Consider the following 57671-nt stretch of genomic DNA (forward strand, 5'->3'; position numbering starts at 1 on the left):
TTTCAAAGGCATTCATGAGCACTACATGGTTCCCAATCAAGTTGGGAATGACAATCTATCTTAAACCTTAATCCTTTCCACTAACACTTTTGAAGGTTCCGCAGCATCAAAACCTTTTATTTCTACATATTTCACATTCGGGAACCAAAAGGTACCGCCCTCAATCCGAAGGAATATCCGTTCTAACTGCATTTTTTTATTGTTGATAGTTGCAAAAACATGATATTTTTTATCTATAGCAGATTTATTCAGGTACATCGGCAGTTTTTTATGAGAGGTAAACCGAAGTTCGAACTGACCATTACCCAGATTTTTGCTAATGATGCCATAAGCAAATTTTCGTTGGATGTAACTCAGTTCTTTCTTTTCACCTTTATCTCCGTAACGCATCCAAAATACGTTTACGGGCTGCTCTTTATTTACTTCGCCATGTTTATCTACATTTAACTGGCAGATAATGGTATTGGTATTCGGATCGCGCTGTAAATAAAACAATTGATTGCTGATATCTTTTGGTGTAGGGAAAGTAATCGGAGAAGGATCTGAGCCCTGTGCGCTTGCACTAAAGGAAAGTACTCCGCTTAAGCTTCCCATTAATACCAAACCAGCAATTAATGCGGCCTTGTTATTTCCTTTTCTTTCGTTAAATTCTTGTGCTTCCAAGCCTTTTTTGGCTTCCTGTAAACGTTTAACAGCTGTAATATTGGTTAAAACGGCCATTATCGCTATGGGCATGGTAAAAATCGACATCGTTTCGAAAACATGGAAAGAAATGCCCGGCAAATATACCTTGTAATCGCCGCCGATAAAGTGACCGGCAATGCCACAGGCAATGGCAAAAACGCCAATGGTTACCACCCTTTCTGGCCTTTGCATTAAACCACCTTTACATTCAACCCCTAATCCTTCGGCCCTTGCCCGGGTATAACTCACCATCATTGAACCAATGAGCGCAATAAAAGCAAACAGCGAACTTAAAAAGTAATGATGTGCCACGAGGTAATAACAGATGCCTAAAAACATAATCATTTCGCTGTAACGGTCGAGTACCGAATCGTACAGGGCTCCAAATTTCGAACTCATGTTCCCTAAACGCGCTACCTGACCGTCGAGCATATCGAACAGGCCAGCAAAAAGCACCAATGCACCTCCCCAGCCAATGTAAGACATATCTCCACGATTTGATTTTTCGGCACCGAGCACAAAAATTACGGCTACGCCAATATTCAGGATCAAGCCAATGGTGGTCACCGCATTAGGTGTTAAACCAATTTTAATTAATCCCTTTACAAAAGGGTTAATTACTTTATATATGCCCTGTTGCAGGTTATCCCTTAATTTTTTTTCCATAGCTTTTTTCTTAAAAATCAAATTTTACCCTTGCCCTTATCCCCCATTCAGAAACTTCTGGATTATTGAGGTAATTGAAGCGTTTTACCAGATCTACTCTTAACAGTTTAAAGATATTACCTACGCCAACGCTGCCTTCCATGTAGGGTTTATTACCTAATGCATAAGTCCTTTGTGCACCATTTTCATAAACCGGGAGCTGATATAAGCCTGTTTGAAAATTTGGATTATTTTCATTCCGTAAACCACCATATAATGCTTTAAATGACACCACCTCCCTTAACTTTAATTTTTTGATCAATGGTACTTTATTAAAAAAGAAGCCGTTAAAATTATGGTCGATATTAATACTCACATAATGATCACTCACAAATTCGAGGAAGTTCATCAGGTTGTACGAATTAAGTTGATAGGCATAGGTTTGGTTGGCACGGTGAATATCCAATAAAGGGAAGGGTACTTTTCCAGCGATATAACCACCTTCGAAGGTTACATCGCTATAGCCAAGCTGTGATAAATAAAAACGTTTATCGATACTTCCCATTAAACTATGATAATTATATTCACCCCCTAAAACACCTTTTAAACCTGCGGTATAGCGCAAGTTAAATACCGGATAGCGATCGGCAATGGGTACACGGTATATTTTACCCTGGTAAAATTTTTCGTTTGGTGCGTACCTTAACTGTACGGAAACCTCACTGGTGGTTAGTCTGTTCACCAGTTGGTTATTAGAATTTAAGTAATTTAATCCGCCGGCTGGTGTCTGACTCCATTTTTTTAAAACCAAGGTTATATGAAAAGTGGTTCTCGAACTCTTTTACATAATCCAAGCGGTAAAAATCGTTATACAATAACATATCGTTTACCCCACGTTTAAATGATAGCAAGAAATTATCTTCCTGCACAAACTGCAACTCTTGTCCGGGTATTTTGGTATCGCGCTGAAAACTGGCCCTCACGTAGTTTTGGGGAAATTCGTAGATCGATTTGTTATTCAGCGAATAGGTTGCTGAAAGGAAAAACTTCCATTTCTCATCTTTAATCCCATAAGCCAGGTAGTTTTCGAAGTAATAACGTTTACTGAGTTCGGGGGTTGTTCGGCCTCCAAACCGTAACCTTAAACCTTCTACATTGTTAAAGCTATAAAATGTATTTACGGGGCCAATTTCGTAAGGACCGAGATTTTGATAACCAGCAAATAAGAGCGTAACGATTTTCATTGTACGTTTAAAGGATGGCAGGTTTTGCAGGGTATCGATATTACCATAAATTTTCAACTGGTTTGTCGAAATGGTATCTAACCTATTTTTCTCCCAGAACTTATCGTCTTTTTTTGCTGCATCGGCCAGTACAACGGTACTTTTGCCTTGAAAAATAGTGTCTGGCAGCGCCGTATCAAACTGGTAATTTTTAAAAGTAACGCTGCGCTCACCTGTAAAACCAATTCCTTTGGTTTTACCAATACCAAAATCGGCCAGTAAGTTGCTTTTGCTCAAACTGTATTTGCCTTTATCGTTTGCTTCAAAATTTAGATCGATTTTAAGTGCACGTACAAAGTTGAGGTTAATGTTTTTATTTACCCCAAAAGAAGCTCCGGTAACGGCATAATGGTTATCATTCGTTACATAAATCTTCCCCTCAAACAACATATCGTTTGTGTTGCGCGGTGTAAAAGACAACTCAATAATCTGAGGTTTTTGATTTTTTAACGTATCGGTGATAAAAAACTTATAAAAGGCAGGTGCTCCATCGGCAATCGGGCTTAAAAACTCGTTACTGATTACCGAAATATTGTTTTTATAGATATCGATATCCTGATACATCCTATCGAAATAGGTTTTCATTCCTTTGTTATCGATATAACGGCTATCAAACTGGACCTGTTTTTCCCCGATTATAATGGTTTTGTTCTTTTCTGGATTTTTGCTCAGGTAATTATCGGCCAGTTTCTCTTGAATATAAATCGGCAACAGATTTTTTCCGCCAATTAATGTCGAATCCTGTTCCTGAAACAAAAACTGGTAATTCCTGAACATTCTTTTGTTCTTAAACTTATCCGATACATTGCTCAAGGAGAACAACATTTTTTCGTACTGCCTAAAAGAAACGGTATTGTAGCTCTTAATGCGGTTTTCTTCCTTGTGAGCAATTACCTGGCGGATCAACTCTACTGCCGGATTATCTTTATTCCGGTACTTCAACTTTTTCCCACCCACAATAACCACTTCATCCAGCGCTCTTGCATCGGGTACTAAGGCCACATCAAATTCCTGTGTAGCAGAAGGCACAATATTTTTAAAAACGGTTCGGTAGCCCACATAATTGAAACTTATTTCACTTTGTGGATTAGGCGAAACAAGTGTATATTTCCCGTTTACATCGGTTTGCGTGCCTATTTGGGTATCTTTAAAAAAAACGGAAACATTGGGTAATGTTTCTTTGGTCACAGCATCGCGAACCGTTCCCGACACGGTGGTTCTTTGCGCAAAAGCATTTACCTGCAAAATAAAACTGAGCACCACAGATAACAAAAATGAATAAATCGGTTTCATCTAACTTGAAAAATAAACTGCTTTTGCATGATATAATTGTAGCTTAAGCCCGTTAAAACAGCGCTCAAAACTTTGGCGAGTACGTAATTGAGATTTAAAAAATGGGTGAGGATAAACACTCCTGCTGTTACAATAACCAGGTTGCCTGCCCATACCAAAATGTATTTCAATATCTGCCATTTAATGGCTGCAGATTCACTTTCGAAAACCCATTTGCGGTTCACATAAAAATTAACCGCCCCACCTGCAACTGTCCCTGTAATACTTGCTGCCAGATACCACCAGCCAAAAAGATTTACTGCAACAATGGTCACACCGAAATCTGTTGCCGAGGCCACTAAGGATGATGCCTGTGCTTTTAGATAAGTGAATATCATGGTTAAAATAGTTCTAAAACAACAACCAGTTGCAGTATAACATTTGCATAAATCCCAGCCAGTACATCATCGGCCATTACACCCCATCCACCTGGCAATACTTCGAGCTTTCGGATGTAAAGAGGTTTGAGGATATCGAAAAACCTAAAAAGAATAAGTCCGATTAAGGTGTACTCCCATTTTAAAGGCACAAATAACAGGGTGATGCACATTCCGGCAACTTCATCAATCACCACCCTGTTATGGTCTTTGCCCCAAATTTCCTCTACCCTATCTGCACTCATTACCCCTATCATCACGATCAACATCGTGAAAAGCACAGGCCATAAATAGGGGTTGGTATAAGGGCTCTGGAAAAGATGCCAGCAGATGCAGGTTGCTATAGCAGCATAAGTACCAGCACCTTTGCCGATATACCCGATTCCCAGAGCCGTTGAAAGAAATTTGTGGATAAACACTATACCGTTTCTATCAGTTCTTCTTCGTAATCCTGCCCCAAATGGGTGATCAATTCTTCGCCCATAATGTAACGTAAGGTATTCTGAAGTTTCATCAACTGTTTAAAAATGTCATTTTCTGCAGGTACACCTGGAATTGTTTGTGGCGATTTCAGGTAAAATGATAACCATTCCTGAATGCCCGATAGGTTTGCACGTTTAGCCAGATCGATAAACAAAGCAAGATCCAACACAATTGGTGCAGCTAAAATCGAGTCGCGGCAAAGGAAATTGATTTTGATCTGCATTTTGTAACCTAACCATCCGAAAATGTCGATATTATCCCAGCTTTCTTTGTTATCACCATGCGGCGGATAATAATTGATCCTGATTTTGTGGTACATATCGCCATACAGATCAGGATTAACCTCTGGTTTAAAGATATCTTCCAATACGCCCAGTTTTGATACTTCCTTTGTTTTAAAGTTATCAGGATCATCTAATACCAAACCATCGCGGTTACCTAAAATATTATCAGAGAACCAACCATTTACGCCTAATGAACGTGCGGCTAAACCTGGAGCCAAAATGGTCTTCATTAAGGTTTGACCAGTTTTAAAATCTTTGCCAGCAATTGGGGTATCGGTTTCTTTAGCCAATTCGATTAAAGCAGGAATATCAACTGTTAAGTTTGGTGCACCGTTAGCAAAAGGAATTCCTAATTTTAATGCAGCATAAGCATAGATCATACTTGGCGCAATGCGCGAATCGTTATCTCTTAAACCTTGCTCAAACGCAGCTAATGATTCATGCACTTCTGATGGTTCGAAATAAATTTCGGTAGAACCACACCAAACCAGTACTATACGGTCGCAATTGTTTTCTGCTTTGAAGTTTTTAATATCTTCCATTACGGCTAAAGCCAGTTCGTAACGGTTATCGAGATCTTTTACATATTTACCATCCAGGTTTTTCACATAATTTCTGTCGAAAGCAGCACGCATCGGTTTAATAGCCTGTAATTCTTCGCGCACATCGCGCAAAAGGTTAGCATCTAATACGCGGGCATTCATTGCCGCTTCGTAAACATTATCTTCGTAAACATCCCAGCCGCCGAAAACCAAGTCATCAAGACCAGCCAATGGCACAAAATCTTTAATTTTCGGTTCTCTTTTTTCTGTTCTTTTTCCCAAACGGATGGTACCCATCTGTGTTAACGAACCGATAGGTTTTGATATTCCTTTTTTAATTGCAGCAACTCCGGCAATCATAGTTGTTGCTACGGCGCCTAATCCCGGCATTAATATTCCCAGCTTGCCTTCAGCTGCTTTTACTTGTTGTTTCATTCTATTTTATTTAAAATCTTATAACCAATTATTTTTACGGTACCAGTTTATCGTTTCAGTAAGGCCTTGTTCCAGCCCAAATTGGGGCACAAAGCCAAAGTCGTTCTGAATATTTTTAATATCACAGCCCCAGTTAAGGGCGGTGAGTTCTTTTATCTTATCTACGTTTAAGGCTGGAATTTTATTAAACATGCCATACAACCGTTCCATCGACCAGGCAAGCCCCTTAATCATCTGCACAGGTACATTCACCGTCAATGTTTTTTTGTTTAAAGCCTTACGCACATGGGCAGCTAGCGCAGAACGGTTATAAACTGCCCCATCGGATACATTATAACTTTTACCAACTACGTCAGATGCAAGTGATTTTATAATGATATCGGCCAAATCGGTGGCGTATACAAAGCTTAATTCCTGCTCCTGCTTGCCGATATACAGTTCCAGTCCTGCTTTAATTGTTTTAATTAATATGAAAATGTCTTTCTCACGCGGCCCATACACTGCCGTAGGCCTGAATATGATTAAGGGCAGATCCGGAACCTGAGCCAGGTACGTTTCAGCAAGTGCTTTGCTGATCCCATAATTGGTTACCGGATTTGAGGCACCCTTATCGGTAAGTTTTTCATTTTTTTTATTTAAAGGCCCCAATGCAGCCAAACTGCTTATAAATACAAATTTCTTTATTTTATGTGCTGATTTTGAAGCCGCCAAAGCCAGGTTTCGGGTATAAATGGCGTTTACCTGGTTGTAGTCATCACGCTTTTTTGCCTTGGTTACCGCAGCCGCATGCACAATGTAATCGTATCTTTTTTCTTCTATATTTTCTTTCAATAGGTATATGGAAGAAAGATCAAGGTCAACATAGCTGATCGGAAAATTTTTAAGATGTGCTGCAGTGGCCGATTGACGTACATTGGCATATACTTCAAGATCATTTGCCAGAGCAGATTTAATCAGGTGATAGCCCACAAATCCAGTTGCCCCTGTAATCAACACCCGCTTTTTCATATCGTTTTCTCTAAAATCCTATATTTACGATATAACTTCCCACCAATATCTTCAATAGGTTTATTGATCAGATCGTTATGGTCTAAAGTCCAGCTGGCCTCTGCATATTTCATATTTTTAGCCTTGAAATGTTTGATAATACGGCCATAAAGACAGGCTTCAATACCCATTTTACGGTAACCATCTACTACACCAAGCAATAAAATCCGGATACCGTCGATTTTCTTTTTGTTCAATAAAAGCTTGATCAGACCTGTTGGAAACAATCTTCCGCGCTTAATTTTGATCAAAATCTGGTTGATATCGGGTATAGCCAACGCAAAGCCTACAATCTTGCCATGCTGCTCGGCCAGGATACAAAATTCAGGGTCGAGAATCAATTTGAGGTCGTTTGCCGTATAGTCAAATTCTTTATCCGTCATTGGCACAAAACCAAGGTTTTTATCCCATGCTTTATTGTACACTTCCCTCACTGCATTACATTCTTCCTTGAATTTTTTCATGTTGATTTTACGCAGCACGATATCATTGCGGAGTAACCGTTCTTCTATCCTATCTAGCAGTTTAACCGACCTTTCGCTATAATTACCAGCGGTGTAGCGATAGGCCCTTAAATCGACATTTTTCTGAAAACCAGTTTGTTCCAAAAGCGACAGATAATATGGTGCATTATAAGGCATCATGGCTACCGGCGGCCCGTCGAATCCTTCAATGAGCAAGCCGCATACCTCATTGGTAGAGAAGTTTACCGGACCTAAAATTTTTGTAAGTCCTCTATCCATTAACCAGTCTTGTGCTGCATTTAAAAGCTGTTGTGCAACTTTCACGTCATTAACGCAATCAAAAAAGCCAAAGAAACCATCATTCCCGCCATAAACCTTATTGTGGTTCGTATTGTTAATTGCAGCAATTCGTCCAACTATTTTACCTTCATCATAAAGCAGAAAAAGCTGGATTTCAGAATGTTCGTAAAAAGGATGTTTACCTGGGGTGAGCAGATCGCGCTGTGCAATAAAAAGTTCGGGAACGTAATTTACATCTCCCGCGTATAATGCATGCGGAAAATCTACAAATGCTGCTAATGCTTTTTTATCAGAAACCTTTACCAGCGTGCTCATGATTGGCTTCCTACTAATTCTACGTTAACGGCCTTAAAAGCGGCGCTTAGTTTAGCGATGGCCGATTCGATCTGATCGAAAGTATGCGTGGCCATTAAAGAAAACCTGATCAAAGACGAATCAGAAGGCACTGCTGGCGAAACTACCGGATTTACAAATACCCCATTTTGTTGAAGGATATTCGTAATCATAAAGGTTTTGATGTTGTCGCGAATGTAAACGGGAATAATCGGGCTATTGCTATGCCCAATATCGAAACCTGCATCGAGCAAAAGTTTCTTCGCGTATTCTGTATTGGCCCAAAGTTTATCAATCCGTTCGGGCTCCGATTCGATAATATCTAATGCAGCAATCACACTTGCCACAGCAGATGGTGGCATACTTGCGCTAAACATCAGTGAGCGGGCACGGTGCTTGATATATTCGATGGTTTCCGTACTCCCCGCAATAAAACCGCCTAGTGAGGCCAGCGATTTGCTGAAAGTACCCATAATGAGGTCCACATCCTCGGTAAGATTGAAGTGTGATGCCGTTCCCGATCCATTAAACCCAATTACGCCAAGGCTATGCGCATCATCCATCATGATATTGGCGCCAAATTCATTGGCAATCTCTACCATTTCAGGAAGATTAACCAAATCGCCTTCCATGCTGAAAATACCATCAGAAACAATCAGTTTTGCTGCATCTTCCGGTAACCTGCTTAGTTTCCGGCGCAGATCCTGCATATCGTTATGCGCATATTTAATCGTGCGCGAAAAGGCCAAACGGCTTCCATCAATAATTGAGGCATGATCGTACTCATCCAGCAACAGATAATCGTTACGATCTAATAAACAAGATATTACGCCTAAGTTAACCTGAAAACCAGTGCTAAAAAGCACAGCAGCTTCTTTACCCACATATTCGGCCAAACGATTTTCCAATTCCTGGTGAATATCGAGCGAACCGTTCAAAAATCGCGATCCTGCACAGCCGGTTCCGTATTTTTCGATGGCTGCTTTTGCGGCTTCTTTTATTTTAGGATGATTGGTTAATCCTAAATAGGAATTTGAACCAAACATGAGTACATTTTTTCCGTTTATAACCACCTCGGTATCCTGGCCTGATTCTATCGATCTGAAATAAGGATATAATCCCTTTTCTTTTATCACCGCCGCATCCTTAAAAGAGGCAATTCTATCTTGTAATTTTTTACGCATGCTGTACACTTATATTCTTCAGTTTTTAAAACCCTGTTCTGAAAGTTTGGCCAGTACCAGAATGCTACTTGTGGATATTAAAATCAACAGTATAGATTAAGGCTGCATTAACCAAACGATTTGATAACACAATTTTAACGCGGAATTGAAGCCAAAAAAAGGTTCAAATGTGGGATATATTGGTCAAAAAGTTGGATCGGCAAAATGTGACATTCAGATGAATTGACCAATTGACATTCTGACTTTTATTATAAAATAGTAAAACAACAAAAAAGACACAAAACAGCACAAAAAACAACATAAATTACTGTTTTTAAGTTAATTAAAATTCAATATTTATTAATCAAAAGATTGAATTTTAATCAGAAATTAGTCATTTTAAAAAAAATAAATTGCAAAATTGATCCCGAATATTACATTTGTCAGAGCAAAATTCCGGCAGATAAAGGGCGAAAAACTATCCATAAAGGATGGCTGAAATTGTAGTGCAAAAGATAATCGAATCTGTTAAGAAATTATTAAAAAACGCCGAACGATTTTATGCAACAAGAGTTACTCAATAAAACTTTTTCAGAAAAAAACCACGAGGAAGCACTTTCTTTAAATGATGGATTGATGGCAAAAATTCATCACAGTAGCGATCCGCATTATTGCAGTTCGGAACCGTTCCGTATATCGAGTTATGCTTTAATTCTGATCACAAAGGGAAAGATGAATCTTAAGATAAATTTTGTAGAACATGTATTAAATCAAAGAGATATTCTACTCATTTTTCCACATGCTGTTTATGAGATTAAGGATAACAGCGATGTTTCTTTCATCAGCATCCATTTCAACAAAAGCTATTTAAAAACCAAGGGCATATTCTTTAATAGCGGCGAAACTTACAGAATGTTCCAGAACGATCCTACTCATAAATTTTCATTATCAAAAGAGGAATATACATTCATTTACTATGATATGCTTGCCCTGCACAAAAAACTGAACGTATCTAAAGATACCCGCAGATTAAAAACATTGTGCACAATAGCTTTCTGGAACTGCTGTATGATCTCTTTCTTCTCAAAAACAAACAGAAAGACCCATTACCTTTTGTTCACAATAGCAGAACAGAACTCACCAATCGTTTTTTATCGCTGGTATCAGAAAACTTTAAGAAAGAAAAACGTGTAATATATTATGCCAACTGTTTACGCATAACGCCAAGGCATTTATCGCAGGTTGTTAAACAGGTAACCGATAGGACAGCAGGGGAAGTTATTGATGAGATGGTGATCAGGGAAGCTAAACTACTACTAACCAGCCATGTAATGAACATATCGGAGGTAGCTATGGAACTGCACTTCAGTAACTCCTCTTTTTTTGGGAAATATTTTAAAAAGCAAACGGGAATTACCCCATCTGAGTACAAATTATCGAATAACATTGCGGTGTAGGTCAACCTCCTTACACTACTATAATAATTTCTCCGAGGCATCGTCATAAGCAAAAGTAATTAACCACAGATAGAAAGGGTGCACACAGATATGAAAATCCGTGTTTATCTGTGTGCATCTGGTTAAAACACTTAACGCCATTGGTCCCCCGCTTGCAACGGACAGGTCTTTATGGCTGTGCGCTGGTCAATTTTTTACCTGCTATATCTTCCCATCTGTAAAAATGAAAGGTTTTATCATCGCTCATGGCCACTAACAAACCATGTTTAAAATCGTTATTTAAAGGAACTGAAACCACGTCAATACCATCTGTTTGATTGGCTGAATATTTAATCGTGGTTAACAGCGGATGCGGATGGGCAGCATCGGTTTTAGCTACCCGGTCGTACACTTTTAACTGCCTGGCGCCCTGATCGGATACCAGGATATAGCCTTTGTTTCCTGAGGTTTTATAAATGGCGATCCCCTCATTGTCGACAGCAAAATCGCCTTGTCCGAATAATGCCAGTTCTTGATCTCCTTTGGCTGGGTCAGCATAATACTTGCGCACCCCTACCTGCTCATCGCAATAATAAACAAAACCCAGTTCGTTATCAACGGCAATGGCCTCAATTTCTTTTTTACCGCTATACTGGCCGAATTTCCGCACCAAATCTGCTTTAACATTGCCTTTCCCATCATCTGCCAATAAATATTGCCAAAGATAACTTCCGTTTTTAGGGCCCGTTTTACGACCAACAATGGCATAAATTTTTCCACTTGGATCAGTATACATTGAAATTCCCATCAAATCGCGGTATTCTGCTCCTGTTTCACCTACAAAAACAGGAATTCCGCCATTGTCGATTGCTTTCATATCAGGAAGAGAAAATATCCGCAGTTTATGCGTGTAACGTTCTGTTGTTACCACAATATCTGTCTTTTTTCCGGCCAAGCGCAAACCATAAGCAATATCAACATTATTAGGACGCTTTAAGCCTTTTATGGTTTTAGACTTGATGATTTTACCTTTCAGATCGAAAACATACAGGCCACCATTGGTATCTTTATCGGTACCGATTACTAAAGACTGCGCTGGATTGTTCGGGTTTACCCAGATTGCAGGATCGTCGGTATCAAAGTCGACAGGCTCGGACACGTATAAGGGTTTTACGGCCGTACTACTTCCGTTTTGTGCGCTTCCATTACAAGAAATGGTCAGGCTTAAAACCGCAAAAGCGGCAAGTTTTAATATATTATTATGCTTCATTTTATATTTTAGTTCCGTATGCACCAACAAATGTAGATGGTGCAGGAGAGATATAGGTAATACCATTTTTCATTACAATTCCGGTTTGGTGATGGCGGGTAAAGTTGGTAATACCCTTACCCAAAGCTGGCGAGTTGCCTTGCAAGTGAAAGTCCCACGCGGTATTGAAATCGGCATTGGTAACCGCTGTATTTAAGGGATAATTCACAAATTTAGGATCATTAGCACCAGCAACGTTACTAATTACATCGTTTTTACCGCCCACAATATCGCCGGTTGGCTGAAACTGATTTACGGTGGTTTGGTCGAAGCCATAATACCAGTTATTGCTATAAGCAGAACGGCTATCTTCTGGCTTTTTTGGATCTCTCTTCACGCCAAAACGGGTATTGGCGAAAAGATTATTATACAGATCGGCACGTACCGTACTCTCCAGCCAGATTGATCCGCCTTTGGCCGTTGGTCTTCTCCAACCTGTATTCACCATGGTATTGTTGTAAGCAATAATATACGTTTGTGGCGTTTTATCTCCAGTATTAGATAATTTTAAGGCATTGGTATTGGTGCTATAAACCAAGTTATAGGCTATATCTGCCAAACAGCCCGATTTAAAGTTCATGGCTTCCCCTCCTGTTACGCCCGTGGTATAAAACACATTATTGGCAAAAATGATCTTCCCACCTTCAATATAGGTACAATCTTCCTGGAGGTTTCTGAAGATGCTATTCTGAACGACTAATTTGCCATTAGCATTGGCAAACCAGAGTGCAGGTAAGTTTTCTCCGGCTTTAGCTTTATAAAGTCCCATTTTTACCGATGTTGAAGCATCTGAAGTAGTAGAGCCTGCATATTCGAGGATTACGTGATCAAGCACCAGTTCCTCGCATGTTGGGCCAGCCAAAATACCGCCCCAAAGCTTTCCAAATTTTTTTGATGAGGTTTTATAAAATTCATTTACCGTAAACCTGATAGGATTTTCTGCAGTTCCAAGTGCATACAGATTACCTTTTATAACAATTTCTGGTTTAGCAACCGTATCCATCAGCACCGTTACCCCCTCTTCAATGGTTAGCGTTTTCCCTTCCGGGATTACAATGTCGCCTTTAATTACCTGCGTACTGCCTTTTGCCCAAACCCCAGAAACCTCACCAATTGCCGAGCCATCAACAGCTGTAGTATCAACATCTATATTGGCTTTCTCGCATCCTGCCAAGGCGAGCACAACAAGAATTAATAATTTAAAAATCTGATTTGATTTCATGTCTTTGTATCTTTAAATGCTATTAATTAAATTTATACCTAAAGCCAACAAGGTAGTTTTGGCCATAATAATCGCTTCTGATCAAGGTTTTCCCATTTTTAACCAAATCTTCTTTGATGTCGTTATTTGCTGGATTTGTACCTTTTATAAATAGTTTTGTCGGTGTATTTAAAATGTTATTGGCTTTTACAAAAACACTTATTCCACCTTTAAAACGCTTCTCTGCAGACGCATCTACCTGTACAAATCCTTCCTGCCAAAAATCGTTATTTAAGAATTGAGAAACCGTGTTGATGCGTGGTCCTGTATAGGCACCTGCAACCTGTGCATCCCAGCCTTTTTTAGTGTCTTTAAACAATATTGACAGGTTGGCGATATGCGCAGACTGACCATAAAGCGGACGTTCCTGGTTTACATTTGCAGGCTCCGTATCTCCGGTGGTGCTATTGATCACCCTGGTGGTTTTAGTGGTGTTAATGCGCGAATGAGTGTAGGTATAATTGGCCTTTACACCTATTTTGTTAAAATATTTGATGTAATCTACCTCTGCGCCATAATTATTGGCCGTACCAAAGTTCCCTGGACTATAATAAATATCTTGGCCGCGAACGGCATCAGCCTGAAAAGTATATTCAATTGGATTTTTTATCCTTTTGTAGAAAGCACCAATCAATAATTGCTCAGAAGCGCCAGGAAAAAGCTCATACCTTAAATCGAAGTTATCGGCCAGTGCGCGCTGCAGGTTAGGATTGCCACGTTCCTGGAATTCTTCATTTACAACTTTTCCGGGTACAATTTCATAAAAACCTGGGCGGTTAAGGGCTTTGTAGTAAGAAGCATGTAACTGCGCTTTTTCTGTTAAAAAATATTTTGCAGTTAAACTCGGTAATACATCGGTATAAATCTGATTTCCTTTTGGAAAAGATTCTCCTGCCGCGAAAAGAAGATTATAACCCTGATTGGTATGCTCTACTCTTAGCCCTCCTATCACTTCTAATTTAGCCGAATTATATTTAAACATTCCATATCCAGAAGTAGTTTGCTCTGTTGCATCGTAGGTAAGCGAATTGGCTACCGCACCTGTTGGATTGCTTACCACCAAATTCAGGTCGGTGTAATTTTGGAAATTTACACCATAAATATCATTTGCATGATCTGCTCCCTGAGCGAGGTTATAATTATTAAAGAAACCACTCCTTTTTTTATCGCGGTATAAACCTCCAGCCATAACATCCAGTTTGTGTTCGCCAGCTAAAACATGGTAAGTCAGATCAAGGTAACCTGCCAAATCCTCATCGGTATTACGTTCCCATCTGCGGGTAACGGGGTTGGTATTAACTAAACTGGTACGTTTGCTTTGAAAATTCTGTTGTACCCCATTTAAACTGATGCTGGTATTATCGGGCACATCGTTTTTGGCTGAAGAATAAACAGCCGACCACTGTACTTTAAATTTATCATTAAAAAATTTATGATCGCCATGCAGCGTAGAATTGTAAATCTGTTGCTCAGTTAAGCGACTACGCGTATCGTAAACCAATTCTGCGTTCCCAGCTGTTGGATTATAAACTCCATTATAAGTAGTGGTTACAGCATCTCTAACCTGTTGATTTTTCAGGTTAACGTATACATTGTACAAACTGATCTGGTGATCTTTATTAAAAACATAATCAATTTTTCCATGTAAGCCTGTTCGCTGCTGCTGTTCAGAATATTCACGGTAACTTTTGCTGGTAATTTTGGCATAAGGATCGACACCTACAACAGAATTATTGTAAAAAGTACTGTTACTGCCACGGTAGGTATTCTGATAACTTCCTGCCAGCACCACCCCGAGTTTATTATCCAAAAAGCGTTTACTTAAGGATAAGCTTCCGATTAAATTAGGTGCGGGGTTTTTATATTTATAATCAAGCGTGCCCTTGGTAAAATCGCTCTGCGTAGCATTATAGGTTTTCCCATTTACTTCGTAGGGCGATTTGTAATTAATACCTGAAGCATTGTAACTGGTAAACTTACGATCGAAAAATAATTGGCTATAACCTGTTGAAATGTTTGCATTTACCTGAAATTTACCGGGTGCATTTTTCATCACCATATTAATGACACCACCAATGGCATCGCCTTCTAAATTTGGCGTAAGCGTTTTATACACTTCTAAACGATCGAGTAAATCAGAAGGAAAAAGATCAAGCGGAACATAACGGTATTTATTATCCGGACTTGGGATTTTAACACCATTTACCAAAGTATAATTGTAACGTTTATCCATCCCCCTTAAAATGGCATATTGTCCATCGCCGTTGCTATTGCGCTCTATAGACGCGCCAGAAATACGTTGCATCACATTGGCCACCGTTAAATCAGGCGAAATCTCAATCGATCTGCCTGATACGATATTCATTAGTTGTGGGGCATTTTTTTCTAAACGCCTTGCTCCCTGATCGGTAGAACTAACTACATTTGATTTAATAGTAATATCATCAAGGCTTTTCGAATCACTCTCCATGTAAAACTTTAAGTGATCGTTATCCTCTTTCAGTATCACTAAAGTTTTCTCTATGGTTTTGTAGGTAATGTAGCTCACACTAATTTTTGCAGCACCTACTTTTACATCCTTAAATTCGAAAGTACCATCTAATCCGGTATTGGTTATGCGCCTCGGGTTTTCTAAAACCACTGTTGCACCTACAATGGCCTCACCAGTTTGCTTATCGTAAACGTGGCCTTTCAGTTTTGTGGCATTAGCTGTGCCTGCACAAAAGAGAAATAAAAACAGAATTTGTAATCGTTTATTCATTGTGTTTGGTCATGTCATTTTATTATCGACGGGGCAAAGGTGTATACACCATTTTACACAAAGAAATTATTGAGGTTACATAAAGGCAACAGCGTTACAACAAGCATATATTAAAAGGCAACACAAAAACACAATACAATGATTATCAACAAATTAAACACGCCACAAAACGCCGTTATGCTTTTATTACCGTTACATTAACAAATTGTTAAGCCCTTAAAAATCAAAAAAACAGGTCATATATTACAGCTGATGTAACGGTTATAAAGCCTGGATAAATGCCGATAAATTATCGCCTTGCGCCAGGTTTAGCTTTTTCCTTAACCTGTATCTCGATACCCTTAAGCTATCGGTTGATATACCGAGTAAGGTTGCAATATCGCTTGAATCGAGGTTCATTTTTAACAGTGCAATCAATCGCATATCGGCTGAGGTAAGCTCATTGCTATATTTTTTTAGGCTTTCGAGAAATTGATGATGCACCTGTTCGAATGCCATCGTAAATTCTTTCCAGTTACGTTCGTGATTAAAACTCTGATTAATTTCAGTGAGGATCTGGTTCATCTGCTTTTTCTGATCGCGCTTATCTTCTTTTATCATCGCCTGTAAAGTAGCCCTAAGGTTTTCCAAAAACTGGTTGTGTTTAATCAGGTTTAAGGTATGGGTAGACAGCTCTCTGCTTTTAACCTCTAATAATTGTTTCAGATTTTGCTCTTCGAGCTGAAGATTTTTGAGTGCCAGACTGGTCATGTCATGTTCTATTGCCTTCTGCCGCGCCAACATCTGTTGATCTTTTAACTTTAAGCGCTGCCTGCTAAAAATCACAAAACCCAAAACGACTATTAATACTACTACAATGGTAGCAGAAAAAGCAATAATCCTGTTCACTTTCCTGTCGTTTTTCAGTTTATTAATCTCATCCGATTTTTTATTGATATCGTAAAGTACCTGTAAAAATGCCACCTGCCGGGCGCCATCTTGCGAATACAGATCGATCGTGTACTTATAGCCAAGCTTTACATAATGGTAAGCGCTATCCATATTATTCAACAGCTCGTATGCCTTGCCCAAATCTCTACAGCAGGAGCTTAACTGATAAACATTGCCCATCTTTTCGGCCAGTTTCAATGCCGTTTCGGTTTGTACAATACTCTCTTTATACCGGCCTGTTTTACGAAGGATATCTCCTAAATTATTAATTACTTCAATACTCCCCAGATCATTATGGTCTTCCTGATATAAATTTAACGACCGTTTAAAATGTACATAAGCAGAATCATAGCGCTCCAGGTCTTCATATATACTGCCCAGGTTTTCGTGTATTTTGGCTGCCCCACTTTTATCGTTAATCCGTTCGTTTATTTTTAAAGCCAGTTTTTGATAGTAAAATGCACTATCATAAAGCTGCCTTTTTTCGTATAACTGTCCAATATTACCCAAAACGGTTGCCTGGCCAATTAAATTATTCGATCTCTTATAAACACTAATGGCTTTGCTATAGCTGTTCATGGCTTTGTCTTTCTGCTTCATGTAATAATAAAGCACGCCCACATCGTTAAGGTTAGCGGCCAATAAAAGCGGTTGACTGGCATTGTTGAATATTTTATCCGCTTTTAGAAAGAACTCTAACGATTGGCTAAAATGACCCTGTGTATAACAAACCTTGCCCATTTGCTGCAAACATTTGCCTTCTAAAAGTTCATCATTATCATCGATAGATTTGGCGTATATTTTTTTTAATTGAGCCAGGGCAGCAGTCGGATCTTTTTGATTCAGCGCAATAATCGATTCGAATTTTTCTTCCTGGGCAATCGCATTCGAAATGAAAAGCAGAAAAAGTACGAGAACACTAAAGGATTTGATCATGTTAAAAGCATTTATATCAGGCAATGCCAAACAAAGAAAGAGCGTATATGTTAACTTAAGGTTAAGTTGAAAAATTAACTGGTTCTTACGAATGCCAAATCTAATTTCAAGGTCGGTTTTAAACGATATTTTGTAACTTAGAGGTTAACTGTCTATTTATTTTATTAAAATCCATAAGACAAACAAAGCCTTTAATATAGATCGAAAACCGTAAAATTAATACAGATGAAAAAGATTATTCTCAACCTTGCCGTTACATTAGATGGATACATTGAAGGGCCTAATGGAGAAATTGATTGGTGCATTATGGATGGCGACGCCAATTTCAACGATTTTTTAGACAGCATTGATTCGATTTTTTATGGGCGCATCAGTTATGATTTATGGGGGAATTACCAACCTGGAGAAGAAGAGGATGAATTGATGAAATCGATCTCTCAAAACATCAACAGCAAGAAAAAATATGTTTTCTCTCGTGCTAAAGCCAACGATGATACAGATGCTATTTTTATCCATTCGGATATCGAAAAAAAAGTAAATGAGATCAAAAACCTTCCTGGCAAAGACATTTGGCTTTATGGTGGTGCAAAACTGATCTCTACCTTTTTAAATGAAGGTTTGGTTGATGAACTACAGCTTGCCGTACATCCGGTAATATTGGGTAGCGGAAAATTACTGTTTAGCGAAATTACCGATCGGGTTTGGCTAACACTAAAAGAAACCAAAAGTGCTCCATCAGGTGTTGTGCAACTGATATACAGTGTGAAGGAGAAATGAGCAATAATTAATAACTGTTGATTAGTTTGGAGTGAGGGTTTAGAGTAGATTAATCAATTTATACAAAAAACCGATTAACCTTGACAATGATCCGTATGGAAGAAATGAAAAACGGAGTTAAAGCTTTTTATGCCGAAACCCAAGCCGACTGGCGCCAATGGCTTGCAGAAAATCATGAAAAAGAGGTATCAGTTTGGTTGATCATCTATAAAAAAGACGCATCAAAAGGCAGCCTTCCTCATGCAAATGCTGTGGATGAAGCACTTTGTTACGGATGGATTGACAGCCTGACTGTTAAGCGGGACGAGGAAAGCCGTTATCAATTTTTCTCAAAAAGAAAACCTAAAAGCAATTGGAGTGCAATTAACAAGAATAAGGCTTTACATATGATAGCCCAAGGATTGATGAGCCCTGCAGGTTTACAAACAATCGAAATAGCAAAAGTCAATGGGATGTGGGATGCTTTAAATGATGTGGAAAATCTAATAGAACCTGATGATTTAAAGAAAGAATTTGAATCAAATACGCCAGCACAAACACATTGGGAAAAATTTCCCCGTTCATCAAAGAAAGCCATACTAAAATGGATATCAGAAGCCAAAAGAGCAGAAACCAGAGCAACAAGGATTAGCGAAACGGTTAGATTGGCGGGTGCCAATGTGCGGGTAAAATAGAATTTAGCCTGGAGTTTTTAGTCAAAAGCCTAAAGTTTTGCGGCAGTTATTATTGATAAACACATAATTGCCATAAGAAAATGAAGGGAGTTTAGTTTATCCCTTGAATAACCATCCATTACAGCGCTAATAATAAGCAACTGATTACAATTAAAGAATCTGATCAAAAAAAAATAGCGACCAGGATAAACCTGGCCGCTATAATCATTGTGTGCATAAGTAGATGCATTATTTTAATAACCGCTGTTTTGCTTTAAAACACCTTTAGAAAGATCTATCTGATCTTGCGGGATTGGCATTAAATACAATTTATCAGTCCAGGTTCTAACCTGAATAGGTTTAAGCGCATCGCTGATACTAAAAATAGATTTCATTACCTGTGGTGCGATTTTCCATCTTCTGATGTCCATATAACGTTGTCCTTCTATGGCCAGCTCTACACGTCTTTCATTTCTGATCAGCTCTCTTAAAGTGGCTTGAGAGGCATATTTAGTCCGGTCTACCACTGGCATACCGGCACGGGTCCTGATCTGGTCTAAAGCATCGTACACCGATCCATCAGGCCCGGTTAACTCGTTTTTAGCTTCGGCATAGGTTAATAAAACCTCTGCGTAACGGATCAGGATATTGTTGGCATGGTTTTCCATCTGATCACGGTAGATTTTCGGGTCTACCATTTTACGCACGCTATAACCTGTTAATGCGGTATTACCTGCGCCTTCGGTCCATTTAAAGGCATAGCCATCTTCAATGGCATTCCATGGGTTTCCGTCAAATAAAATACTGGCATAAAAACGGGGATCCCTGTTTTTATACTCGTTTTTAAATGCCGGATCTTTGGCTTTATACCATGCAGCACGTTGTGCTGGTGTAGGCGGCGTAATTAAATCGCCGGTTTTATAACTTGGGTAACTGTTTACCAGCTCTTGTGTTGGTGCAATTGAGCCCCATCCACCTAAATCAGCCGAAGGCAACAAGGTATTTAAAGCATTAGCATCCTGTTGCGGAATACGCTGTCTGTCTAAAATCACTTCTACGTTTCCTTCATTTACCTGATGAAACAATGCTTCGTAGCTACGTAGCCCCAAACGGAACTTTTTCTCGTCATCGGCATTTGCAAAATCTACCCATGCACTGTAATCATCTTTGGCATTTAGGGCATCTTCGGCGGTTACTTTAAACAAGCTGTAACCCAAGGTCATTACCTGGCTTGCTGCATCGGCGGCCTGTTGCCACTGGCCATCATATAAGTGTGCACGTGCTTTTAAAGCCAGGGCTGCACCTTTGGTAATACGGCCCTTTTCATTTGGTTTACCGCCAGCATAACTTTGCGGTAAAATTTTAGCAATAGCATCTAACTCATCTATTACAAATTTTAACACTTCTGCTTTTGGTGTTCTTGGTATATTTTCTCTGCCAAGCTCAACTGTTTTAGTCGATAATGGCACATCACCAAATTTACAAATCAACCAGAAGTAGGCATTTGCCCTAATAAAACGAACCTCCGCTTTATAGCGCTCCAGCAAAGTTTTATCAATAGCAGTTACCTTATCTGCATTATCTAAAAAATAATTGGCACGGCCAATTGCGGTAAAATCCCAGCCTGCTTTTAAAGCAGCGTTTACATTACCTGATGATACGTCTGTTGCCGAATTTTCCCACGGATATTGCGCATGCGCATTATCTGCAGCCGCATCGTCGTACACCATATCATCGCCAGGCAACTGGTTATATACCCCATTTACGGCCAGGTAAACATCATTTGCGTTTTTCCAGAAAGTAGCTTCCGATACCTGGTTTAATGGTGGCCTTTCTAAAAAATCTTTCTTACAAGAAACTAAAACAGTTGATAACAATATGCTTGTAACTATATATATCTTTTTCATTTTTCTATTCATTTTATAATCCTGCACTTAAACCAAACGACCACGTTTTAATACCCGGATAGCCACCGCGGCCCGAAGCAGATTCGGGATCATAATCACCCAAACGTTTATCAGCCATAATAGTGAAAGGATTATTGGCTGTTCCGTAAATTCTCAGTTTAGACAAACCAATTTTTTTCACAGCATTTTGAGGTAAAGTATAACCTAAAGTAATGCCCCTTACCCTAAAGTAAGAACCGCTAAACAGGTAAAATGATGAAAGCTGATTGATATTATGTCCGGCATCTGCGGTTAACAATGTTCTTGGGAAATCGGCGTTTGGATCAGGGTTTTCTTTAGTCCAGCGGTTTAACAGCTGAACTTTAGCATTTGCGCCGTTAAAGAAAGGTGTTGAAGCTTCCTGGCCCAAAAAGGTTTTTACCTTGGCTACGCCATAAGTAAGGACATTAAAATCAAAACCTTTGTACGATGCGCTTAAATTAAAACCATAGTTTACAAAAGGTACGTCGTTACCGATAATGGTACGGTCGGCCGCATTAATTACATTATCACCATTTATATCCCTGTATTTAATATCTCCAGCTCTGGTACGGGCATCCTGAAAAGCATGTGAAGCAACCTCTTCATTACTAACAAAAAGACCATCAGCAATATAACCGTAAAAAGACCCAAGCGATTCACCAACTCTTTGAATATATAAATCATCAACAAAGAGGTCATTGTTGTTATCACCAATTTTGGTGATTTTACTTTTAATTAATGATAAGTTACCGCCTACGCTAAAAGTAAAATCTTTACCAATGCGGTTATTATGGGTAACAGCCAGCTCAAACCCTGTATTACGGGTACTTGCTGCATTGGTAAAAGGTACCCTTAATGGGTAAGTTGCCAACGCGGCATTACGCAATAATAAATCTTTAGTATCCTTAATGTAGTAATCGGCGGTAATGTCTAATTTACCTTTAAACAAGGTAATATCAGCTCCGAAATCGGTCATGTATACCTTTTCCCAGGTAGTGGTTGGCCACGATCCGTCTGCCTGCCAGATTCCGTCTTGTGCGGTACCTTCAAAGCTGTATTGAAAGCCTGCATTTAACCTGTTAAAATAGTTACCAACAGCAACCACATCCTGGTTACCCAATGAACCATAAGAACCACGGAGCTTTAAATTATCAACCCAGTTGATGTTTTTCATGAAGTTTTCTTTTGAAACTACCCATCCGGCAGAAAACGATGGAAAGAAGGCTCTGCGTACATCTTCACGGAAACGCGAAGAATAATCAATACGGGCATTTACCTCTAACAGGTATTTATCTTCAAAAGCGTAATTAAAACGGCCAAACATCGATCGCATGGCCCATTCTTCGGCTGCTGTTCTATTAGCAAGGCCGTAAACACCTGTAATAATATCGTCATTGTTATTATCTGATAAGATATCTTCTCCATTACCAGAACCATTGATAATGGTACTTAAATCGTTATTAGGGAAGTTTCTGCGGCCAATAAATGCACTTCTGAGCACATTGCTTTCTTGCGATGCACCTACTGTTATCTTACCATAATGTTTGCCAAAAGTACGTTCATAGTCTGCTGTAGCTTGCACCAGCAATTCTTTTCTTTTAGACCAATACTCCCTTAAATCGTTCTGTGTGCCTTGTCCTGCAGGTAGTGGAATAGGGTTGCCGGTTAAAAAATTATTAATCGGCGTCATGGTATTGTTAAAGGCCGTGCTGTTGTTGTTGGTAAATTTTAACGAAACCAATCCATTAATTGATAGACCTTTTAATGGCGTTAAGGTAGCATTGGCAGCAGTTTGGAGTAAATTATTACGGTTGCTGCCTTTTGATGATTCGGCAATCATGCGGGCCTGGTTACGATATGGGAGTGAGCTGCTGGCTGCTGTTCCATTATTTATCGAACCCCACTGGCCATTACTCTGGCGAAAAACAGTAGTTGGCAAAGAACGGTTTAACTCTGTCCACGATAAGTTACCCAAACGATCAAAAGCCTGATTAATGAAAGAGATATTGGTACCAACCTTCAGTATATTCTCGATAACCTTGGTTTCGGTATTTAATTTTGCATTAAAACGGTTCTGATCTTTGTTCGGAATCAACGATTCTTGCGTTAAATAATTCAAGCCCAAATAACTACTGGTTATTTTTCCGGGTGCATTGATATTTAAATTCACATCGCCTTGCGGTGCGCTTGGCCTTAAAACTTCTTTATACCAATCTGTATTTGGATATAAATCTGGTTGAGAACCATTTCTATATAACTCTATTTGTGCCGGTGTGTACATTGGACTACGGCCAACATTGGTGAGTGCTTCGTTATAAAGCGTAGTATAGTCTACTGATCCTAAATATTTTGCAATACGGGTTGGAGATTGCCATCCGTAGTTGGCATTAAACTCAATGGTTGCTTTTTCTCCGCCACCTCTTTTAGTGGTTACCATAATTACGCCATTCGCGGCTCTCGAGCCATATAAAGCTGCAGAAGATGCATCTTTTAATACAGACATGCCCGAAATATCATTTGGATTAAGGGTAGCAAATTCTTGCGAACTAGCAGGAATACCATCAATAATATAAAGTGGAGTACCTGCACCTGCCAAGCTGCTTCTGCCCCTAATATTAACAGCAGTACCTCCGGTAGCGCTTGCACTTACATCGCCAGGGCGTTGTAAAATGGTTAAACCTGGAGAAATACCCTGTAAGGCATTTTGTATTGAGGTTACAGGTCGCTCTTTTAATTGTTTAGGTGTAATGGTTGCGATTGCTCCGGTTAAACTCGATTTTTTCTGTGTACCATAAGCTACTACTACTACTTCGTTTAAATCGTTGCTTTGTGGCATCAAAGTAACTTTCACTGTAGCTGATGCTTTTATTTCTTTGGTTTGATAACCTAAATAAGAGATGACCAAAATGGCATCATCAGCCACACCAGTTAGTTTAAAGTTTCCACTTTCATCACTCATCGTACCCTGCTCTTTGCCTTTTATTTTAATGCTGGCCCCGGGTATACCTTTACCAATTTCGTCTACAATAGTACCAATCACATCAATAACCCTGTTTACGGGCGCACTCTGTTCTGGCTTATTGGCAGGAACCGTATTTGCAGGTCGCTCTTTAACCACAATGGTATTGGCCTGTATAGAATAAGTTAAAGGCTGATTTTTGAAGCATTGATTTAAGGCTTCGGTTAAAGGCATATCTTTTATATCAATGCTCACCATGTTTGCCTTTTTTAAATCGCTCTGGATAAAAAACACATTATAGCCGCTTTGATTTTTTATTGCTTTAAGCACTTTTTGTAATGATGCATTTTTTTCATTAAGCGTAATGTTCTTTTGTGCAAAACTGCCCGCATTAACATGTAAAAAGGCTATAAAAAGCAATAAGATGGTTAGCTTCATAGATAACAGAATTTTATTCTTTATACGGCTTGAACCGTATAAATTAAAATCGTAAATTTTCATACATTTGTTAGGTTTTAGGTTGATTAAATGCCTATAGCAGTTGCTATTACATTTACAATGTTTTAACTATTTGGTTATTGTTGGAACAATTTTAATCTAAAACTTTAAACGGGTTTCGATTGCACTCGAAATCCGTTTTTCAGATTAAAATTTCATATGTTATTTTAAAATTTTAATCCTCCTTCCTTCTATTTTAAATTTAAACTTATCAGTAGATTCTAATATTTTTAAGGTTTCTTGCAGGTTGTTGTGTTTCGAAAAAGATCCGCCGAAGTAAATCCCATCAAAATCACCAACATATTCTATATCAACATCATACCATCTTGCCAATTTTTGCATTGCCTCTTTAATTCCTTCGTTATTGAACATAAAGAAGCCATTTTTCCAGGCAATATATTCTTCTACGTCAACATTGCTCACTTTGAAACCCGTATCGTGAAAAACAGCCTGCTGTCCTGGTTTTAAAAAACCTGTAGCCAATGGACTGAAGTTTTTAACGGCTACCCCACCTTCTACCAGCGTTGTTTTAATCTCATCGTCATCAGCATAAGCACTTACATTAAAATGGGTACCCAAAACACTTATTTCTTGTTTCGATGTTTTAAGTTTGAAAGGCTTGTTTTTGTTTTTAGCTACTTCGAAATAACCTTCGCCGGTAAGCTCTACTATTCTATATTTGCCTGTAAAAGCGGTAGGATATTTTAATGATGATATGGCGTTTAACCAAACTTTAGTTCCATCGGGCAGAGTAACCTGATACTGGCCGCCCGCTGGCGTGCTAATGGTGTTAAAACCTGGTTTAGCTAGCGCTGATTTATTTTCTAAAATGGTATAAACCAATTGCCCGTCTGCAGTTTTGGTAATTTGAATCCCCTCCTGTTTGGCTATTGTACCATTTAATGCCTGATCTAAATTAATTTTAGTTCCATCGGCAAGTGTTAAAAAGGCTTTATTCCCTCCAGGTTTGATTAAACTAGCTGATTTATTTATTTTTTTAAGATTAGTACGTTCACTTAAAATAAACCAACCAAATCCTAAAACGGCAATTAATGAGGCGGCAACAGCTAAGCGATAAAAATACCTGTTCGGACGTTTTCTCTCATGCTGCTCTATTTCTTGATTGATCTTATTAAAAATCTTTTCGCCAACTTCTACTTGCTCTTCTTCGTCAATCTGTTTTTCACCCGCCAAAGTATTTTGGTCCAATTGATTATTGTACCAAGATTCTAATTTGAGGCGTTCTTCTCCACTGGCAGTACCGGCTATGTATTTTTCTGTTAAACTTATTAATTCTGCTTTTCTCAATTGCTTGTGGTTTGGTGTATGTACCCAAAATGAGGAGTACCCCCCAAAAGAATTTTAATTATTTCATAAATAACTATTTAACAGCTAATTATATTTAATGAAATTTAAAAAAATTAACCATATAAGTCACTGAAGGAAGTATAAGACTACCTTAAAAATGAACTTATATGCCTTAAATGATGAAATATCTTTCACTTACCCCAGATACCGCCAAGCAACAATACGGCCCAAAATAAAAATTCGCCCATATCGGTACGCAGGCGCCGTAATGCAATGGTAATCTGGTTTTCGACGGTTTTAGGCGAAATGTTTAAACGGGCAGCTATTTCTTTTACACTAAGGTGTTCTTTACGGCTGAGGATGAAAATTTCCTTACACTTTTGAGGTAATAACGCAATACTCTCATCCAGCCGTTGTGCAATCTCTTTTTCGGCAAAAGCATTTTCAGCATTATTTGCACTCACTAAAAGGTCGGTATCAGGAAGTAAATCGGTACGTAATTTACCATCCCTAATGGCTTTAAACACCTGAAAACGAACGGCCGTAAACAAATAATTGTTCAGGTTATCGACTGAGGTATGCTCCCGTTTTAACCAAAGGCCCACAAATATCTCTTGTATAATATCTTCAGAGGCCTCTCTATTGCGTAAAATATGATAGGCTGATAAATATAACTTGCTCCAATACCTGTTGTAAATTTTTTCGAACGCAGACCGATCATTACTTTGCATATCGCTAACAAGCAAACTATCAGGCCATAGTTGTAAATTATCAGGTTTCATTATTATAAGGATATCTTTGCAATACTAAGCAAAAAAATAACAGGTCAATTTACATATTTTTTACAAAGTAGCACAAATGTTGCATTGTTGAAGAGGCAAGCGGACTGAGTTAATGATTTAACCAACATTACAGCGGATAAGCCGTTTCACTTTTTGGCTCTGAGAGTACAAAGTAACTTTGAACGGTTGTAATATTGGGCAGTGTGGCCAGTTTATTCCGTAAAAATTCGTGGTAGGCATCCATATCTTTTGTGGCGATACGGAGAATAAAATCGTGAGCCCCAGTCATTTGAAGGCACTCCATTACTTCTCCAAACTTAGAAACCTCTGTTTCAAATTCGATCAGGGTTTTAGCGGTATGCTCTTTCAGCAACACATGTGAGAAAGCAATCAGATTTCTATTGATTTTTTTTCGGTCAAGAATGGCCACGATTCTTTTGATATAGCCTTGTTCCTTTAATCTCCTGATGCGTTCGTGTATGGTTGCTATAGACTTGTGCAGCTTTAATGATATCTCTTTATGGGTCAAAGCGGCATCATGCTGCAGTAATTTTAAAATTTCGATATCAACCTGGTCTAAATCTCCGTGTATCATTTGCGATAATGGATTGAAAAAAAAGATAATGGGTGCTTAAAAATTAAACCCAAACTGAAATAAAAACTAATAATAAATCAAAAAAACAGAAAATTTACGTAAAAAACAACTTGTATTGATACAAATAATAATAATATGGAGTTTTACCGAAATTAATAATCACAGTTGCTTTATCTGATTGATTTAAGAAACATCCATGGGAACATTAACAGCAAATGCAATGACTTCTGCAAAAAAGGGAAAATTTGAACATTTATCGCTTCTGATTGGTAACACACCAATGCTGGAGCTTACTTATACTTACAAGGGAAGTACAGGTAAAATTTACGTTAAATGTGAGCATTATAACCTCACTGGCAGCATTAAAGATAGGATGGCGCTTTATACCTTAAAAAAGGCCTATACTGAAGGTAAAATCAAAGCCGGAGACCGTATTGTTGAGGCTACGAGCGGTAATACCGGGATTGCATTTGCAGCAATAGGCAAAGCCCTGGGCCATCCGGTTACCATCATTATGCCTAACTGGCTGAGCAAAGAGCGTATGGATATTATTAAAAGTTTAGGTGCCGAAATTATTCTGGTAAGCAAAGAAGAAGGTGGTTTTATCGGCAGTATTAAACTTGCAGAAGAGATGGCCGCAAATAATCAGGATATCTTTTTACCAAAACAGTTCGAAAATATTGCCAATCCAGAAGCACATGAGCATACTACAGGTAAGGAAATCTGGGGGCAATTGCAATTGAAAAATCTATCGCCAGATGCTTTTGTTGCCGGAGTAGGTACCGGAGGAACCATCATGGGCGTAGGTAATTTTTTAAGAAAGCAAAACGCAGATATTAAAATACACCCACTTGAACCTGCAGAATCACCTACTTTAACTACGGGTTATAAAGTAGGCAGTCACAGAATACAGGGCATTTCTGATGAGTTTATTCCCGAAATTGTAAAACTGAGTGAGCTGGATGAGGTAGTACAGGTAAACGATGGCGATGCCATACTCATGGCGCAAAAACTAGCCGAGAAACTTGGCTTAGCGGTAGGTATCTCATCAGGGGCCAATGTAATAGGTGCCATCAAACAACAGCAAAAAATGGGAACTGACAGCTGTGTAGTAACCATCTTTTCTGATAGCAACAAGAAATATTTAAGTACCGATTTAATGAGATTAGAACCAGTTAAAACAGGATACATTACCCCTCAAGTAGATTTTCTGGATTACCAGGCCTTTAGCAGATTACACTAACCACCACAACCAATAACCACAACATGAAAAAAATCATCTTTTTGTTATGCACCGTATGCCTGATTAACCTAAGTGCATACAGCCAAATCTTAAAACCTGTAACCTGGAGTTACGCCGCTAAAAAAACCGGCCCAAATACGGCTACTGTTTTCATCAAAGCCACTGTAGATCAGGGCTGGCACCTTTATTCGCAATTTGTTAAAGATGGAGGCCCTGTTAAAACAACCTTTACTTTTCCAGCATCTGGCGCTTATACCCTGGTTGGAAAAACAATCGAACCTAAAGCGGTAACCAAATTCGAATCTACTTTTAAAATGGATGTGAGCTATTTCGAAAAGTCGGTCGTATTTCAACAGAAAGTGAAGCTAAATGGCAAAACTGCAACCATTAAAGGCAACGTAGAGTTTATGGTATGCGACGATAAGCAATGTTTACCACCAGAGCAGGTTGAATTTAGTATTCCTGTAAAATAATAGCGTATTCAAGCATATGATATCCTTAAAAAAAATCTGTCTCGGTTTGCTGTTCTGTTGTGCCATATCCTTAAATGGATATGCACAGGATAGCTCCGGTACCGACGACCTCACTTTTACAGAGATTAAGCCAGAAGCGCCCGATAGTACAATTAAAGCAGCTGATACTGTTGCTAAAATAGCAGCCGCGGCGCCTACTACGATTAAACAAACTGTTACGCCATCAAAAGAAGAACACAAAACCTTGTGGGGAATTTTTATTGCGGGTTTTGTTGGCGGTCTAGCAGCCTTGTTGATGCCCTGCATCTTCCCCATGCTGCCCCTTACGGTAAGTTTTTTCACCAAAGGATCAGAAAAAGGAAGAGCCTTTCGGCGTGCAGCATTGTATGGTTTTTTCATTATTCTGATTTATGTAGTACTTGGGCTTTTGGTTACGGTGATTTTTGGTGCCGATGCCTTAAACAGTCTATCTACCAATGGCATATTCAATTTCTTTTTCTTCTTATTGCTGGTTGTTTTTGCGGCTTCGTTTTTAGGTGCTTTCGAAATTACCCTACCCTCTTCCTGGGTAAATAAAATGGATGCCAATTCAGATAAGGGCGGCATTGCTGGATTATTTTTTATGGCCGGAACACTGGCCTTAGTATCTTTTTCTTGCACTGGCCCCATTATAGGCACTTTATTGGTGCAGGCAGCCACTACGGGTGCTTTATTAGGGCCCGCAATTGGCATGTTTGGCTTTTCTTTGGCTCTTGCCATTCCTTTTGCCTTATTTGCACTATTCCCGTCTGCAATGAGCAAACTACCAAAATCTGGTGGTTGGTTAAATAGCGTTAAGGTTGTGCTCGGCTTTCTGGAGCTTGCTTTTGCACTAAAATTCTTAAGCAATGTAGATCTGGCCTACCATTGGGAATGGTTTGACCGAGAGATATTCTTAAGCCTTTGGATTGTTATTTTCGGGATGATGGGCATTTATCTTTTGGGTAAACTAAAGTTTTCGCATGATAGTCCGCTGGCATTTATCTCTGTACCCAGGCTTTTTCTAGCTACCGTAGTATTGGCCTTTACCATTTACTTAATTCCGGGTATGTGGGGTGCGCCATTAAGGAGTATTTCTGCTTTTCTTCCACCACAGGAAACACAGGATTTCGATCTATATACCGCCAATTTATTAGCCGGAAAACAGGCTGAAACAAATGATGGTCCGCATAAATATGCAGATAAATTTCATGCGCCTTTAAAGCTGAATGCCTATTTCGATTATAATGAAGGTTTAGCTGCAGCTAAAAGGCTGAACAAACCTGTACTAATCGATTTCACCGGCCATGCCTGCGTAAACTGCAGAAAAATGGAAGCCAATGTTTGGCCAGATAAAGATGTATATAAAATGATCAGTAACGATTATATATTGATCCAGTTATATGTGGATGATAAAACAGCACTGGCTCCTGCTGATGTAACCATTACACCTGAAGGAAAGAAACTCAGCACCATCGGCAAAAAATGGAGCGATCTGCAAGCGAGGAAATTCCAGTCCAATTCGCAGCCTTTTTATGTATTACTCGATCCAAAAACAGAAGCATTATTGGCCCCACCACAGGGCGCTGATTACGAAATAGCCAATTATAAAAAATTCTTAGCAAGTGGTTTAAACGCTTTCCACTAAACGGATAGGACTTAAAAGCGTTGATTTTAATTTTAGTTAATGATGTAAGGACAGTACCGGATGGTCTGTCCTTTTTTTTATCTTTTTTTCAACGGATAAATCTACTATCAATTATAAAATACTTTTGAAGTGTTACGACAGGCTCTCCGTAGGAGTCCTTTGGACAACATGACAGCATCTGATGAGAAATTAACTTATCATGTAACCTTTTTTCTTAAAAAATCTTACCATTACCTTTCCCCATATTTCGTATTGCATTTGTTACTTCTGATTACGACCTCTCCACCACTATTTCAAACGTTTGAAAAGCGCTTAAAGCTGTTTATCTAAATAACTGTCCATTTCTACAGGATGGAACAGGATGGCCCTATCAATTTTAAACGCTAAACTCGTTTAAACTATTTAACCAAATATTTCCTTTTTATTAATGGTGTTTCATTTTGATATGGAACTGAAATTATCATTTAACTACCAATTCAGAGATGAAGAAAGTTTTACTTACCTGTTGATTTCGAATAAAAGTGAAAAAAGTGGTTTATGTTTTATACTAACTGTAGAACCAACACAACCTTTTATCCATTAAATTAAGCCCATAACCAAATATAATGAAGCATATTTACCTCTTTTTAATAGTTGCGTTCCTGCCCTTTATCGCGTTGGCACAACAATCACCTAATCAAAGAAAAACCTACAACTTTAACCCTGGCTGGAAACTCTTTATAGGTGATTTATCAGGTGCAGAAAGTATCGATTTTGACGACAAAGCATGGAAGGCCATTACCCTACCATACGCCTGGAATGAAGATGAAGCCTTTAAAAAATCGATAGAAGATTTATCGACTGGCATTGCATGGTACCGCAAGCATTTCACCATTTCTGAAGCTACCCCAAGCAGTAAAATATTCCTTGAATTTGAAGGTATCAGGCAGGCAGGTGAATTTTACCTGAACGGGAAATTTATTGGAAGACATGAAAACGGGGTAATGGCTTTCGGGTTCGACATTAGTGCATTAATTAATCAGAACAAAGAAAATGTAATAGCAGTTAGGATTGATAACGCCTGGAACTACAGAGAAAAAGCAACCAATTCTGGCTACCAATGGAACGACAAAAACTTTAATGCCAATTATGGTGGAATCTCTAAAAATGTCCGTTTGCATATTACAGGTAATATATACCAAACACTTCCACTTTTTTCAACCTTAAAAACTACTGGTAACTATTGTTACGCGAAAGATTTTAATATTAAAGATAAATCGGCCGTGATCGTTTCCGAATCGCAGGTTAAAAATGAAAGCAGTGCAGATCAGAAACTGGTATACGAAGTGGAGCTAAAAGATCTCGATGGAAAAATCGTAAAAACTTTTAAATCAGCAGTAACCACCGTCAAAGCTGGCGATACGCTAACTTTAAAAGCTGGGGCATTGGTAACAGGCTTAAACTTTTGGAGCTGGGGCTACGGCTACTTGTACACGGTTACTTCAAGATTAAAATCTGAAGGCAAACTTATCGATGAGCTGAGCACCAAAACCGGATTTAGAAAAACAGCATTTAAAAACGGGATGGTTTATTTGAACGACCGGGTATTGATGATGAAGGGCTATGCCCAGCGCAGCAGTAATGAGTGGCCGGCAATCGGTTTATCGGTACCGCCATGGCTAAGCGATTACAGCAATCAATTAATGGTAGAAAGCAACGCTAATTTGGTTCGCTGGATGCACATTACACCCTGGAAACAGGATATAGAATCTTGCGACCGCGTAGGTTTGATCCAAGCCATGCCCGCTGGAGATTCGGAAAAAGATGTAACCGGAACGCGCTGGGACCAGCGAAAAGCGGTAATGACAGATGCCATTATTTACAACCGAAATAACCCAAGCATCGTTTTTTACGAATGCGGAAATGAATCGATCAGTGCAGCGCATATGCAGGAAATGAAAGACATTAGAAACCTTTACGACCCAAATGGCGGCAGAGCGATCGGATCGAGAGAAATGCTCGATATTCCCGAAGCCGAATACGGAGGCGAAATGTTGTACATCAATAAAAGCGCAACCAAACCCGTATGGTCTATGGAATATTCGAGAGATGAGGCCCTACGGAAATATTGGGATGAATTCTCCCCTCCCTTCCATGTAAATGGCGCTGGCCCCAAATACAAGGATGCAGATGCAAGCGATTATAATCGCAACCAGGATTCTTTTGCTATTGAAGATGTAATCCGCTGGAACGAATATTATGAAGAACGCCCGGGAACAGGAACCAGGGTAAGTGCTGGCGGGGTAAACATTATATTTTCTGATTCGAATACCCATCACCGCGGTGAAGAAAACTATCGTAGAAGCGGTGAAGTGGATGCCATGCGTATTCCAAAAGATGCCTTTTTTGCGCACAAAGTAATGTGGGATGGCTGGGTTGACGCTAAAAAAACCGGCATCCATTTAATCGGGCACTGGAACTACAAAGCCGGCGTAAAGAAGAACGTATATATAGTGGCTAGCGGCGACAAGGTAGAGCTGATTTTGAATAATAAATCGCTTGGTTTTGGCGAAAAAAGTAATGGTTTTCTGTTCACTTTTAAAAACATAACTTACCAGGCAGGCACAATAAAGGCCATTTCTTATTCTTCAGCAGGAAAAAAGCTTGCAGAAACACAATTAAAAACAGCAGGCAAACCAGTAGGGTTAAAACTTACTGCAATGAAAAACCCAAGCGGTTTTAAGGCTGATGGCGCCGATGTGGTGCTGGTTCAGGTTGAAGTAACAGATCAGGATGGAAACCGCTACCCTACGGCTTCAGATATGGTTAACTTTAGTTTAGACGGTCCAGCCGAATGGCGCGGTGGTTTAGCCCAGGGACCGGATAATTATATTTTGGCTAAAAACCTGCCAGTAGAAAATGGGGTAAACAGAGTGCTCATCAGATCGACAACCGCTGCCGGGAAAATTAATTTAACCGCAAAAGCAGAAGGCCTACAATCTGCAAGCCTTTCGTTTGAAACTTTACAAGTTAATACTGTTCAGGGATTATCTAACCAATTACCAAGCGATGGTTTGAAACCGAACTTAAGCAAAGGTGCAACACCCCTTGCCCCCTCATACACAATTTCCCGGAAATCGATTAAAATTGTTGCTGCCGAAGCTGGTGCCAATAATGATAAAGCCAATTTAAGCTTCGATGATAATGAATTGAGCGATTGGGTAAATGATGGAAAGATTGCAACCGCATGGATCAAATATACTTTAGCAAAAGAAAGTACGGTATCAGCAGTTTCGCTAAAATTGAATGGTTTTAGAACCAAAATTTATCCGTTAAGGATCTTGGTTGATCGAAAAGTGGTTTTCGAAGGCAATAGCAAACCTAGTCTGGGTTATTTTACAGCAAATTGCAAGCCAGCAAAGGGAAAAACAGTGACCATACAATTAGTGGGCTCCGGAAAAGATAAAGAAAACTCATATATTGGCGTAGAGGTAAATGGTAAAAAACTTGATGATGGTGTTGACCGTGCAGAAACCAAACTAAAAGGTGGTTTAAGTATTATAGAAGCAGAAATTTACGAGCAACCATAAGTAGACTTCCGAAGTTTTGACAGGCCATGTGCCAGGGCAAACTTCGGAAGTCTTGACCAAAATAAAAAACACCTATGAAAACATTTAAAAAAGCTTACCTCCTACTCTTTAGCTTAACCGCTTTCATCCATACGACGAATGCGCAGTCTAAAGCCAACATCGAGGTTAATTTCGACAAGAATATAGCACCCATGAAACCCATTTGGGCCTGGTTTGGTTATGATGAACCAAATTACACCTATATGAAAGATGGCCAGAAATTATTGACCGAGATTTCTAAATTAAGTCCGGTTCCGGTATATGTACGGGCACATAATTTACTAACTTCTGGAGATGGCACACCTGCTTTAAAATGGGGATCGACGAATGCCTATACCGAAGATGCCAAAGGTAATCCGGTTTACAACTGGAAAATTGTTGATCAGATTTTCGATACTTACGTAAAAAGGGGGATGAAACCTTTAGCCCAAATTGGCTTTATGCCTGAGGCACTTTCAACCAAACCTCAACCCTACCAACACAAATGGAAACCAGGTGCACGTTACGATGAAATTTTAACCGGTTGGGCCTACCCTCCAAAGGATTATAAAAAGTGGGCAATCTGGTATACGAGTGGGTTAAACATAGTGTAGAGCGCTACGGTAAGGCCGAGGTAGAAAGCTGGTATTGGGAAGTATGGAATGAGCCGGACGGCGCCTATTGGAAAGGCACACAGGCCGAATTCTTTAAACTTTACGATTATGCTACCGATGGACTAAAACGCGCCTTACCTACTGCGAAAATTGGTGGTGCCAACGTAACAGGTGGCGGAACGAAGTACCTGGATGCCTTTATCAAACATTGTTTAACAGATACCAATTATGTAACGGGCAAAATCGGTTCTCCTTTAGATGCTGTTCTTTTTCATGCGAAAGGCTCACCAAAGGTAGCTAATGGAACCGTAGTGATGAATGTAAGGGCTCAGCTCCGTAATATTGATGGCAATTATAAAATCATCAGTAAATATCCTCAACTTAAAAATATCCCTGTAATTATCGGCGAATCCGATCCTGAAGGCTGTGCAGCCTGTGGCATGAGTACCAATCCTGAAAATGCCTACCGAAACGGCACCATGTATTCGAGTTATACCGCAGCCTCTTTTGCGCGACTTTACGAACTTACAGATCAATATAAAATCAACCTGTTAGGCGCTGTTACCTGGTCGTTCGAATTTGAAAATCAGCCTTGGTTTGCAGGTTTTCGCGATTTAGCCACCAATGGTGTAGATAAACCTGTTCTAAATGTATTTAGGATGTTTGGCCAGATGAAAGGGAACCGTGTTGAAGCCACAAGCAACCGCATGTACAATCTAAAGTCTGTTTTGGATTCGAGCATCAGAAAACCACAAACAGACATAGGTGTTTTAGCAACTAAAGCAGAGAAAACAGCCGCTGTTATGTTGTGGAATTACCATGATGAGGATAAAGCGGATTCGAAAGATGTTATTTCCATCTTGTTAAATAAACTACCGACCAAAACAGTAACTATAACTCAATATCGCATTGATAATGAAAACAGTAATTCTTATTCAGAATGGAAAAAAATGGGTTCGCCCCAAAACCCAGATGCAAAACAGATTGCTGCATTAGAAAAATCTGGTCAACTTAAAATGATTGGTAAACCTAGAAAATTTGATGCTACAAGCGGTGCTTTTGAAATGGAATTAGCCAGGCAAGGTGTGGCTTTATTGAAATTGGATTGGTAGGTTATCTCGCATTTATTTGCTACTGAGAACGCAAAATTCCTACTTCCGATCGTCACCCTTAATTTAGTTCAGGGTCTTAATAGCATGATAGATAGTGACCTGTAGCGAAGCAGAAAGTACGCAGTAAAACAAAGTTCGCCCACATGGTCTGTGTCCTCACAGACCACTTTAAATTTATCATCTAAACTAAGGTTTAACCACCAATGGCGCTCCATTTACCATTACGTTCTCAATTTTAACATCCTGATACCTGTTTTTCAGAAATGGTGTTTTTGTCGTTACTTCCAGATCTTTAAAAAGAAAACCCGATACCTTATCTTCAGGATTCCCATCCATTTCACCAAATTTTGCTGCTTCTACTTTAATGTTTGAGATCTTGATGTTTCTAATCGTACCAAATGGTTTTGCTGTACTGCCTGCTAAATCGAAAAATTGTTTCCAAGGGTTTAGATCGATAATTGCACCACATTTCCCAGTAATGTTTTCTACCGTAATGTTTTCGTAAAGCTGAAACGTATCTCCACGCATTTTCATCCTTAAAATGGGACAATTATTCTCTACCCTACAATTGCGTATGGTAATATTGCGTGCATGAATACATTCGCTTCCCATGGTTAAAGTAGCGTGTGATTCGCCAATGGTACAATTTTCAATTAAAACGTTTTCAACAATTCCATTTTCTGGCAGCTTCTGTGCATCGGGGCCTTTGCCACCTTTAATACAAATAGCATCGTCATTCACCGAGATATAACAGTTTCTTATAGTAATTTCTTTACAAAAATCAATATCTATACCATCAGTACTTGGTGCTTTTACGGGCCGAAATGGTGAGCGGATATCACAATTCTCGATTAACACATGATTAGATTGGTATAAATGAGTTGTCCAGAATCCTGCATTACGCAATTTTACCCCCTTAATATTCACATTATTGCATCCCCAGATAAAAAGTAACCGCGGACGGCTCACCTCCAGGTTTGTAGATTCCTTTCCTAATTTTTTAAGCGAATCGCGATGTGCCCAAAATGTTTTCCAGAATTTAAGCCCATTTCCATCAATAGTTCCCGGACCTAAAATACTAAAACCATCTACCTTTGTGGCATTAATTAATGCTGCAAAGTATTTAAGGCTCCTCCCTTCCATACGCGATGGGATAAAAGGGTAATCTTGTATATTATCAGATCCTTTAAGCACAGCACCTTCTTGTAACAACAGCTTCGTTTTAGGCTTAAAAAAGAGTGCTCCGGTTAAGTAAACACCTTTAGGAATTACAATCGTTCCTCCGCCTTTTTGATAAGCCTTGTCAATTACACTTTGAATGGCTTTGGTATTCAGTTTGGTGCTATCGGCACCGACACCAAATTTGGTGATAATATAATCTTGAGCCATGGCCTTTATACCAATGGCGGTAAACAAAACGAGTATAATGAGTTTTTTCATGATAAAATGCATATTGATCTGTACAAAGCTTTAAGATTCACGCCTGCGCGAGCATGATGGATACAATTAGTTAAAAGCTGTAATGCTTACCGGGCCGATTAAGCCCGAAGACATTACATTCCAGCTTGATGCATCAAAATCCTTATAGTTAATATTTACAAAATTGATTTCGTGATAATTCCGCCACTGGATTTTTTTGATGTCCATATCACGGATACGGTTCGACATCAAATTAACCACTTCAATTTTTATTGTATTATGTCCTGCTTTTAAATATTTCCCAACGCGGGCCTGAAAAGGGATACTCCATAAAATGCCAACTTCCTGACCGTTGATCCACACCCGCGCACTTTCATCAACCTCGTTCAGGTTTAAAACATATTCTTTGGCTGTTTTCGAACTCAGATTAAAACTCGAAGTGTAAACGCCAGTACCAGAAAAGGCCTGTAGTTTAGGATCGCTCAAAGTAGTCCAGCTTACTAGTTTAGCTAACTGCTGGTCATCAGGAAGCTCAGGCCCGCCTTCGGTAAAATGTAAATTCCAGGATTGGTTAAGATTAATCGAATTGGCTGCTTTGTTTAAATAAACCCAAGGCGTTTTAGCTGTTCCATTCTGATCAACATTTAAAAACAAACTCTCTCCCGGTTTAAGCTGAACGCGGACCTTTTTATCGCGTACTGCCGCTAACCCTACATTCGAGCTTTGCGGGTCCATGATCAAAACCTGCCCACTTTCATTTAAAGAAAGTTCGGTATCAATATCTTTTGCAGTATGGTTTACCAGATAATAATATTTGCCAGTATTTGTTTTTCTCCTGATGAACTGAAGGCCAGTATCGGTTAACGTTTCTCTGTGAATTGCAATTGCTTTTAATGCTTTCTGCACATCGTCAGCGAGCAAGATTAGCCCTGCTCCAATTTTAAACTGTTTAATACCATCCACGCCATCCCTAAAAATCAATTTAGCCAAGCTGGCTTTTAGCTGTGCACGGCGCGTTTCGAGATTATTTAAACCCGGAACATCCTGAGGTAATACCTGAAAAATGACTTTCGCTCCATTGCTGGCGAGTTTTATCATTTGATCTAGCGTCTCCGGATTGATCATTTCGCATTGCGGAACAATTAACACCTGGTATGGCGCAGCAGTCGCGTTGGTACTGATCAATGTTTTGTTAACCGTTGATTGCTTTAACAGTCGATCAGATGCAAAATCAAAAGAATAACCCGATTTAGAAAGTTCTTTTGATAGTTTATAAAAGGCTGTTGGGTGCAGCCACTCATCAACATCATGCACTTTTAAGGCCATATCCAAACCTTTTGCCTTGTTCCACACATCATATATTGGCCAATAGATCAAAAGTTCGTTGTCTGGCTTTCCTGATTGAAGAATAGATTGACAACGGGCTATATAATTGTTTAATCCTTGTGCTTGTGGCCACAAACTGTTATTTGGGTTCATTTCTACCGAGGCATAAAACAGCCATCCCGGCCAAGGCACATTTGTTGGCGAATTGGTGGTTCCATGATAAAAAATATGATTGATTCCTGCCAGGAACAATTGTTCTGCTTCTGGTTTACATTGCGAAAATGAAGTTTTAAAATGTTCGGTTAGCCAGGTAAACGTTTCGGAAGACACCAGTTTTTTGCCGCCTGTGTGCGCTGCAGATGATGCAAATTTGCTCATTATCGGATCGGGATCTACGTTGCGGATATCCGCTGCATCGCGCCTAAGGCCTGGAATTGGGAAGTAACTCGAACCAAAGGTTTCCGTTTCGGGAATATCTACCGCGCCATAAAGATCGAGCAGATTGCCCGGCGAACCATGCGACTGGTTTTTAGTAACAGCGTTGAGATGGTGCGCCCAATTGGTCCAGTTTTGCGTAAAATTATGGAGCAAAAGTTCATCCATGGTTTCACGATAATCGGATTTTAAACGGGCTATATGTTCGCTTGTAGAATCTTTGCTGGTTAATTCTCTAATATGCGTTGCCAGATCGTAGCCTCTGTTTTTCTTAAATTCCTGAAAGAAAGTAGGTGTCCATGTGGCACCATACACTTCATAACTATCGTTAAAAAACGACCGAATGCCCTGGGGTTTGCCTCCAAAAGCATCCGAAAATCTCTTTAGGTAAACATCAACTGCATTTTTATCGAGATGATCCAAAGTAAAACCTTCTCCGCCAGGTGCTGCACGTTTAACCATTTGCCTGGTTTTACCTGCAAAAGCAGCATAAATATCCCAGCTGCCATTGCGGGGAGACCAATTTAAAAATCCATCAGCCTGAACTTTTGGAAGCAGATCGAGTACCTCTCCATTCGTACCGTAAGCGGTTAAAGCCTGTAATTGCGCGAAATCCTGTTTGGCTTCTTTAACTTTAATGGCTTCAGTCAACTTTTCGCCAGCTTTTAGGGTATATTGTTGGGTAATCAGTTTGGTAGCCGCGTTTTCAGGCTTAATCTGCGGCCCGCCAAAAGGCCAGCCAGTACCAGTATTCATATCAACCCCTAAGCCTAAAGTATTCGCTTTATTTACCGTGTAATGCAACATATTCATCCATTCCGGCGATAAAAACTGTAAATATTGCTTTTCAAAACCCTTAGCACCATAAATTGGTGTAATTTCTACACCGCCAAGACCGGCATCTGCGTATTTTTTTAAAACTACGTTCAAATTCTGTTCGTCTACGGCATTTCCCATCCACCACCAGCGGGTCCAGGGTTTCATCTGCTTTTCGATAACCGGCCAGTTACCTGTATTTTTCACAGGCTTTTGAGCTTTAGCCAAACAAAACGTTAATGTGCTTAGCAGCAAGACAGAACAGAATCGTTGTAATTGCATAAGTTTAATCTAAATGGAATACCATTTCTAAAGGGAATGTTTTTGGAGAATTATCGGCATTGGTTTCCATAATATCGGCCATGTATGCCCACCATTTTTGGACAATCTGGGTGCTGCCTAAATCTTGAGAAGAACTTCCGTTTTGTTGCTGCACGGCAAAAAGTGTATTGGTTTCTTTATCTAAAAAGATAGAATAATCACTTATACCATTTTCCTTTAATAAAGTGGATAATTCTGGCCAGATCTCATCGTGGCGCTTTTTATATTCAGTTTCAAAACCGGGTTTAAGTTTCATCTTAAATGCAATTTTCATGTTTTCAATTTTATTTTTTAAGGGGTTTAATTAGGTTAAAGCCCTTTTATTTCTTTAGTGGTCAGCGTTACCACGAACCACTAATTATTATTTTATACCAAAACTGGAATCCCTCAGTTTCGGTCTGTGGGGACACAAACCAAGGAACTAACCAACCGTCAATTCACTACAATAGTCAAATCAGCACTGTTATCTCCAGCTGACTTAATCCAGAGTATCTTATTTTTTATATCATAAAACCAACCTTCAGTTTTAGCCAATTGGTCTGCTGTCTTTAAAACGCTTAATTTAACCCCATTTTCTGAAACGACATTAGGATTTACCTTTCCTGTCCAATGTATTTTAGCCAAGTATTTATGTTTAGTTGGTTTAAAACTACCTGTTGGTTTAGCCACTTTCAGGGTAAGATTGGCAGCTGTTAATGATGAAGTAATCTTAGTTAAAGCAAAGTTTCCAGTTTTGTATGCCGAGCTTAAGTTATCATCTTCATACATTTCATATTTTGATTCGCCATAAGGAAAAACGTCCAAAGTAATTACATCTACTGGTTTCTCACCACTGTACACCATTTCAGGTTGCATCGGAATGATGCTACCCGCTTTAACAAACAGCGGAATGGTATCCAAGGGTGCCACCACATGGTGATAACTTTTACCTTCGTATTTTTTGCTTGTCCAATAATTAAACCAGGTACCTGCTGGCAGATAAACCGAACGGGTAATGGCACCTTTGGTAGTTACCGGAGCAACCATTAAATTATCGCCAAACATATATTGATCGCCTATTTCGTACACATTTTCATCATCCTGATGGTTAAATACCAAAGCCCTCATCATCGGCGAACCTGTTTCGTATTGTTGATGCATACTAGTATACATATAAGGGAATAAACGGTAACGCAACAGATCGTATTTTTTGAAATTACGCAAAGCATCCTCACCATTTTTCCAAGGTTCTTTATAACCGGGGTGATCCATCCCAAAAACAAGGGCAATCGGACTGAACATCCCAAACTGTACCCAACGGATATACAGCTCCGGATCGGCCTGATGTTCGAAACCGCCCATACAGTGTGCCCATGAACCTACGCCTGAAAGACCAACATTTAGGCCGGCTTTAATTACCGGAGCAAAGTATTGCCATTCGCTTGGCCAATCGCCAGCAAAAATATATGGATAACGTTGAATGCCCGAATAACCTTCGCGGGTTTGATTTAATCCCCTAAAACCGTTAAACTTTTCGAACTCCAAAAACGGTGCTTTGGCATAAGCGATGGGAAATAGATTATGTAAACGTTCTGCATCTTTACCGGTTGGACCAACTTTTTCACTCTCATTGGCCAGCGAACCAAAAGCACTTCCTTCATCGGTTTTCAGAAATTTAGCGCCTAATTTTGCTACCCGCATTACACCGTTATCCCACCACCATTGCGTAGCCTTTTCATCAAAAAAGTTTACAAATTCGCCGGGTTTACCATTTTCGGGATAAGTGTAACCCTGCGCTCTGGCCTGATCTAACAGGTTTAATTTTTTGGCGTTATCAAACCGTGGACGAAGGTGTAATCCAACCATTTTATAATTCAAGGCATAAATGCTATCGAACATCGATTTTGGATTTTTAAAGGTTTCCCTCCATTCGAAAGAAGTTGCTCCTTTACCCCCATTTTCGCCGAATAAGCGCCAGGTAGAATCTAACCAAAGCAGATCAACCGGAATGCCTAATGCCCGGTACTTCTTTGCCAGCTCAACTACATAATGATCGGAAGTTTGCGCCTCATGGCCCCATGTACCACCACTGTATGTACCCGCATGTAAGCCTAAAGCAAACTGCGGTAACATCGGCGATTTGCCGGTGATACTGGTATAATGATCTAAAATAGCCGGAAAAGTTGGTCCGTACATGAAATAATAATCCAATTCTCCATCAGCAGCTTTAAAACTGTAATGATCTTTTTTGGAAGCGCCCATATCCCATTCGGTAGCAAAAGAATTATGCAAGAAAATACCATAACCTTTTGTACTCATAAAAAACGGAACGGGGCAATAATTGGCTTCCAATATATTGTAGGCACCAATGGCATGCGGCAAACCTTTACCACGGCCAACGTTTAACGTTACTTTTTTAAAGCGGCGATCCATAAAATCCATGCGCTCGCCAAAACCAAAGAAATGCTCATCGGCCTGCAGTTTTTTAGTTACCCCAACCCGTGTATTTTCTTTAACTACCCCTCCATTTACTTCGCTACTCAGTAATTTACCTCTGGCATCAAAAACATCAACCCTGAACGGGCTTTTGTATAATTTAACGACCAACTTTGAAGTGGCAAGCAAGAAATGATCTTTTTTATCTGCAACTTTAACCGCTACATTAGCCCAGTTGTAATTAATCACCATCAGATTTTCGTTGGCATCGAATTTCCCGTTCCAACTGCTTCTGAACCTGAATATTTCTGGTGTACAGAATTCTAATTTCACCTCTCCTTTAGTCGTTAAAAATGAAATGGTATTATCCGTTTTCTTAAAACCAGATTTATAATCGCCAATGTTTTGTGCCCTGGCAATGGCAAGCATAAAAATTAAGGATAAGGCAAAAGCTAAAAGTTTCTTCATCATATTTATTGTATTTCCAACTGGTTAATTACCAAGCCCGGATCGAGCATATAAATTTTCACAGTCGATTTACCTGTTTTATTAACCTCATGTTTGGTTATGCCCGAAGCGTAACCCTGTAATACATTTTGTTTCCAGGTATTATTTTCTGAAGCCGGAGAAATATTAATAACCTGTGGCTGATCATTATTTACCGAAATGGCATAACGTACTTTAATACCATTATTAACGCCTTGCGTAGGTAGGCATTTCACTTCTATCTGGTGTTCGCCCTGGGTTTTAAAATCAATATCATAAACCATAAAAGCAGCATTTTGAAGTGCCGTTTCGCCAATTGATTTAAAAGTAAAAGGATAAAGCGAAATGCCATCGCCACCTAAACCCAGTCCTTTAAAGGTTTGTAAAGATAGTCCCTTCGGCACTGACTTCTCGGCATATTTAGCCGCACGAACAATGATTTTATTTTCAGTTTTCACTACTGTACCTAAGGGCTTCGTGGCCACAGAATCGGCCACTTTTGGCATTTTAAAAACGGTTAAATCGCGTGGTTTCCAGCTCATCATTCCGTTCCACTTGCCACCTGCAATTTCTTCATTGTATTTTTTGGTAATCAACTGAATCTGCTCAAAAGCAGCTTTTGATTTTTTCGAATAAGTTAACGCCGATTCTTCTCCTCTTGCGGCTAATTCCAGACTTTTCTTTGCATATAACATCTTCTGGTTCATCAGCATGGCACCTTCAACCGGATATAAAATTAATTCAAAATAAGCGTCTTTTAACCGTGCTGGCATCTGATCATTTAAATTTTTAGCCTGATCATAAATCTTTTGGTATGCAGCCAAACGTTCTTCGGCCTGGGCATCAGTAAAATTAACATTGGCCATATGCTCTGGCTTAGCGGCCTGCGCCAAGCGATAATAAATTGCTTTTATTTCGGCAATGGGTTTTGCAAATTCAGCACCGAAAGTCTCAGCCGCCCAGCTTTCAGCATAATTATCCGCATTTTCGGGTTTCCACTGGTTTACATTCCAAGCCAAATCCATGGCAAACTGCGTTTCCATTTCTGCAGGTTTAATATCGCCCACATTTATGACCCAAAGGCGATCGGCTTTGTACTGATATGCCTTAGTTAACTCATAAGAAATCAATGATGGAGAAATGGAAGACAGCCAAAGGTAATCTTGCGGGGCACCCCAATAAGAGATGTGATAATACACGCCACTTCCACCTGAGCGTTTTTGCTCTTCAGGGTTCGAAAGCTGACGGATGTAACCGTGATTATCGTCAGCCCAAACAATGGTCACATCATCAGGTAGTTTTAAGCCAGCCTGATATAATGAAAGTACTTCTTTGTAAGGGCAAAAAATCTGCGGAATGGAGTTTGCAGGTTTAGTAATGTTCTTGCTTAAAATTGCCCTTTGATCAGTTATGATTTCTTCTAACAACTTTACTTTTGCATTTTTATCTTTTGGTCCTGGCATGCTACCATCGTGGATACCACGCATCCCCACAGTATAAATCGATTCATAATTTTTTGCTTGTTTTACCCGGTCGGTCCAATAGTTTGCAATTTCGTTTTTATTCAGATCGTAACGCCATTCGCCAGGTTTTTTACCGTATTCATGCTCAAAATTCTCGGCCCATTCGAAAACATTATTCCTGAGCATGGGCTCACAATGGCTAGAGCCTAAAACAATGGCGTATTTATCGGCCAATACCGGATTATCGGCATAATAATAAAATGCTTTGGTTGAAGGATGCATCCCCGGCCAGATGTAGTTGGCTTTTAAGCGTAGCAGCAGTTCGAATATTTTGGTATAAGTTTTCGGGCCGATATCTTTTACATCAGTATCCATCATTTTAGCAGCCCAGGGTTGGATTCCCCAATCCTCGTCGTTGATAAAAATACCCCGGTATTTAACCGATGGTGATTCTATTAAAGGTTTACCAGCTTTAATGTATAACGATTTTTTTGTTGCCGGTTTCACATCAGCCCACCAACAGAGCGGAGATACGCCAAGCATCCGCGACAGCTGGAAAACGCCATAAGCAGTCCCACGTCTATCGCTGCCGGCAATTACCAATGCTCTTTTTACGCCTTTAGTAGGATTTTCGATTACTGAAACTGAAAAAGTTTCCCATTTTCCAGATAAAGTACTGCGGTCTATTTTCCCTTCCCTAGCCAATTGATCGATATAAAACGATTGTCCAAGTGTGCCAATAATGATTGGGTAAGCACTTAAAGTAGAATTATTTTTAAAAATGCGAGCGGTTATACCTGTTAACAAATGGATATCATCTTTAAACGCTTCGGCAGCAATCTCAACAACTTCAGCATCTTTTTCATCGATGTAAATTGATGCCGCTTTTCCTCCATCCACAATCGGGAAAGATGAAATACTATTAATTTCAGAAACAGCAATGCCTGCCCTTTGCGCCATATTTTGTTTGGGCAACAAGAACAACAACATTAATACCATTAAACCAGCTAGATTTCTGAAATTCATTTTAATTATTTTGTAAGCTTGTAAACCTCAGTTCCGGCCAATAGGAAACAACCCAAACCGTAATCTTCAAAATCGGGTACACTGGTATAACTTACAGGCTGCCCGTCTTTTGGTTCCTTACCTGTTCCTTGCATAAAACCGATAAAACCATTTTTTTGAACGGCATCTTTCGTCATGACATTCCAGGCTTTAGTAATGATAGGCAGATAAGTAGCCTTATCTAAAATACCCTGATTTACCCCCCAGGCCATGCCGTACACAAACAATGCAGTACCCGAAGTTTCTTTTCCGCCAAAATGTGTAGCATCATGCAAACTTACGTTCCAGAAACCATCAGCACGCTGGATTGGCACCAAAGCTTTGATCATTTCGTGGTAGGTTTTTAAATATTCATTGCGGTGAGCTTCATTTTCAGGGATAATTTCCAATACGCGCACCAATGCGGCAACCACCCATCCGTTTCCTCTGGCCCAATAACAATCTTCACCATTTGGTTCTTTATAAGGTGGAACAAAATCTTTATCACGCCACCAAAGGCCATCTTTAGCATTGTACAAGCCACCACCCTCGGTATTTTTAGCATGCATATACATTTTGTACATGTAATTGTAATAAGTAGTATCATTGTATAATTTACCCAATTTGGCAAAAACGGGCATACCCATTTGTATGGCATCAATCCAGGTCCAATCGCTTACCTTACCCGATTTAATTACCAGATCGATAGAGGCTTTAATATCTTTGATGCGTTCGGGTTGTTTATCAATTAGGTAAAGATCGATATAGGTCTGCCCACAGGCCTGATCGTCTGCATTTTTTGTAACAATACCATTTCTTAAGCCCCAGTTATGCTTTTCGCCCCATTGAACGGCATAATCGTAATATTCTTTTTTAGGATGGATTTTATAAAGATTCATTAATCCTTCGTAATACACGGCCCTTGTCCAGATGTTGCTCGGCCGCTCCCTATTGGTTATGATTGATTTCCCCGCATCAGGCCATTTATCCATGAAATAAGCATTCGTTAATTTTAATACTTTTAAAACCTCCTTTTTATTCGGGATTTTCTGTGCCATAAGTAGCTGGACAGATATACTTAGTAGTATAGCAGAGGTAAATATAAATTTCTTCATAGTGGTTTGGCTTATCTTAATTGGTTTTTGGTTTTACTTTTAGCTCATCCGGACTATCTTTTGTAAAGGTATCGAACTGAATTTTCGAAGGGCTTTCAAAAATATCTTTTATGGTATTAAAAGCCACTTCATACTTTGGATTAAACTGATCGGACATCATATATTGCTGCAAACTGAAATAGAGTTGTTGTGCTGCAGGCGAATCTTTTAAATCGGGCGAGAGATTGGCACTAGAAACAATCAACTTTCCCTTGCCAACTTTCGCCTCAAAAACCAGTGCCAAACGGCGGTTCAGAAACCAGGTATCAATTGGTTGAATAATTGGCTTAAATCCTGAAGGGAAATCTTCAAGGTTCATTACCTGCGATTTGTTTACGATTTCCCACCACTGCATATCGCTGTGGAAATCGGTCGGAAAGTTGTTAAAAGCAGCATGTTTTGGATCACATAAAATACCCAAAGTATGAGGCGGGCGCATTTTAAACCACGAGGTATTCCAAAAAACAGGTAGAAAAGTTTGCACTACTTCTTTCCCTTTTACCACTTTGCCTGCTGCATTGAGAAAAACATTGCCTCCCTCGGCCAAAACAGCCTGCGCTTTGTCATCTAAACTGGTACAGTAGTATACATTGCTTTTAACCTGTGGCAATTGTGCAGGGTAAACCCAGAAACTCCAATCGTTGGCAAATTCAGTTCCATCAACGGTAACCTCCAGTTTCAATTTTGTTGCTTTTGTAATACTATTTAACGGAAATTTAATTTCTCCGATGGCAATACAATTGGTAACAGCTAAGGTTTTAGGATTGAAATTACCTTTTGCCACATTTGCTCCACTTTCATCTTTGAGGGTCCAGGAGAGTTTTGCATTTTCGATGGGCGCTTTACCAAAATGTGCCACCTCTATGGCAGCTTCCAGGGTTTCTGCATTGGTAAATACAAACTTTGAAACTTTTAAAAGAGGTACAGTGCTGTTAGAAAAACGCTTGAATTCTTTAGCCGCGATATAACCTTTTTCATCCCAGAAGGCATCTAAAACACCTACAAGTGCTGTTCCTTGTCCTGGGTAATCATTTAGCGACAATAACTGATAGCCGTTGTAATTCGGTGTGCGTAATGCTTTTTCAATTTCATTTTTATAACAGAGGGCTTGTAATTTACCCGAAACCATTAAAAAATCGTGCCCTTGATCGGCCATATCGTGGTCTTTAAGATCCTCCTGGAACATTTCGAAGTTTTTCGCACGATAAACACCTATATATTTTTTTATTTCATCGAAATTAGGAAAGGCACAATACTGCCCCATTTCGTGCGCTACAAAAGGAACCGTAAACTGTTCGATCTGTTTGGCATAGGTGGAAATACTTTCTGGTTTTCTGCCCCAATCTAAACCTCTTGCACCAGCCCGAACCATATATTCGTTATTTGGAATAACCGGCCAGCTACCACCAACTGATGCACCTGTATATAATCTTCTCGAATCTTTAGCTTTCCAGTAATTATTGAATTTGGTGAGGTATTCTACTTGTCTGCCACGCGGTTCATTTCCATAGGCCATCATACAAAAAGAAGCATAATTGCCATAGTTTTTAGTCATGCGATTGGTTTCGTCGTAGATAAACTGATCAATTGGTTTTCTATCTCCGATAGATGAACCATGATTGGCCCAGCTTGGCCCTTCTGGCTGAAGGTAAAAGCCGATTTGATCTGCAGCGATAAAAGCAGCTTCTGGTGGGCAAAACGAATGGAAGCGCATGTGGTTTAACCCATGAGCCTTTGAAATTTTAAAAATGCGTACCCATGCAGCAACATCCATTGATGGATAACCTGTTAACGGAAATTCGCAATTGTTAACCGTACCACGTAAAAAAACCGGACGACCGTTAATTTCAAAAGTTCTGCCCACAGCTTTAAACTCACGCATGCCGAATTGTACCTTTTTCTCATCTTTTTGGCCATCTTTAGATAGTAAAGTAGCTGTTAAACGGTACAATGCCGGGTCAAACTCATCCCAGGTAGCTATTTTATCGCCCATTGGCAAATTGATTTCCAAAGCACCATCACCATTTGTAATTTGGTAAGCCACTGTTACAGGCTTAACCTGAAGTAAATTTGTGGTATTGAAAGTTGTAGCAGCAAGCGTAACTTTTCCGGCAGATGATTGGTTGGTATTAGCTTTAAGCTGGATTTTAATCTTAGCAGATTTATTCTTTAAATTGGGATAAACCTGAATATCTTCAAAATACACAGGCGAGCCAGCCACCAGCTCCATTTTACCCACCACACCATTCCAGTTTCCTTGAGTGTGATCGGTTAAACTATGCGAATCCTGCCCCACATTTATCGCTTTGATGCGATTGTCAATCAATAAAGTAACCGTATGTTTCCCTGCTTTTAAATTTGCCGGGAGTTCAAAATTTTGCGCAACCACAAAGGTATACTGGGTCCCGATTTCAATATCATCTACCCAAACCTTTGTTTCAGAATGAGGATATTCTAAAGATAACACCAACCTCTTACCCTTCCAATTGGCAGGTATTTCAATATCTTTCTGATACCATGCCGCACCTGTATAATGTTTGGCAGGGGTTAACCAGAAAGGTATTTTTAAGCTGTCGGGTTTACGATATTTTTCTAAACGGGGGTGAAAAAAGTACGAGCTATCATAAATACTTCCGGTCCATTTTGTTTTAAGGGTAATGTCATCGCCCTTTAAGTTTTCGGCCATTGAACCTGGCAGATTAACTGATTCGGGAAGAATGGTGGAATACCATTTTCCTTTTATTCCTTCATCCTTAGCATCAATTTTGAAACGCCACTTGCCAGCAAGCGAGATGCTCTGGGCATGTATTTGTGTAATGCTTAAAAGTACAAAAGCAATGCCTATCAGCACTTTGAAAACTCGGTTAACCTGTATCTGCATAAAATTGGACGGTTTATCACTGCCGGTATTTGGTTAGGCGGTTAAAATAACATAATATTGGCAGGAAAGCATCCTGTAGTATCCTGCCCGATGGCTTATTTCAGGTAGCTATTCAGTTTATTGTTTTTTAATTTCCTTAAGCCTTCTACCACTGCAGCCGAGTTTAACCTCGCTCCTGCTTCGTTGGTGTGTGTATGGTCTTTTTCTGTAAAAAATGTCTTTACCTCAGTCGCGCTTAAAGCAGCATATTTATCTTTAATGATCTGGTTTAATGGGATAAAATCGACTTTTTCGGCCTTTGCAACTTCTTCTGCCCAGCCTGCATAACTATCGTTAACTAAAACTACGGCATTATCTTTAACCGGATTACGTGGAATCGGCGAGCATACAATAGCTGTTGCACCTTTGGCTTTAATATCGCTAATAAATTTGCGCAGGTACCAACCATAAGTGTAAACCACTTCCTGCTTTTTCTTAATCGGGTTGTAAATTTCCTTGCTTTCCGTTCCAATGCCTTTTATGGTACCACGGGCACGGGCAGTATCATCTAACGGGCTGCTATCGTTATGACCAAACTGCATCATCACAAAATCGCCTTTTTTTACTTTTGCCAAAACAGCATCCCACAAGCCATTGGTTTGGAAGGTACGGCTGCTCGTACCACCAAGTGCATCGTTTTCTACATTGATTTTTTCAGTGTTGAATAAACCTCCGATAAAACTTCCCCAGCCCCATAAAGCGCCGTCGCCTTTACCTTTTCCGTTTTTAACCGTAGAATCGCCAATGAGGAATAAAGTGGGTTTATCTTTTTGTTTAAGGATTATGCACGAAGAAAATATGACGAATGCACCAATTAGGGTTAAGCTTAGATATTTTTTAGTTAATTTCATTGTTATTATTCGAGTGATTACACAAATTATTGGATTTACTACCTTCGGGATGATTACACAGACTATTAAATTACACTGATTACTTTTAGGGTGGCTTACATTAGCCTTTGGTCTTTCTCCCTTATTAAAGCAGATACTTTTTCAAATTACAGTCTTTTAGTTCCTTAATCCCCTCTACTACCGATTCAGCGTTAACTTTTGCACCTTCCAGATTGGTATGGGTGTGGTCGCCGGGGAAATAGCGTTTTACTTTATCTGGCCCCAGCGCATCATATTTATCGGCGGTGATTTTATTCAAGTCGACGAAATAAGCATTTTCTTCTTTCGCAACTTCAGCGGCCCACTTTCCAAAATCGTTATTGGCTCGAACCACTTTACCATCTTTAAAAATGTTTCTTGGAATCATCGAAAGTACAATCGGCGTAGCGCCTTTTGCTTTGGTTTCGCGCACAAACTTGCGGATATACCAGCCATAGGTATGTACAGTTTCTACCTTTCCATCGGGCCAGGTTAATACTTTGGTTTCTTCACCGGTTCCTTTTAATACACCTCTTCTGCCGGCTTTTGTGGTATCAGGTGCGCTTCCGTCGTTGTGCCCGAACTGCATGGTAACGAAATCGCCCAGCTTTAATGTTTCCAATACCTTATCCCATCTGCCTTCAGACAAAAAAGTTCGTGTACTTCTTCCGGCCATGGCATTATTTTCGACATGAATTTTTGTGGTATCAAACAGTGAAGCAATAGGCGTTCCCCAGCCCCAGGTTTCTTTATTCGAATTGCGAACGGTAGAATCGCCAATGGTATGCAACGCAGGTTTATGTTGAGCGATAAAGGCAAAAAAACAAATAATAATGATCATTCCCGCCAGGATAAAGCTGTATTTTTTCATTTTTTATAATTATTTATGGTATTTATTAATGTTTTTTGGGTTCTACAAGTACAATATTAGGTTTAGGTGCTTTCTTCATACCAAAACCGAAGTAGAAACCCGTATGTGGTGGTTGATTGTAGCCATCATTTTGCCAGGCGATGCTTAAACGGTACTGCGGATCGTGCATTAAAGTATAATTACGGTGTTCTGTAGGTATCGTTGTGGTATAAACGCGTAAACTTTGGTTATCATACGATCTTAAGATCAGTTCTTCACGCCAATCGCCAAAAATATCGGCACTTAATGCCGGTGTAGATTTGGTTCCATTGTTAGAAATAGCCCCATCAGCCGTAAAAAGCCTGCCGCCATTGTATTTATCGATATGGTTTGCATCTAAAAGTTCTCTTGATAAATCGCCGTCCCAGTAAATTACAAAATTGGTCGATCTTGGCTGATCGCCTATTCTATTGCCTTTAATATCGTATAAGCCATTCGAGCCCGACCACCACATCTGCGCACCGAAACGTGTATTGTCGATATTATCGGCCACTCCTCTACCCACGTCCTCATCAGGTGATCCTTTCCATAATATTTCGCCAGTTTTGGCATCGTAAACAGCCACACCAGCACCTTTTGTACCTTCTTCTATTTCATGTATGCCAAAAACTTCCAAACCCGGACGATCAGGATCAAGATCTGAAACATGAATGGCATCACCATGCCTCAATCCTGTGGTATATAAACCTTTTCCATTATCATCTACACACATCGAACCGTAAATAATTTCATCTTTTCCATCACCATCTACATCTGCAACCGTAAGATTGTGGTTTCCTTGTCCCGAAAATGGATTTTTAGCATCTTTACTATCAAATACCCATCTGGAAGTTAATTTGCCATTACGCCAGTCCCAGGCTGCTAAAACCGTTCTGCCATAATAGCCCCTGCACATCACCACGCTTGGATGGATGCCATCCAAATAAGCCACACAGGCATTAAAGCGATCTGCACGGTTGCCCGTATTATCGTTTTTGCCATTGCCACCTCTGCCACCCCAGGCACCAATATTGCCACGGGCAGGAATATAATCTGTTGTGGCTAATGCCTCTCCGGTTTTACCACTAAATACGGTTAAAAATTCGGGGCCATCTAATATTTTGCCATTCGGGTTGCGCCAATCTTTGGTCGAATCGCCAATTACTTTTCCTTTGCCATCTACCGTTCCATCGGCAGTTTTACATACCATTTCGGCAATGCCATCGCCATCCAGGTCATACACCATAAATTGTGTGTAATGTGCTCCTTCGCGGATGTTTTTTCCTAAGTTAATCTCCCACAAAAAAGTTCCATCTAACTTATAAGCCTGAAAAATTGGGGGATCAGTAGGCCCGTTCGATGAGTTATCCCTGCTCCGCCCTGTTTGGTGCAGTACAATTTCATATTCGCCATCTCCGTCTAAATCGCCTACAGAAACATCGTTAGGTGAATAACCCACAGGTGTTTTTAAAGGAATGGTTAAATATTGCTGAACTGGCGAATTGGCAACCAATGTAAAAGATTTACTCGCGTCCAATTCTTTGCCATTTAAAATTGGTTTTACAAAATAACTATTCGAAAGATCAAATTTAACCCCAGCATCTACAAAATTGGTACTCTTGGTAATGGGATCGAGATTGAGTTTTATGGTTTCGTTATTTCCGCTTTTGCGGTATAGGTTAAAAGCAATGTCATCAGCATCAGTACCCAACATCCGCCAGCCTACATAAGCAGAATTGCTACTTTGCCGTACGGCAATTACACCCCGGTCGAGTTTTTCCATTTGGCGCTGAGCGAAAAGTTGAACCGTGCAACATAAGCTGATGAAAAAACAGGAAAATCTGATGGTTTTGATCATCATGGCTAATGTACAAGCTTAATTAAAAAATACAATTGATTCATGGCTTATCTAATCGGTTATTGAACTTTATAGGTTGTTTTGGCTGATACGGCCACTCCTTTATCTGTAATTCCATCGGCTTTGATCAAAATATCGGCTTTATTATCTCCATTAAAATAAGTGATGGTTGCTTCACCATTTTCGTTTGTTTTTACTGCTGGTGACCAGAAAATGGTGGTGCGTAAATCTTTATTTGGTGTTGCCGGACTGCTATAATTTGGCGAATAAAAAGTCCTTGCGGCATAATAACCGTTTAAATTAAGGTTCAGTAAATCTAAATTTGGTCCGCGCAAAGCTTCATCTTTCAAATTAAGACTAATCAGGTACACATCTTTTCCGCTACTGTTTAACAAATGCTGAATTTTAACCTGATTAATCTGATCCATGGTTAAACTGTAGTAATCTAAGCGTTCGGTAAAGAGTTCCTCTCTGTTATTTACTTTTATTATCGGCCTAACCCTTTTTCCATTGGCAATAAAAGTGACTCCTTCATTGCCCAGCGTATCATTTTCTTCTGCCGGATAACTTCCTTTAGCCTTTGTTAATAGAAAATGTTCTAATCCTTTATATGAATAATCGGCTGCTGTAATATTGAAAACCTCTTCAGGGTAACCGAATGACGTAAGTACATCCTGAAACAACGTTACCTTGTTGTTTTGGGCCGCCTTAATTTCAATATCTTTAAGGCTGATCGAATCGCCAAACTTGTAAGTCCGGTTATAATCCATGCGCTTTCCTATTTCTACATTCAGGGTATTCGAAATTCCAGATGATATCGTTTTTAACGGTGTCAAATTTAAAGGTTTAATCAATGTATCAATCTGTAACCAGCCACCTTTTTTCCCTTTATCATCTTTTGATGAAATTTTTACTGTTTGATTGCCATACCAACTCAGCCCATCCAGGAAATAGCGCCCATTCTGATCGGTTTTCGTGGTAAAGATTTTATTGCCTGTAAAGTTGGTGCCAAACAGGGTAATATTCATATTCGGGATTGGTTTATCAGCCAGTTTCTCTCTTACCATTCCTTTAATTGTGATGCCAGGCTCGGGCAAATAACTTATTTTAATAGCAGAATCGGCCAGTTTTCTCCAGATATAATCTCGCCAGCCCTGGGTAAGCAACAATAAGTCGAGCTGTTTTAAACGAGACGGGTTTTTAGTATCAAAATATTGTGCAGCATTTTTAATATCTCCCTTTACTTCCGATTGTAACATCAAATACGAAACAATATCATTTCCATCATCAGGAATAAGCCCATCAACGGCAGCTAATGAAAATGCAGTTTTAGCAGGCTGGCCAAGAAAATTAGTCGCTTTTACTTTAATAACCACCTTCTCTCTCGGCTTATAAACGTTTTTACTTAGGCTAAGCGAGAAGTTCACTTTATTTTCTTCTTGTATAAAAATAAGCCGTTCACAATTTGGCCTGTTCTGATCATCTAGTAACGTTATGCTTGCAATGCCATTCGGTAAACCTTTAGTTGGGATAGACACTGATACTGTAGCTTTACTTAATTTAATTGATCCGGAATAAATATTATCGCCTGCATGTTTAATGACAAGCGAAATGGTCTTATCCCGCAACTCACCGAACATTAACTCATTAGCACTAATATTTGCCTTGATATTTAAAGAATCGGTGGTAACATGTAATGAAAGTCCTTTTTTAAGACTTGCCGGCATTTCTGACGAGAATTTTTCTTTGCCATAAAATCCTTCAACCTTATATTTCTCATCTGTTTTAGGCGTAAAAGCAAAAATACCTATCCCCACATCGGTACTTTGAAAAGTAGTTACGGTATCGCCTTTTGATGAAATTATGCTACCTGTGGCTTTAATTCCATTCCCAGCATCATCATTAGTTTTAAAGGCAACGATACTGGTCAATCCTTCAACCAATGAGCCACCCTCCGGGAAAAATGCTATCATTTTTTTCGAATTGGAAACATCGGCTTTCTTAGCTGGATTACGCGTAAAATAAGATCTGTTTTCGATCACGTTATTGCTGATATAAATCCTTTTTTGAAAAACAAAATCATCGCCAAAGTTCCGCATCCAATTGGTGTAAGCCCTAATGCCATACCAACCAGTAGGAATAGAATCTTTTAGTTTAAAATCTCCTTTTCCCAGTCCACCATCCAGCCTGATCATTTTCCGGTCTAAAACTTCTGATTTTGGTGAAAGCAGCTCAACATATAAATTATTGCTGGTTGCGGTTAAACTGCTGCTTTTTCCATTTACCAAATAGGCGCTAAACCAAACATCCTCACCGGTGCTGTAATAACTACGGTCTATCTGCAGGTATGATTTCTCAAAAAAGAGTTTAACCGATTGTTTATCTGCAGTTTTTTGCTGTGCCAAACCACAAAGTGTTAATGAACTTAGGAGGCTAAGCAAAATGTATTTTTTGAAATTCATATTAATTTGTCCATTAGGAAAAACAAAATTTTGCACACAAAACCCCTTCAAAAAAACATAGTCATACCAGAATATTGAAGAAACGAAGGCTCATCATGTGTTATTGGTTAGTGGATCATAACAGCCGCTGGGTAATGGCCATTAACTGATTCATGTCGAATGTAAATAGTATATTTTTAAGGTGCATCCTGTAGTATCCTGCTTTTTTATAATGACAATATGTTATAAGAAAGATTTTAAAGGTTTGTGAAAGATAAATTTTAAACATCTAGTAAAAAGTTACTTTACTAAACCCTTTTACTAATTCTGTCTATATTTCCTTTGCTTACATTATTTTCTCAAATGCTAAGATTCTAGAATTTATCAACAAAATGACTGAAGGAGAAAAAAATAAATGTTCTTATGACGTTTATTATTTTAAATATTTTACTTTTACCATCAGAATCTTCCAAATATTAAACCATATGAAACTAAATTACCCTGTAAAAAGTGTGTTTTCTGCATGCCTAGCCTATGCTTCAATTGGAATTGGCTATATTACAGAAGTGCAGGCACAAACTGCAAAAGTGATTAAAGTTAAAACAGACCATACTATTGCCAAGGTGCAACCCAATATGTGGGGTGTGTTTTTCGAGGATATTAACTTTGGTGCCGACGGCGGCATTTATGCCGAGCTGATTAAAAACCGCTCTTTCGAATTTGCCAAACCACTAATGGGCTGGAGTATCCAGCGCAAAAAACAACAGGAAGGCGAAATTTTGGTGGTAAACCGTAAAGAGGTAAATACAGCCAATCCCAGATATTTACAGGTAAAAAAACAAACCGACGATTTTGAGCTTGTAAACGAAGGATTTAAAGGTATTGGCGTAAAAAAAGGATTACGTTACGATTTTTCATTGATGTACCGCCAATTAAAACCAGGTGTAAAACTGGTGTTAATGTTAAAAGATGTGAACAATAAAATCATCGGACAGGGAAGTTTAACCCCTGATCAAACAGGTAGCGACTGGAAAAAACAATCTGCAAGTTTTACCGCTACTGAAACCGATCCAAAAGCTAAATTCTCTATCCTGTTCCAAGGAAATGGAGATATTGATGTGGATATGATTAGCCTTTTCCCTGGCGATACCTGGAAAAACCGTCCGCAAGGATTAAGGGCAGATATGGTGCAGTTATTGGCCGATATGAAACCAGGTTTTATCCGTTTCCCAGGCGGCTGTATTGTAGAAGGAACCGATCTCGCCAACCGGTACCAATGGAAAAAAACCATTGGCCCGATCGAAAACAGGCAGTTGATTGTGAACCGCTGGAATATGGAATTTGCCAACCGCGTTGCACCAGATTATTACCAGAGTTTTGGTTTAGGCTTTTTCGAATATTTCCAACTGGCAGAAGATATAGGTTCAGATGCCCTCCCAATATTAAATTGCGGTATGGCCTGCCAGTACAACTCTGCTGAGGTAGCCTCACTTGATGAACTGGACCCTTATGTACAGGATGCTTTAGACTTAATCGAATTTGCCAATGGCGATGTAACAACCAAATGGGGGAAAATGAGGGCAGATCTTGGCCATCCAAAACCTTTCAATTTAAA

39 protein-coding genes (1 of these 39 cut by a window edge) are annotated in these 57671 nt (G+C 39.4%); 10 read left to right on the plus strand and 29 right to left on the minus strand.

Going from position 1 to position 57671, the window contains the following annotated elements; genetic code table 11:
- Positions 1–60: 60 nt before the first annotated feature.
- Genes H9N25_RS13210 through spt form a run of 9 tightly spaced genes read right to left on the minus strand, consistent with a single transcriptional unit; the run spans position 61 to position 9393 of the window.
- Positions 61–1350, minus strand: coding sequence for a DUF4833 domain-containing protein (locus H9N25_RS13210; RefSeq protein WP_190326195.1), 1290 nt, complete (start codon positions 1348–1350; stop codon positions 61–63).
- 10 nt (positions 1351–1360) lie between these two features.
- Positions 1361–2071, minus strand: a complete 711-nt coding sequence (locus tag H9N25_RS25310; protein ID WP_330221036.1) for a DUF5686 family protein — start codon at positions 2069–2071, stop codon at positions 1361–1363.
- 10 nt (positions 2072–2081) lie between these two features.
- Positions 2082–3905, minus strand: coding sequence for a DUF5686 and carboxypeptidase-like regulatory domain-containing protein (locus H9N25_RS13215; protein WP_330221037.1), 1824 nt, complete (start codon positions 3903–3905; stop codon positions 2082–2084).
- A complete protein-coding gene (locus tag H9N25_RS13220; protein WP_190326196.1) occupies positions 3902–4282 on the minus strand; it encodes a GtrA family protein in 381 nt (126 codons plus the stop codon). Before H9N25_RS13220 ends, H9N25_RS13215 begins: the two co-directional genes overlap by 4 nt.
- Before the next feature lie 2 nt (positions 4283–4284).
- Complete coding sequence (locus H9N25_RS13225; protein ID WP_223833374.1) at positions 4285–4740, minus strand: phosphatidylglycerophosphatase A family protein; 456 nt, start codon at positions 4738–4740, stop codon at positions 4285–4287.
- Complete coding sequence (locus H9N25_RS13230; protein WP_190326197.1) at positions 4740–6065, minus strand: inositol-3-phosphate synthase; 1326 nt, start codon at positions 6063–6065, stop codon at positions 4740–4742. The genes H9N25_RS13225 and H9N25_RS13230 overlap by 1 nt, the downstream gene beginning before the upstream one ends.
- Before the next feature lie 18 nt (positions 6066–6083).
- Positions 6084–7073, minus strand: coding sequence for an NAD-dependent epimerase/dehydratase family protein (locus H9N25_RS13235; protein WP_190326198.1), 990 nt, complete (start codon positions 7071–7073; stop codon positions 6084–6086).
- On the minus strand, positions 7070–8191 hold the full coding sequence (locus H9N25_RS13240; RefSeq protein ID WP_190326199.1) for a hypothetical protein: 1122 nt from the start codon (positions 8189–8191) through the stop codon (positions 7070–7072). The genes H9N25_RS13235 and H9N25_RS13240 overlap by 4 nt, the downstream gene beginning before the upstream one ends.
- A complete protein-coding gene (gene spt, locus H9N25_RS13245; protein ID WP_190326200.1) occupies positions 8188–9393 on the minus strand; it encodes a serine palmitoyltransferase in 1206 nt (401 codons plus the stop codon). Before spt ends, H9N25_RS13240 begins: the two co-directional genes overlap by 4 nt.
- Positions 9394–10412: 1019 nt before the next feature.
- Here spt and H9N25_RS13250 point away from each other — a divergent pair.
- Entirely contained in the window at positions 10413–10829 is a 417-nt protein-coding gene (locus tag H9N25_RS13250) for a helix-turn-helix domain-containing protein (protein WP_190326201.1), read from the plus strand.
- A 169-nt stretch (positions 10830–10998) separates the two neighbouring features.
- On the opposite strand, the gene H9N25_RS13255 is transcribed toward H9N25_RS13250, so the two are convergent.
- The 4 genes from H9N25_RS13255 to H9N25_RS13270 all read right to left on the minus strand — a co-directional run bounded on the left by H9N25_RS13255 (position 10999) and on the right by H9N25_RS13270 (position 18005).
- Entirely contained in the window at positions 10999–12078 is a 1080-nt protein-coding gene (locus tag H9N25_RS13255) for a phytase (protein WP_190326202.1), read from the minus strand.
- A gap of 1 nt (position 12079) precedes the next feature.
- Positions 12080–13339: a right-handed parallel beta-helix repeat-containing protein gene (locus H9N25_RS13260; protein WP_190326203.1), complete on the minus strand. Its 1260-nt coding sequence runs from the start codon at positions 13337–13339 to the stop codon at positions 12080–12082.
- 22 nt (positions 13340–13361) lie between these two features.
- The gene (locus H9N25_RS13265) at positions 13362–16139 is read right to left on the minus strand and encodes a TonB-dependent receptor (protein WP_190326204.1); all 2778 of its coding nucleotides are present in this window, start codon (positions 16137–16139) and stop codon (positions 13362–13364) included.
- 261 nt (positions 16140–16400) lie between these two features.
- Positions 16401–18005 carry a tetratricopeptide repeat protein gene (locus tag H9N25_RS13270; protein ID WP_190326205.1) on the minus strand — a complete coding sequence of 535 codons (1605 nt, stop codon included), beginning with the start codon at positions 18003–18005 and terminating at the stop codon, positions 16401–16403.
- 225 nt (positions 18006–18230) lie between these two features.
- On the opposite strand from H9N25_RS13270, the gene H9N25_RS13275 reads away from it, so the two are divergent.
- Positions 18231–18782, plus strand: a complete 552-nt coding sequence (locus tag H9N25_RS13275) for a dihydrofolate reductase family protein (protein ID WP_190326206.1) — start codon at positions 18231–18233, stop codon at positions 18780–18782.
- 95 nt (positions 18783–18877) lie between these two features.
- Complete coding sequence (locus H9N25_RS13280) at positions 18878–19456, plus strand: YdeI/OmpD-associated family protein (RefSeq protein ID WP_169502405.1); 579 nt, start codon at positions 18878–18880, stop codon at positions 19454–19456.
- 233 nt (positions 19457–19689) lie between these two features.
- On the opposite strand, the gene H9N25_RS13285 is transcribed toward H9N25_RS13280, so the two are convergent.
- From H9N25_RS13285 to H9N25_RS13305, 5 genes are all read right to left on the minus strand, one after another.
- Entirely contained in the window at positions 19690–21342 is a 1653-nt protein-coding gene (locus H9N25_RS13285; protein WP_190326207.1) for a RagB/SusD family nutrient uptake outer membrane protein, read from the minus strand.
- Positions 21343–21355: 13 nt separating this feature from the next.
- Positions 21356–24760 (minus strand): TonB-dependent receptor, encoded by a 3405-nt coding sequence (locus tag H9N25_RS13290; RefSeq protein WP_190326208.1) that lies wholly within the window; start codon positions 24758–24760, stop codon positions 21356–21358.
- 222 nt (positions 24761–24982) lie between these two features.
- Entirely contained in the window at positions 24983–26128 is a 1146-nt protein-coding gene (locus H9N25_RS13295; RefSeq protein ID WP_190326209.1) for a FecR family protein, read from the minus strand.
- Positions 26129–26319: 191 nt separating this feature from the next.
- Positions 26320–26910, minus strand: coding sequence for an RNA polymerase sigma factor (locus tag H9N25_RS13300; protein WP_190326210.1), 591 nt, complete (start codon positions 26908–26910; stop codon positions 26320–26322).
- A 127-nt stretch (positions 26911–27037) separates the two neighbouring features.
- Complete coding sequence (locus H9N25_RS13305; protein WP_121286955.1) at positions 27038–27505, minus strand: Lrp/AsnC family transcriptional regulator; 468 nt, start codon at positions 27503–27505, stop codon at positions 27038–27040.
- A 196-nt stretch (positions 27506–27701) separates the two neighbouring features.
- On the opposite strand from H9N25_RS13305, the gene H9N25_RS13310 reads away from it, so the two are divergent.
- The 6 genes from H9N25_RS13310 to H9N25_RS13330 all read left to right on the plus strand — a co-directional run bounded on the left by H9N25_RS13310 (position 27702) and on the right by H9N25_RS13330 (position 36200).
- Complete coding sequence (locus H9N25_RS13310) at positions 27702–28748, plus strand: PLP-dependent cysteine synthase family protein (RefSeq protein ID WP_190326211.1); 1047 nt, start codon at positions 27702–27704, stop codon at positions 28746–28748.
- Positions 28749–28771: 23 nt separating this feature from the next.
- Entirely contained in the window at positions 28772–29221 is a 450-nt protein-coding gene (locus tag H9N25_RS13315; protein ID WP_190326212.1) for a protein-disulfide reductase DsbD domain-containing protein, read from the plus strand.
- 16 nt (positions 29222–29237) lie between these two features.
- Positions 29238–30887: a protein-disulfide reductase DsbD family protein gene (locus H9N25_RS13320; protein WP_190326213.1), complete on the plus strand. Its 1650-nt coding sequence runs from the start codon at positions 29238–29240 to the stop codon at positions 30885–30887.
- Positions 30888–31492: 605 nt separating this feature from the next.
- Positions 31493–34456 (plus strand): glycoside hydrolase family 2 protein, encoded by a 2964-nt coding sequence (locus H9N25_RS13325; protein WP_190326214.1) that lies wholly within the window; start codon positions 31493–31495, stop codon positions 34454–34456.
- A gap of 74 nt (positions 34457–34530) precedes the next feature.
- Positions 34531–35088 carry a GH39 family glycosyl hydrolase gene (locus H9N25_RS25105; protein WP_255524462.1) on the plus strand — a complete coding sequence of 186 codons (558 nt, stop codon included), beginning with the start codon at positions 34531–34533 and terminating at the stop codon, positions 35086–35088.
- Positions 35049–36200 carry a GH39 family glycosyl hydrolase gene (locus H9N25_RS13330; RefSeq protein WP_255524463.1) on the plus strand — a complete coding sequence of 384 codons (1152 nt, stop codon included), beginning with the start codon at positions 35049–35051 and terminating at the stop codon, positions 36198–36200. Before H9N25_RS25105 ends, H9N25_RS13330 begins: the two co-directional genes overlap by 40 nt.
- Positions 36201–36386: 186 nt before the next feature.
- On the opposite strand, the gene H9N25_RS13335 is transcribed toward H9N25_RS13330, so the two are convergent.
- The 11 genes from H9N25_RS13335 to H9N25_RS13385 all read right to left on the minus strand — a co-directional run bounded on the left by H9N25_RS13335 (position 36387) and on the right by H9N25_RS13385 (position 56077).
- Complete coding sequence (locus H9N25_RS13335) at positions 36387–37640, minus strand: glycoside hydrolase family 28 protein (RefSeq protein ID WP_190326215.1); 1254 nt, start codon at positions 37638–37640, stop codon at positions 36387–36389.
- Positions 37641–37706: 66 nt separating this feature from the next.
- The gene (locus H9N25_RS13340) at positions 37707–40403 is read right to left on the minus strand and encodes a glycosyl hydrolase (protein WP_223833375.1); all 2697 of its coding nucleotides are present in this window, start codon (positions 40401–40403) and stop codon (positions 37707–37709) included.
- A 79-nt stretch (positions 40404–40482) separates the two neighbouring features.
- Positions 40483–40791: an L-rhamnose mutarotase gene (gene rhaM, locus H9N25_RS13345; protein ID WP_167295247.1), complete on the minus strand. Its 309-nt coding sequence runs from the start codon at positions 40789–40791 to the stop codon at positions 40483–40485.
- 158 nt (positions 40792–40949) lie between these two features.
- Positions 40950–43403 carry a glycoside hydrolase family 31 protein gene (locus H9N25_RS13350; RefSeq protein WP_190326217.1) on the minus strand — a complete coding sequence of 818 codons (2454 nt, stop codon included), beginning with the start codon at positions 43401–43403 and terminating at the stop codon, positions 40950–40952.
- A gap of 2 nt (positions 43404–43405) precedes the next feature.
- The gene (locus tag H9N25_RS13355) at positions 43406–45907 is read right to left on the minus strand and encodes a glycosyl hydrolase 115 family protein (RefSeq protein ID WP_190326218.1); all 2502 of its coding nucleotides are present in this window, start codon (positions 45905–45907) and stop codon (positions 43406–43408) included.
- Positions 45908–45912: 5 nt separating this feature from the next.
- Positions 45913–47040 (minus strand): glycoside hydrolase family 88/105 protein, encoded by a 1128-nt coding sequence (locus H9N25_RS13360; RefSeq protein ID WP_190326219.1) that lies wholly within the window; start codon positions 47038–47040, stop codon positions 45913–45915.
- A 16-nt stretch (positions 47041–47056) separates the two neighbouring features.
- Positions 47057–49960, minus strand: a complete 2904-nt coding sequence (locus H9N25_RS13365) for an exo-beta-1,4-galactosidase (protein ID WP_190326220.1) — start codon at positions 49958–49960, stop codon at positions 47057–47059.
- Between the two features lie 95 nt (positions 49961–50055).
- On the minus strand, positions 50056–50850 hold the full coding sequence (locus tag H9N25_RS13370; protein ID WP_190326221.1) for a rhamnogalacturonan acetylesterase: 795 nt from the start codon (positions 50848–50850) through the stop codon (positions 50056–50058).
- A 124-nt stretch (positions 50851–50974) separates the two neighbouring features.
- Positions 50975–51739: a rhamnogalacturonan acetylesterase gene (locus tag H9N25_RS13375; RefSeq protein WP_190326222.1), complete on the minus strand. Its 765-nt coding sequence runs from the start codon at positions 51737–51739 to the stop codon at positions 50975–50977.
- 25 nt (positions 51740–51764) lie between these two features.
- Positions 51765–53540: a rhamnogalacturonan lyase gene (locus tag H9N25_RS13380; RefSeq protein ID WP_223833376.1), complete on the minus strand. Its 1776-nt coding sequence runs from the start codon at positions 53538–53540 to the stop codon at positions 51765–51767.
- Between the two features lie 134 nt (positions 53541–53674).
- Complete coding sequence (locus H9N25_RS13385; protein ID WP_190326223.1) at positions 53675–56077, minus strand: carboxypeptidase-like regulatory domain-containing protein; 2403 nt, start codon at positions 56075–56077, stop codon at positions 53675–53677.
- A 464-nt stretch (positions 56078–56541) separates the two neighbouring features.
- Between H9N25_RS13385 and H9N25_RS13390 the strand changes: the two genes are divergently transcribed.
- Positions 56542–57671, plus strand: the 5' portion of a protein-coding gene (locus tag H9N25_RS13390; RefSeq protein WP_190326224.1) for an alpha-L-arabinofuranosidase C-terminal domain-containing protein. Its footprint extends 874 nt past the window's final position; 1130 of the gene's 2004 nt are visible here — the first part of the coding sequence; its start codon is at positions 56542–56544; its stop codon lies off the right edge, out of view.

The organism is Pedobacter riviphilus (assembly GCF_014692875.1).
Lineage (GTDB): Bacteria > Bacteroidota > Bacteroidia > Sphingobacteriales > Sphingobacteriaceae > Pedobacter > Pedobacter riviphilus.

What these genes read in the sequence shown, in the direction of transcription:
- H9N25_RS13210 (WP_190326195.1), bottom strand. Translation starts at nt 1,350, where the DNA reads ATGGAAAAAAAATTAAGGGATAACCTGCAACAGGGCATATATAAAGTA.
- H9N25_RS13215 (WP_330221037.1), bottom strand. Translation starts at nt 3,905, where the DNA reads ATGAAACCGATTTATTCATTTTTGTTATCTGTGGTGCTCAGTTTTATT.
- H9N25_RS13220 (WP_190326196.1), bottom strand. Translation starts at nt 4,282, where the DNA reads ATGATATTCACTTATCTAAAAGCACAGGCATCATCCTTAGTGGCCTCG.
- H9N25_RS13230 (WP_190326197.1), bottom strand. Translation starts at nt 6,065, where the DNA reads ATGAAACAACAAGTAAAAGCAGCTGAAGGCAAGCTGGGAATATTAATG.
- H9N25_RS13235 (WP_190326198.1), bottom strand. Translation starts at nt 7,073, where the DNA reads ATGAAAAAGCGGGTGTTGATTACAGGGGCAACTGGATTTGTGGGCTAT.
- H9N25_RS13240 (WP_190326199.1), bottom strand. Translation starts at nt 8,191, where the DNA reads ATGAGCACGCTGGTAAAGGTTTCTGATAAAAAAGCATTAGCAGCATTT.
- spt (WP_190326200.1), bottom strand. Translation starts at nt 9,393, where the DNA reads ATGCGTAAAAAATTACAAGATAGAATTGCCTCTTTTAAGGATGCGGCG.
- H9N25_RS13255 (WP_190326202.1), bottom strand. Translation starts at nt 12,078, where the DNA reads ATGAAGCATAATAATATATTAAAACTTGCCGCTTTTGCGGTTTTAAGC.
- H9N25_RS13260 (WP_190326203.1), bottom strand. Translation starts at nt 13,339, where the DNA reads ATGAAATCAAATCAGATTTTTAAATTATTAATTCTTGTTGTGCTCGCC.
- H9N25_RS13265 (WP_190326204.1), bottom strand. Translation starts at nt 16,139, where the DNA reads ATGAATAAACGATTACAAATTCTGTTTTTATTTCTCTTTTGTGCAGGC.
- H9N25_RS13270 (WP_190326205.1), bottom strand. Translation starts at nt 18,005, where the DNA reads ATGATCAAATCCTTTAGTGTTCTCGTACTTTTTCTGCTTTTCATTTCG.
- H9N25_RS13275 (WP_190326206.1), top strand. Translation starts at nt 18,231, where the DNA reads ATGAAAAAGATTATTCTCAACCTTGCCGTTACATTAGATGGATACATT.
- H9N25_RS13280 (WP_169502405.1), top strand. Translation starts at nt 18,878, where the DNA reads ATGGAAGAAATGAAAAACGGAGTTAAAGCTTTTTATGCCGAAACCCAA.
- H9N25_RS13285 (WP_190326207.1), bottom strand. Translation starts at nt 21,342, where the DNA reads ATGAAAAAGATATATATAGTTACAAGCATATTGTTATCAACTGTTTTA.
- H9N25_RS13290 (WP_190326208.1), bottom strand. Translation starts at nt 24,760, where the DNA reads ATGAAGCTAACCATCTTATTGCTTTTTATAGCCTTTTTACATGTTAAT.
- H9N25_RS13300 (WP_190326210.1), bottom strand. Translation starts at nt 26,910, where the DNA reads ATGAAACCTGATAATTTACAACTATGGCCTGATAGTTTGCTTGTTAGC.
- H9N25_RS13305 (WP_121286955.1), bottom strand. Translation starts at nt 27,505, where the DNA reads ATGATACACGGAGATTTAGACCAGGTTGATATCGAAATTTTAAAATTA.
- H9N25_RS13310 (WP_190326211.1), top strand. Translation starts at nt 27,702, where the DNA reads ATGGGAACATTAACAGCAAATGCAATGACTTCTGCAAAAAAGGGAAAA.
- H9N25_RS13315 (WP_190326212.1), top strand. Translation starts at nt 28,772, where the DNA reads ATGAAAAAAATCATCTTTTTGTTATGCACCGTATGCCTGATTAACCTA.
- H9N25_RS13320 (WP_190326213.1), top strand. Translation starts at nt 29,238, where the DNA reads ATGATATCCTTAAAAAAAATCTGTCTCGGTTTGCTGTTCTGTTGTGCC.
- H9N25_RS13325 (WP_190326214.1), top strand. Translation starts at nt 31,493, where the DNA reads ATGAAGCATATTTACCTCTTTTTAATAGTTGCGTTCCTGCCCTTTATC.
- H9N25_RS25105 (WP_255524462.1), top strand. Translation starts at nt 34,531, where the DNA reads ATGAAAACATTTAAAAAAGCTTACCTCCTACTCTTTAGCTTAACCGCT.
- H9N25_RS13335 (WP_190326215.1), bottom strand. Translation starts at nt 37,640, where the DNA reads ATGAAAAAACTCATTATACTCGTTTTGTTTACCGCCATTGGTATAAAG.
- rhaM (WP_167295247.1), bottom strand. Translation starts at nt 40,791, where the DNA reads ATGAAAATTGCATTTAAGATGAAACTTAAACCCGGTTTTGAAACTGAA.
- H9N25_RS13350 (WP_190326217.1), bottom strand. Translation starts at nt 43,403, where the DNA reads ATGATGAAGAAACTTTTAGCTTTTGCCTTATCCTTAATTTTTATGCTT.
- H9N25_RS13355 (WP_190326218.1), bottom strand. Translation starts at nt 45,907, where the DNA reads ATGAATTTCAGAAATCTAGCTGGTTTAATGGTATTAATGTTGTTGTTC.
- H9N25_RS13360 (WP_190326219.1), bottom strand. Translation starts at nt 47,040, where the DNA reads ATGAAGAAATTTATATTTACCTCTGCTATACTACTAAGTATATCTGTC.
- H9N25_RS13365 (WP_190326220.1), bottom strand. Translation starts at nt 49,960, where the DNA reads ATGCAGATACAGGTTAACCGAGTTTTCAAAGTGCTGATAGGCATTGCT.
- H9N25_RS13370 (WP_190326221.1), bottom strand. Translation starts at nt 50,850, where the DNA reads ATGAAATTAACTAAAAAATATCTAAGCTTAACCCTAATTGGTGCATTC.
- H9N25_RS13375 (WP_190326222.1), bottom strand. Translation starts at nt 51,739, where the DNA reads ATGAAAAAATACAGCTTTATCCTGGCGGGAATGATCATTATTATTTGT.
- H9N25_RS13380 (WP_223833376.1), bottom strand. Translation starts at nt 53,540, where the DNA reads ATGGAAAAACTCGACCGGGGTGTAATTGCCGTACGGCAAAGTAGCAAT.
- H9N25_RS13385 (WP_190326223.1), bottom strand. Translation starts at nt 56,077, where the DNA reads ATGAATTTCAAAAAATACATTTTGCTTAGCCTCCTAAGTTCATTAACA.